This is a genomic window from Pseudomonas sp. GW822-FHT06B12 (assembly GCF_058799675.1).
Genome location: NZ_JBXALR010000005.1, coordinates 54,709 through 112,379, shown reverse-complemented (window position 1 = coordinate 112,379; position 57,671 = coordinate 54,709). Strand labels below are relative to the sequence as shown.

49 protein-coding genes (2 of these 49 only partly in view) are annotated in these 57,671 nt (G+C 58.8%); 32 read left to right on the top strand and 17 right to left on the bottom strand.

Translation table 11 applies throughout. From position 1 onward, the window contains the following. Positions 1-267 carry the 3' portion of a class I SAM-dependent methyltransferase gene (locus AC1RKH_RS12910; RefSeq protein ID WP_054595890.1) on the top strand. Its footprint begins 516 nt before the window's first position, so the window shows 267 of its 783 coding nt (coding positions 517-783); its start codon lies off the left edge, out of view; its stop codon occupies positions 265-267. Positions 268-391: 124 nt separating this feature from the next. Here AC1RKH_RS12910 and AC1RKH_RS12905 read toward each other — a convergent pair whose 3' ends face one another. Continuing rightward, positions 392-1,036, bottom strand: coding sequence for a TetR/AcrR family transcriptional regulator (locus AC1RKH_RS12905; RefSeq protein ID WP_493062324.1), 645 nt, complete (start codon positions 1,034-1,036; stop codon positions 392-394). A 93-nt stretch (positions 1,037-1,129) separates the two neighbouring features. Between AC1RKH_RS12905 and AC1RKH_RS12900 the strand changes: the two genes are divergently transcribed. The 3 genes from AC1RKH_RS12900 to AC1RKH_RS12890 all read left to right on the top strand — a co-directional run bounded on the left by AC1RKH_RS12900 (position 1,130) and on the right by AC1RKH_RS12890 (position 6,902). After that, positions 1,130-2,230 carry an efflux RND transporter periplasmic adaptor subunit gene (locus AC1RKH_RS12900; protein ID WP_493062323.1) on the top strand — a complete coding sequence of 367 codons (1,101 nt, stop codon included), beginning with the start codon at positions 1,130-1,132 and terminating at the stop codon, positions 2,228-2,230. Between the two features lie 6 nt (positions 2,231-2,236). Further along, entirely contained in the window at positions 2,237-5,302 is a 3,066-nt protein-coding gene (locus AC1RKH_RS12895) for an efflux RND transporter permease subunit (protein WP_493062322.1), read from the top strand. A 244-nt stretch (positions 5,303-5,546) separates the two neighbouring features. Then, positions 5,547-6,902 (top strand): Fic family protein, encoded by a 1,356-nt coding sequence (locus AC1RKH_RS12890; protein WP_493062321.1) that lies wholly within the window; start codon positions 5,547-5,549, stop codon positions 6,900-6,902. Between the two features lie 79 nt (positions 6,903-6,981). Here the strand turns inward: AC1RKH_RS12890 and AC1RKH_RS12885 are convergent, their stop codons facing one another. The 3 genes from AC1RKH_RS12885 to plsB form a co-directional block, all read right to left on the bottom strand. Next, positions 6,982-7,353 (bottom strand): DUF6124 family protein, encoded by a 372-nt coding sequence (locus tag AC1RKH_RS12885; RefSeq protein WP_493062320.1) that lies wholly within the window; start codon positions 7,351-7,353, stop codon positions 6,982-6,984. Between the two features lie 487 nt (positions 7,354-7,840). Next, on the bottom strand, positions 7,841-8,530 hold the full coding sequence (locus tag AC1RKH_RS12880) for a DUF4197 domain-containing protein (RefSeq protein WP_493062319.1): 690 nt from the start codon (positions 8,528-8,530) through the stop codon (positions 7,841-7,843). 49 nt (positions 8,531-8,579) lie between these two features. After that, positions 8,580-11,093 (bottom strand): glycerol-3-phosphate 1-O-acyltransferase PlsB, encoded by a 2,514-nt coding sequence (gene plsB / locus AC1RKH_RS12875; RefSeq protein WP_493062318.1) that lies wholly within the window; start codon positions 11,091-11,093, stop codon positions 8,580-8,582. Positions 11,094-11,340: 247 nt separating this feature from the next. Between plsB and AC1RKH_RS12870 the strand changes: the two genes are divergently transcribed. Further along, positions 11,341-11,550 (top strand): cold shock domain-containing protein, encoded by a 210-nt coding sequence (locus AC1RKH_RS12870; protein WP_054595898.1) that lies wholly within the window; start codon positions 11,341-11,343, stop codon positions 11,548-11,550. 167 nt (positions 11,551-11,717) lie between these two features. On the opposite strand, the gene AC1RKH_RS12865 is transcribed toward AC1RKH_RS12870, so the two are convergent. The 4 genes from AC1RKH_RS12865 to AC1RKH_RS12850 all read right to left on the bottom strand — a co-directional run bounded on the left by AC1RKH_RS12865 (position 11,718) and on the right by AC1RKH_RS12850 (position 16,946). Next, positions 11,718-12,095, bottom strand: coding sequence for a hypothetical protein (locus tag AC1RKH_RS12865; RefSeq protein ID WP_123428533.1), 378 nt, complete (start codon positions 12,093-12,095; stop codon positions 11,718-11,720). A 99-nt stretch (positions 12,096-12,194) separates the two neighbouring features. Beyond that, positions 12,195-13,004, bottom strand: coding sequence for a putative RNA methyltransferase (locus AC1RKH_RS12860; protein ID WP_493062317.1), 810 nt, complete (start codon positions 13,002-13,004; stop codon positions 12,195-12,197). Beyond that, positions 13,004-14,155: a succinyl-diaminopimelate desuccinylase gene (gene dapE / locus AC1RKH_RS12855; RefSeq protein ID WP_493062316.1), complete on the bottom strand. Its 1,152-nt coding sequence runs from the start codon at positions 14,153-14,155 to the stop codon at positions 13,004-13,006. Before dapE ends, AC1RKH_RS12860 begins: the two co-directional genes overlap by 1 nt. Positions 14,156-14,354: 199 nt before the next feature. Continuing rightward, positions 14,355-16,946, bottom strand: a complete 2,592-nt coding sequence (locus AC1RKH_RS12850) for a glycosyltransferase (protein ID WP_493062315.1) — start codon at positions 16,944-16,946, stop codon at positions 14,355-14,357. A 268-nt stretch (positions 16,947-17,214) separates the two neighbouring features. Here AC1RKH_RS12850 and tcdA point away from each other — a divergent pair, with 268 nt between their 5' ends. Then, on the top strand, positions 17,215-18,027 hold the full coding sequence (gene tcdA / locus AC1RKH_RS12845) for a tRNA cyclic N6-threonylcarbamoyladenosine(37) synthase TcdA (RefSeq protein WP_185015475.1): 813 nt from the start codon (positions 17,215-17,217) through the stop codon (positions 18,025-18,027). A gap of 100 nt (positions 18,028-18,127) precedes the next feature. On the opposite strand, the gene AC1RKH_RS12840 is transcribed toward tcdA, so the two are convergent. From AC1RKH_RS12840 to map, 8 genes are all read right to left on the bottom strand, one after another. After that, positions 18,128-18,532, bottom strand: coding sequence for a SufE family protein (locus AC1RKH_RS12840; RefSeq protein ID WP_493062314.1), 405 nt, complete (start codon positions 18,530-18,532; stop codon positions 18,128-18,130). After that, positions 18,529-19,734, bottom strand: a complete 1,206-nt coding sequence (locus AC1RKH_RS12835; RefSeq protein ID WP_493062313.1) for an aminotransferase class V-fold PLP-dependent enzyme — start codon at positions 19,732-19,734, stop codon at positions 18,529-18,531. The genes AC1RKH_RS12840 and AC1RKH_RS12835 overlap by 4 nt, the downstream gene beginning before the upstream one ends. A gap of 117 nt (positions 19,735-19,851) precedes the next feature. After that, complete coding sequence (gene dapD / locus AC1RKH_RS12830) at positions 19,852-20,886, bottom strand: 2,3,4,5-tetrahydropyridine-2,6-dicarboxylate N-succinyltransferase (protein ID WP_123428519.1); 1,035 nt, start codon at positions 20,884-20,886, stop codon at positions 19,852-19,854. Between the two features lie 33 nt (positions 20,887-20,919). After that, positions 20,920-21,228, bottom strand: coding sequence for an arsenate reductase (locus tag AC1RKH_RS12825; protein WP_493062555.1), 309 nt, complete (start codon positions 21,226-21,228; stop codon positions 20,920-20,922). 421 nt (positions 21,229-21,649) lie between these two features. After that, on the bottom strand, positions 21,650-22,405 hold the full coding sequence (locus tag AC1RKH_RS12820; RefSeq protein WP_493062312.1) for a zinc metalloprotease: 756 nt from the start codon (positions 22,403-22,405) through the stop codon (positions 21,650-21,652). A 200-nt stretch (positions 22,406-22,605) separates the two neighbouring features. Beyond that, entirely contained in the window at positions 22,606-23,808 is a 1,203-nt protein-coding gene (gene dapC, locus AC1RKH_RS12815; RefSeq protein ID WP_493062311.1) for a succinyldiaminopimelate transaminase, read from the bottom strand. Positions 23,809-23,935: 127 nt separating this feature from the next. After that, positions 23,936-26,638, bottom strand: coding sequence for a [protein-PII] uridylyltransferase (locus tag AC1RKH_RS12810; protein ID WP_493062310.1), 2,703 nt, complete (start codon positions 26,636-26,638; stop codon positions 23,936-23,938). A 43-nt stretch (positions 26,639-26,681) separates the two neighbouring features. Continuing rightward, positions 26,682-27,464 (bottom strand): type I methionyl aminopeptidase, encoded by a 783-nt coding sequence (gene map / locus AC1RKH_RS12805; RefSeq protein WP_123428509.1) that lies wholly within the window; start codon positions 27,462-27,464, stop codon positions 26,682-26,684. 371 nt (positions 27,465-27,835) lie between these two features. Here map and rpsB point away from each other — a divergent pair, with 371 nt between their 5' ends. From rpsB to ispD, 23 genes are all read left to right on the top strand, one after another. Further along, positions 27,836-28,573 carry a 30S ribosomal protein S2 gene (rpsB, locus tag AC1RKH_RS12800; RefSeq protein ID WP_003219330.1) on the top strand — a complete coding sequence of 246 codons (738 nt, stop codon included), beginning with the start codon at positions 27,836-27,838 and terminating at the stop codon, positions 28,571-28,573. Positions 28,574-28,777: 204 nt separating this feature from the next. Then, a complete protein-coding gene (gene tsf, locus AC1RKH_RS12795; protein WP_123428508.1) occupies positions 28,778-29,641 on the top strand; it encodes a translation elongation factor Ts in 864 nt (287 codons plus the stop codon). 209 nt (positions 29,642-29,850) lie between these two features. Beyond that, positions 29,851-30,594 carry a UMP kinase gene (gene pyrH, locus AC1RKH_RS12790; RefSeq protein ID WP_019692086.1) on the top strand — a complete coding sequence of 248 codons (744 nt, stop codon included), beginning with the start codon at positions 29,851-29,853 and terminating at the stop codon, positions 30,592-30,594. After that, positions 30,591-31,148 carry a ribosome recycling factor gene (gene frr, locus AC1RKH_RS12785; RefSeq protein WP_019692087.1) on the top strand — a complete coding sequence of 186 codons (558 nt, stop codon included), beginning with the start codon at positions 30,591-30,593 and terminating at the stop codon, positions 31,146-31,148. Before pyrH ends, frr begins: the two co-directional genes overlap by 4 nt. 17 nt (positions 31,149-31,165) lie before the next feature. After that, positions 31,166-31,921: a polyprenyl diphosphate synthase gene (gene uppS / locus AC1RKH_RS12780; protein ID WP_123428506.1), complete on the top strand. Its 756-nt coding sequence runs from the start codon at positions 31,166-31,168 to the stop codon at positions 31,919-31,921. After that, a complete protein-coding gene (locus tag AC1RKH_RS12775) occupies positions 31,921-32,727 on the top strand; it encodes a phosphatidate cytidylyltransferase (RefSeq protein ID WP_493062309.1) in 807 nt (268 codons plus the stop codon). The genes uppS and AC1RKH_RS12775 overlap by 1 nt, the downstream gene beginning before the upstream one ends. Then, positions 32,724-33,914 (top strand): 1-deoxy-D-xylulose-5-phosphate reductoisomerase, encoded by a 1,191-nt coding sequence (ispC, locus tag AC1RKH_RS12770; RefSeq protein WP_123428502.1) that lies wholly within the window; start codon positions 32,724-32,726, stop codon positions 33,912-33,914. Before AC1RKH_RS12775 ends, ispC begins: the two co-directional genes overlap by 4 nt. A 54-nt stretch (positions 33,915-33,968) precedes the next feature. Next, positions 33,969-35,321 carry a sigma E protease regulator RseP gene (rseP, locus tag AC1RKH_RS12765; RefSeq protein WP_493062308.1) on the top strand — a complete coding sequence of 451 codons (1,353 nt, stop codon included), beginning with the start codon at positions 33,969-33,971 and terminating at the stop codon, positions 35,319-35,321. Positions 35,322-35,395: 74 nt separating this feature from the next. Further along, entirely contained in the window at positions 35,396-37,786 is a 2,391-nt protein-coding gene (bamA, locus tag AC1RKH_RS12760; protein ID WP_493062307.1) for an outer membrane protein assembly factor BamA, read from the top strand. A 45-nt stretch (positions 37,787-37,831) separates the two neighbouring features. Continuing rightward, entirely contained in the window at positions 37,832-38,335 is a 504-nt protein-coding gene (locus AC1RKH_RS12755; protein ID WP_071551636.1) for an OmpH/Skp family outer membrane protein, read from the top strand. A 3-nt stretch (positions 38,336-38,338) separates the two neighbouring features. After that, positions 38,339-39,394, top strand: a complete 1,056-nt coding sequence (lpxD, locus tag AC1RKH_RS12750; RefSeq protein ID WP_493062306.1) for a UDP-3-O-(3-hydroxymyristoyl)glucosamine N-acyltransferase — start codon at positions 38,339-38,341, stop codon at positions 39,392-39,394. Between the two features lie 108 nt (positions 39,395-39,502). Further along, positions 39,503-39,943 carry a 3-hydroxyacyl-ACP dehydratase FabZ gene (fabZ, locus tag AC1RKH_RS12745; RefSeq protein ID WP_071551634.1) on the top strand — a complete coding sequence of 147 codons (441 nt, stop codon included), beginning with the start codon at positions 39,503-39,505 and terminating at the stop codon, positions 39,941-39,943. After that, on the top strand, positions 39,940-40,716 hold the full coding sequence (gene lpxA / locus AC1RKH_RS12740) for an acyl-ACP--UDP-N-acetylglucosamine O-acyltransferase (protein WP_493062305.1): 777 nt from the start codon (positions 39,940-39,942) through the stop codon (positions 40,714-40,716). Before fabZ ends, lpxA begins: the two co-directional genes overlap by 4 nt. A gap of 2 nt (positions 40,717-40,718) precedes the next feature. Next, positions 40,719-41,849 (top strand): lipid-A-disaccharide synthase, encoded by a 1,131-nt coding sequence (gene lpxB / locus AC1RKH_RS12735; RefSeq protein WP_493062304.1) that lies wholly within the window; start codon positions 40,719-40,721, stop codon positions 41,847-41,849. Between the two features lie 11 nt (positions 41,850-41,860). Further along, positions 41,861-42,487 (top strand): ribonuclease HII, encoded by a 627-nt coding sequence (gene rnhB, locus AC1RKH_RS12730; RefSeq protein WP_256676787.1) that lies wholly within the window; start codon positions 41,861-41,863, stop codon positions 42,485-42,487. Between the two features lie 76 nt (positions 42,488-42,563). After that, positions 42,564-46,085 carry a DNA polymerase III subunit alpha gene (gene dnaE, locus AC1RKH_RS12725; protein ID WP_493062303.1) on the top strand — a complete coding sequence of 1,174 codons (3,522 nt, stop codon included), beginning with the start codon at positions 42,564-42,566 and terminating at the stop codon, positions 46,083-46,085. Positions 46,086-46,239: 154 nt separating this feature from the next. After that, positions 46,240-47,187 (top strand): acetyl-CoA carboxylase carboxyltransferase subunit alpha, encoded by a 948-nt coding sequence (locus AC1RKH_RS12720; RefSeq protein WP_123428486.1) that lies wholly within the window; start codon positions 46,240-46,242, stop codon positions 47,185-47,187. A 153-nt stretch (positions 47,188-47,340) separates the two neighbouring features. After that, entirely contained in the window at positions 47,341-48,669 is a 1,329-nt protein-coding gene (tilS, locus tag AC1RKH_RS12715; RefSeq protein ID WP_493062302.1) for a tRNA lysidine(34) synthetase TilS, read from the top strand. A 274-nt stretch (positions 48,670-48,943) separates the two neighbouring features. After that, positions 48,944-50,575: a CTP synthase gene (gene pyrG / locus AC1RKH_RS12710; protein ID WP_493062301.1), complete on the top strand. Its 1,632-nt coding sequence runs from the start codon at positions 48,944-48,946 to the stop codon at positions 50,573-50,575. A 5-nt stretch (positions 50,576-50,580) separates the two neighbouring features. Then, positions 50,581-51,426, top strand: coding sequence for a 3-deoxy-8-phosphooctulonate synthase (gene kdsA, locus AC1RKH_RS12705; RefSeq protein ID WP_123428480.1), 846 nt, complete (start codon positions 50,581-50,583; stop codon positions 51,424-51,426). A gap of 156 nt (positions 51,427-51,582) precedes the next feature. After that, a complete protein-coding gene (gene eno / locus AC1RKH_RS12700) occupies positions 51,583-52,872 on the top strand; it encodes a phosphopyruvate hydratase (RefSeq protein WP_123428478.1) in 1,290 nt (429 codons plus the stop codon). Positions 52,873-53,041: 169 nt separating this feature from the next. Further along, a complete protein-coding gene (gene ftsB, locus AC1RKH_RS12695; RefSeq protein ID WP_019692104.1) occupies positions 53,042-53,320 on the top strand; it encodes a cell division protein FtsB in 279 nt (92 codons plus the stop codon). Continuing rightward, a complete protein-coding gene (gene ispD, locus AC1RKH_RS12690) occupies positions 53,317-54,024 on the top strand; it encodes a 2-C-methyl-D-erythritol 4-phosphate cytidylyltransferase (RefSeq protein WP_493062300.1) in 708 nt (235 codons plus the stop codon). Before ftsB ends, ispD begins: the two co-directional genes overlap by 4 nt. A gap of 605 nt (positions 54,025-54,629) precedes the next feature. Here the strand turns inward: ispD and AC1RKH_RS12685 are convergent. Then, the gene (locus AC1RKH_RS12685; RefSeq protein WP_493062299.1) at positions 54,630-55,526 is read right to left on the bottom strand and encodes a LysR substrate-binding domain-containing protein; all 897 of its coding nucleotides are present in this window, start codon (positions 55,524-55,526) and stop codon (positions 54,630-54,632) included. Positions 55,527-55,632: 106 nt separating this feature from the next. Here AC1RKH_RS12685 and AC1RKH_RS12680 point away from each other — a divergent pair, with 106 nt between their 5' ends. The 3 genes in view from AC1RKH_RS12680 to ispF are tightly spaced (at most 52 nt apart) and all read left to right on the top strand, a layout consistent with a single transcriptional unit that may run on beyond the window. Further along, positions 55,633-56,745, top strand: coding sequence for an S-(hydroxymethyl)glutathione dehydrogenase/class III alcohol dehydrogenase (locus tag AC1RKH_RS12680; RefSeq protein WP_216741030.1), 1,113 nt, complete (start codon positions 55,633-55,635; stop codon positions 56,743-56,745). Between the two features lie 8 nt (positions 56,746-56,753). Next, positions 56,754-57,599, top strand: coding sequence for an S-formylglutathione hydrolase (gene fghA, locus AC1RKH_RS12675; RefSeq protein WP_493062298.1), 846 nt, complete (start codon positions 56,754-56,756; stop codon positions 57,597-57,599). 52 nt (positions 57,600-57,651) lie between these two features. Continuing rightward, on the top strand, positions 57,652-57,671 hold the start of the coding sequence (gene ispF / locus AC1RKH_RS12670; protein ID WP_123428468.1) for a 2-C-methyl-D-erythritol 2,4-cyclodiphosphate synthase. It continues 454 nt past the right edge of the window; only the first 20 of its 474 coding nucleotides appear in the window; its start codon is at positions 57,652-57,654; its stop codon lies off the right edge, out of view.

Here is a 57,671-nt window from a genome sequence, read left to right as displayed (position 1 = left end):
CCGCAGGTGATCTACCTCGACCCGATGTTCCCGCATCGTGAGAAAACCGCGTTGGTGAAGAAGGAAATGCGCCTGTTTCGCCCGTTGGTGGGCGATGACCCGGACGCGCCGGCACTGCTTCAAGCCGCACTCGCATTGGCCAGCCACCGGGTGGTGGTCAAACGCCCGCGCAAGGCACCGTGCATCGAAGGGCCGAAGCCGAGCCATGCGCTGGATGGCAAATCCAGCCGCTACGACATCTACCCCAAGAAAGCGCTCAAGCCTTAGGACCGCGTCGTCCGCATCGCGAGCAAGCTCGCTCCCACAGTTGACCGTGTTCTTATTTGAAGACTCGGTCCAATGTGGGAGCGAGCTTGCTCGCGATAGCGTCAGCCCAGGCGCTAAAAACCTATCAGGCCGAATCCGGTCGATACGCCCGCATAAACAATCCCACCACTTCCTGCACATGAGCCTCGGCCGCGTCCCCGGTCAAGGGTTCGCCGCAGCCGTAGAGCAAGCGAAAATTCGCCGCGCCTTTGAGCAGGCAGAAGAAGTGTTCGGCGGCGTTGAGCGGCTTGTCGATGCTCAAGGCGCCGATCTGGTCGATCTTCGTCAGCAAGCGTTCCATGCCCTGCAACATCCGCTGGGGTCCTGCTTCGAAGAAGATCAGCGAGAGTTTCGGGTCCTGACTCCCCAGCGTCATGATCAGGCGATGCAGGTTCACCGATTCGTCGCTGTTGATCAGCAGATGAAAGCCCCGGGCGATGTTCAGCAGCACGTTCTCGACCGGCATGCCGTCGGGCAGTTCGAAGAGCAGCGTGGGCAATTGCGCTTCGCATTTGGCCACCACGGCGGCGGAGAACAGCGTCTCCTTGTCGTTGAAGTGACTGTAAACGGTCAGCTTCGACACACCGGCTTCAGCCGCCACCGCATCCATGCTGGTGCTCGCGTAACCATTGCTCAGAAAAAGACGTTTTGCCGCCTCAAGAATCGCCCCGCGCTTGGCGAGATCCTTCGGGCGGCCGGGGCCGTTGGGTGCAGAAAGATTGTTGGACATTCTTCGCTTTAATACTGGACTGGTGAGTTTGCTATTAATAACATACTGGTCAGTATAATTATTCCAGGCACCATTAGCTAAAGGTCGTTCACCATGTTCCGCTATGCCTTGCCCCTCGCCTTGCCGGTCAGTCTGGCGTTTTTGTTGTCTGCATGCGGTCACGAAGAGCCGGCGCAAGTTACCGTGCGGCCGGCCATGGTGGTTCAGCCAGAGCCTTCGGCGCAGGCGATGGACAGTTATCCCGGCGAAGTTCGCGCGCGTTACGAGCCAGACCTGGCCTTCCGTATCGGCGGCAAAGTCAGCCGACGACTGGTCGAGGAAGGTGAACGGGTCAAGGCCAATCAGCCACTGGCGGAACTCGATCCCCAGGACGTGCGCCTGCAACTGGAGGCGACCCGCGCCCAAGTCGCAGCCGCCGAGGCCAACCTGAACCTGGTGCGTGCCGAGCGTGATCGCTACAAGACCCTGATGGAACGTCAGATGGTCAGCCGTTCGCAGTACGACAATTCTGAAAACCTCTACCGCTCCGGCGAAGCTCGGCTCAAGCAGATCAAGGCTGAATTCGACGTTGCCAGCAACCAGGCCAGCTACGCGGTGTTGCGAGCTCCGCGAGACGGCGTCGTGGCCAAGCGCGCCGTGGAAGTCGGGCAAGTGGTGGCCGCCGGGCAAACTGTCTTCACCCTGGCCACCGACGGCGAGCGTGAAGTGCTGATCAGCCTGCCGGAGCAAAGCTTCGGCCGTTTCAAGGTTGGCCAACCGGTCACGGTTGAACTCTGGACCCAGCAAGGTCAGCGGTTCACCGGAAGCATTCGTGAGCTGTCGCCGGCCGCCGATCCAAAATCGCGGACCTTTGCCGCTCGCATCACCTTTACGACCGGCAAGGTCCCGGCCGAGCTTGGCCAGAGCGCCCGGGTATTCATTCAAATCGCTGACGTGGTGCCGCTGTCGGTGCCACTCTCGGCGCTCACCGCAGAAAACAGCGCGACATACGTCTGGATCGTGGGTGCCAACAACACCCTGAAAAAAGCTCCGGTTCGCGTAGGCGCCTTCGGTGAGAAAACCGTGCCGGTGCTGGAAGGCCTGAGTCCCAGCGACTGGGTGGTGGCAGCCGGTGTTCACGTGCTCCATGAAGGCCAGCAAGTGCGGCCGGTGGATCGCTCCAACCGCGTGGTCAATCTGGCGGTCAAGGAGTAGTCCCCGATGCGTTTCAACCTTTCCGAATGGGCGCTGCATAACCGCCAGATCGTACTGTTCCTGATGATATTGCTGGCGGTCGTCGGCACGTTGTCCTACACCAAACTGGGTCAGAGCGAAGACCCGCCGTTCACCTTCAAGGCCATGGTAATCAAGACCAATTGGCCGGGCGCGACGGCTCAGGAGGTCTCGCGGCAAGTCACCGAGCGCATCGAAAAGAAGCTGATGGAAACCGGCGAGTACGAGCGGATCACCTCGTTCTCCCGTCCCGGCGAATCCCAGGTGACCTTCATGGCCCGGGACTCGATGCATTCGGCGCAAATTCCCGAGCTCTGGTATCAGGTGCGCAAGAAGATCAGCGACATCCGCCAGACCTTGCCGCCGGGTATCCAGGGACCGTTCTTCAACGATGAATTCGGCACTACCTTCGGCAACATCTACGCGCTGACCGGCGAAGGTTTCGACTACGCGGTACTCAAGGACTACGCCGACCGCGTCCAGATTCAGCTGCAACGGGTCAAGGATGTGGGCAAGGTCGACTTGCTCGGGCTGCAGGACGAGAAGATCTGGATCGAGCTGTCCAACGTCAAACTCGCCACCCTGGGCCTGCCGTTGGCCGTGGTGCAGCAAGCGCTGGAAGAACAGAACGCGATGTCCAACGCCGGGTTCTTTGAAACCACCAGCGAGCGTTTGCAGCTACGGGTGACGGGCAATTTTCAGACCGTAGACGAGATCAGGAATTTTCCGATCCGCGTCGGCGACCGGACCTTCCGTATCGCTGATGTGGCTGACGTGCACCGTGGTTTCAACGATCCACCAGCGCCGCGCATGCGCTTCATGGGCCAGGACGCGATCGGTCTTGCCGTGGCCATGAAGGACGGCGGTGACATTCTGGTGCTCGGTAAGGCGCTGGAACAGGAGTTCGAGCGTATCCAGAACAACCTGCCGGCCGGCATGCAACTGCGCAAGGTCTCGGACCAGCCCGCGGCGGTGAAAAGCAGCGTCGGCGAGTTCGTCCGGGTGCTGGTAGAAGCGCTGGCGATCGTCTTGTTGGTGAGCTTCTTCTCCCTCGGTGTGCGCACCGGCATGGTGGTCGCGTTGGCGATTCCGCTGGTGCTGGCGATGACGTTTGCCTGCATGTATTACCTCGGAATCGGCCTGCATAAAATCTCTCTCGGTGCACTGGTGCTGGCCTTGGGGTTGCTGGTGGACGACGCGATCATTGCTGTGGAAATGATGGCGATCAAAATGGAGCAGGGCTATGACCGGCTCAAGGCTGCCAGTTTTGCCTGGACCAGCACCGCGTTCCCGATGCTCACCGGTACGTTGATCACCGCGGCCGGCTTCCTGCCGATTGCCACCGCGCAATCCGGTACCGGCGAATACACTCGCTCGATCTTCCAGGTCGTGACCATCGCGTTGCTGGCCTCATGGGTCGCTGCCGTGGTGTTTGTGCCTTATCTGGGTGAAAAGCTGCTGCCGGATCTGGCAAAAATTCACGCCGCCAAACACGGTGCGGGCCAGCCGGACCCTTATGGCACGCCGTTCTACCAGCGCGTGCGGCGTCTGGTGGAGTGGTGCGTGCGTCGGCGCAAAACCGTCATCACGCTGACCATCGTACTGTTCGTGGCCTCGGTGGTGCTGTTCCGTTTTGTGCCGCAGCAGTTCTTCCCCGCCTCTGGGCGCCTGGAGCTGATGGTTGATCTGAAACTGGCCGAAGGCGCCTCGTTGAGTAACACCACCGAGGAGGTCAAGCGGCTGGAAGCGATGCTCAAGGATCACGCCGGCATCGACAACTATGTCGCCTACGTCGGCACCGGTTCGCCGCGTTTTTACCTGCCGCTGGATCAGCAATTGCCGGCAGCGAGCTTCGCGCAATTTGTGGTCCTGGCGAAAACCATCGAAGAGCGTGAAAGCCTGCGCACCTGGCTGATCGAAACCCTCAACGAACAATTCCCGGCGCTGCGTTCGCGGGTCACGCGTCTGGAAAACGGTCCGCCAGTGGGTTATCCGGTGCAGTTCCGGGTGACCGGTGAACACATTGAAGAGGTCCGCGCCCTGGCACGTAAAGTCGCGGCCAAAGTGCGCGAGAACCCGCATGTGGCCAACGTGCACCTGGACTGGGAAGAGCCGAGCAAGGTTGTCTATTTGAACGTCGATCAGGACCGCGCGCGGGCCTTGGGCGTGAGCACGGCAAACCTGTCGAGGTTTTTGCAAAGCTCGCTGACCGGTTCCAGCGTCAGCCAGTACCGCGAAGACAACGAGTTGATCGAGATCCTCTTGCGCGGCACCTTGCACGAACGCACCGAACTGTCGCTGCTGTCGAGCCTGGCGGTGCCGACCGACAACGGCAAAAGCGTCGCGCTGTCGCAGGTGGCGACCCTGGAATATGGCTTCGAAGAAGGCATTATCTGGCACCGCAACCGCTTGCCGAACGTGACGATTCGCGCCGATATCTATGGCAAGGAGCAACCGGCGACCCTGGTCCAGCAGATCCTTCCGACGCTTGCGCCGATTCGCGCCGAACTGCCTGACGGCTACTTGCTGGACGTCGGCGGCACGGTGGAAGACTCGACCCGTGGCCAGGACTCGGTGAATGCCGGCGTGCCGTTGTTCATTGTCGTCGTACTGACCTTGCTGATGCTGCAACTGCGCAGTTTCTCACGCATTGCGATGGTGTTTCTGACCGCGCCGTTGGGGCTGATCGGCGTCACCTTGTTCCTGATGGTGTTCCGTCAGCCGTTCGGTTTCGTGGCCATGCTCGGGACCATCGCGCTGTCGGGGATGATCATGCGTAACTCGGTGATCCTGGTGGACCAGATCGAACAGGACATCAGTGCCGGGCTGAAACCCTGGCAAGCGATCATCGAAGCCACGGTGCGGCGCTTCCGGCCTATCGTGCTGACCGCACTGGCCGCTGTGCTGGCGATGATTCCGTTGTCACGCAGTGTGTTCTTCGGGCCAATGGCGGTGGCGATCATGGGCGGACTGATCGTCGCGACGGCGCTGACCTTGTTGTTCCTGCCGGCGCTGTATGCGGCGTGGTTCCGGGTCAAAAAGGAACCTGTCTGACCCCAAACTGAATTGACCCCGGAACTGTCCTGACCCGGATCCGGATCCGGATCCGGAACTGGAATTGGAACCGGAACCGGAACTGCCGTAGGAGCTGCCGAAGGCTGCGATCTTTTGATGTTTGAAGATCAACAGATCGCAGCCTGCGGCAGCTCCTACGCTTGTCTCAATTTGTTGAGAAATTGAGACAAGACCGCTTCTGTGTTGTACTCCTGACTCAGTTTCACGAGTTTTTGAGACAGCGATGATAAAAAGCCCTCCAGCCATAGACCCGAGTCTTTTTGACGCACTCGGCCAATCGCCTCACAAGGAAAAGCTGGTCGACTATCTGGCACTGCTCAAGCCGCTGGACGATCAGGGGCGATACCTGCCGTTCGATGATCTGCGTTTTCGCTGGCCGACCGGTCTTGATCCGACCTTGTGCTGGGCCTTGGTGAAAAAGGCTCGTGTGGCGCAGTACGTGCGCTTGTTGCCGCTGGGCGAGCCAAGCCAATGGGGTCAGTTCATTCTTACACCGCTGGCGCAGAAAACCCTGTCGACGGTCGACCGCCAGGCAACGACCGCCGCGTTGGAATACATGACTCATCACATCGGTGAGACGGCGCATTTCAGTTACCTGCTCAATGATTTGATCGAAGACGAAGCCATCAGTAGCAGCCAGCTCGAGGGCGCCGCGACCACCACGCTGGTGGCCAAGGACATGCTCAAGCGCAATCGCCTGCCGCGTACTCCGGATGAGCGGATGGTCATCGGCAACTACAAAATGATGATCTTCGCCTGGGATAAACGTCACGAGCCATTGAGTGTCGAGCTGATCCGGCAACTTCATCGTGTCGGCGTCGAAGGCATTGATGACGCGCTGTATTCGCCGGGACTTTTTCGCAGCAATGATCAGGTGGTGGTGCAGGATGGTGAAGGCCATACCGTTCATACACCACCGCCAGCCGCGGGCATCAGCGCTCGGCTCAATGGATTGGCGACCTGGATCAACCAGCCCCACGACGACCCTCTGCGCGTTGATTATGTGCACCCGTTGATCAAAGCCATCGCCCTGCATTTTGCCCTGGGCTACGAGCATCCGTTTCGCGATGGCAATGGCCGGGTGGCGCGGGCGTTGTTTTACTGGTTCATGTTCAAGAATGACTACTCGGCATTTCGCTACATCGCGATCAGCATTCTGCTGCGCAATGCGCCGGTGAAGTACGGTCGGTCTTATGTGCATACCGAGAGTGACGGACTGGATCTGACGTACTTCATCGATTACCAGTGTTCGGTGATTCTGCGTGCCGTAACCGGGTTCACGGCGGCTTATCAAAAGAGCCTGGTTTATGCCGAAGGTTTTGATCGTTGGCTGGAGGAATCCGGGCTTTTCAAGCAGTTGACCGAGAAGCAGCGCACGCTGTTTCAGATCGCCAAGAGCGGCATGGCCAAGGAGTTCACCGCGGTCAATGTGAAGGACAACCTGAACTGCTCCTACAACACGGCTGCCACGACCTTGAACGGTTTGGTCGAGTTGAAGGTATTCGAGAAGAAAAAGATGGGGCGCGAGTGGGTGTTCTTCTTACGCGAGTCATCGCACATCAAAACAGACTGGCCGTAGGAGCTGCCGCAGGCTGCGATCTGTTGATGTTTAAAAATCAACAGATCGCAGCCTGCGGCAGCTCCTACAGAGGTCTCCGTTACGGTGGGGTGTCCGTGTTATCCAGCGCGCGGTTCACCGCCAGTTCCGCCAGGGCAACCATCTGCTGAATCGCCAGTGCGCTGTTGCGTTTGGGGCCGTCGAGTTCAAACGCCAGGTCGCTGGCCATGACATTGGCCGAGGCCAGGGTTTCGCAGGCGTGGGCCAGCAGGGTTTCGTTGTCGACCTCTGGGGCGATGACGAAGATGCAACTGGGTCGGCGGTCGGCCAGCAACTTCTTGGTTTCAGGTAACAGCAGGTAATGATCGAGCGCCCGGTGGGCGGCGGCGTGGAGCTCTTTCGAGTCGAGGGACGCGTAGGGGGAAACGCTTTCGGCGTTGGCTTCGGGGGGATTGGGTGTTGGTTTGAACATGGCGAATCTCCTGATGAACATAGGAGCCGACACCATCGCTACCAAACGATTAGGGTGGAGGCCATACACAGGTTGGTAGACCGGTCACCAGGATCCCGGCGCACCCGAAGGCGCCCTGCGCACGGCCACCATTTAGCAGAGACCAAAAAATGGCTCTACGGGCGATGACACTATGCGCCTGATGAAGAACGGGCTACCAAACCCGATCGCTGATTTTCAGCGACCCGGAGACGATAGAGCCCAGTGCTCAGGCGCACAAGCCGGCGGATTCTGGCGTAGGTGTAGGGCGTAACGCAAGACGCTGTGGCTCGTGACGAACACAGTTGCCATGCAATTAAACACCACATGGACTGCATATAACTTGATCGTTCCCACGCTCTGCGTGGGAATGCCGCCATGGACGCTCTGCGTCCGCTTCAGGAGGTGACGCGGAGCGTCACGGGATGCATTCCCACGCGGAGCGTGGGAACGATCGAGCCTCCAGCGTTTACAGCAAGCCGAAGACTTTCTTCGCCAGGCTCGTCGCTGCTTCCGCCGGGTTGGCGCGGATGCCTTCTTCCTTCTGGGCGATCATCTTGAACAGGCCGTCCAGGGCCTTTTCCGTCACGTAGCCTTCAACGTTGGCACTCTTGGCATCGAGCACGCCGAGGGTTGCCGCCTGCCCGGCGAACGAGTTGTACTGCTTGGCCAGGCCCACCTGGTCGGTGGCTTGTTTGACGATTGGCAGGAACTTGGTGCGGATTTGTTCGCGGCTGGTCTTGTCCAGGTACTGGGTGGCCGAATCCTTGCCGCCGGTGAGGATGCCCTTGGCATCGGTCACGGTCATCTTTTTCACCGCATCCACCAGCAGGGCCTGGGCCTGCGGCATGGCCGCTTCCGCCGCCTTGTTCATACTGGCTTCCAGTTGATCGACCTGAGCCCCCATGCCGAACTGTTTCATCTTGCTGGCGACCTTGCCCAGTTTGCCCGGCAGTTCGATCTTCACTTCAGGGTTGTTGCTGAAACCGCCCGGTTTGCCGAGCGTGGTGACGGCCGCGACGGCCCCCTGGGCCAGGGCGTCCTTGAGGCCGCCCGAGGCTTCTCCCTGGGAAAGGCTGCCCAGAGATAGCGCCAGTGCGCTGGCAGACATCATCAGACCTGCGCACAGGCCGGCAAAGCGAAGGGTAGGGCGGAGCATGGCAGTTTCCTTGTTCGAAAAAGACAATTAACGGACCGCGTAGACGGCATTAAGCAATTTTATCGGCTTGCAGCGCAGGCGCGGGTTGATCCGCCGCATCTTCACTGCGATGCAGCGCCACCTGACGAATCGACAAACGAATTTCCGCGGGCAACACGCGTTTGGCCGCACCCTCGGCCAGTTCGCCGAGCAGTTCGTGATGGCTCAACTTGCCGGCTTCGTCGCGACGCAAGACGTCGAGGTTCAGCAGGGTCTGGATGAAGTGACGGAACAGGCTCTTGTCGAAGAATTCCGGGGCGTTGAGGCCATGCAGGATCGACAGGCGCTGGGCCATGACCGTGCACAGGTCTTCCAGCTCTTCGGCACTGAGGGTGTTCTGGCCGCTGTTGAGCAGCAAGGAAATCGCCATGTAGAAGCGCTGCAAGGTCTGCGCGATGCTCTTGGACAGTAAGGTCAGCAGCACGAAATGCCGCGAGCTTGGCGCCGGGCGCAGGTACACGTTGTTCTCGAAACGCAGCAGGCCTTGTTCGACAAAAGCTTGGAGCCATTGATCGATCACCGCATCCAGTTCGTCCAGCGACCAGCGGATGAACAGCTCCGATTGCAGGTACGGATACAGCGCACGGGTGTAGCGCAGGATCTGTTCGCGGCTCATGCGTGACGCGCTCTGGAAGAAGCTCGCGAGCAACGCTGGCAGGGCGAAAATGTGCAGCACGTTGTTGCGGTAGTAGGTCATCAGGACGGCGTTTTGCTCGTCCAGATAAAGAATCTTGCCCAGCGCATCGCTTTGCTCGCAGAGCAGGTCCATGTCCTTGACGTGTTCGATCAACGCGCGGCCGTCACCTTCCGGCAAGGTGGTGTGCGGCGAGTACGGCACGCGGCGCAACAGCGCCAGGTACAGATCGAGCACCCGCGCCATGGCGCGATCGTCCAGCGCCAGACGGCTGGTGGAGAGCAGGGCCAGCGCCACCAGGTTCACCGGGTTGATTGCTGCCGCTTCGTTCAAATGCCGCGCCACGCGCTCGCCGAGGCGGTTGGTGGTTTCGTTGAGCCAGGCCGGTTTGAACTGCGGGCCGAGTTCCTGGGTACGCCAATCCGGTTGTTCGCTGTCGAGGAATTCCGCCAGTTTGATCGGCTCGCCGAAGTTCACCGCCACCTGGCCGAAGCGCTGCTTGAGCGCGCCGATGACTTTGAAGATGTCGAAGATCGACTCTTTCTTCTTGCTCGCCCCGCGCAGCTCACCAAGGTAGGTTCGGCCTTCCAGCACGCGCTCGTAACCGATGTACACCGGGATGAACACGATTGGCATCCGCGACGAGCGCAGGAAGCTGCGCAGGGTGATCGCCAGCATTCCGGTTTTCGGTTGCAGCATGCGCCCGGTGCGTGAACGGCCACCCTCGACGAAGTACTCCACCGGGAAGCCTTTGGTGAACAGGGTGTGCAGGTATTCGTTGAACACCGAGGTGTAGAGCGGATTGCCCTTGAAGGTGCGGCGCATGAAGAACGCCCCGCCACGGCGCAGCAGGCCGCCGATCACCGGCATGTTGAGGTTGATCCCGGCGGCGACGTGCGGCGGGGTCAGGCCGTTGCGAAACAGCAGGTAGGAGAGCAGCAGGTAATCGATGTGGCTGCGGTGGCAGGGCACGTAGATCACTTCGTGACCCTGGGCGACTTTCTGCACACCTTCGATGTGGTTGACCTTGATCCCGTCGTAGATCTTGTTCCAGAACCAGCTCAGCACCACTTCCATAAAACGGATCGCGGTGTAGGTGTAGTCCGAGGCGATTTCGTTGCCATAACGCAGCGCTTGAGCTTTGGCCTTCTCCGGTGAAATGTTCTCGCGTTCGGCTTCGTCAAGGATCGCCTGTTTGACCTGCGGCTGATTCAGCAGGCCTTTGACCAGGTTGCGACGGTGGGAAATGTCCGGGCCGATGACCGCGGCTTTCAGGTTGCGAAAGTGCACCCGCAAAATGCGTTGGGCCATGCGCACGGTGAGCTCAAAGCCCTTGTTGTGCTCGATCAGTTCGCGCAGGTTGATCGGCGCGGAGAATTGCACGCGGGTCTTGCGCCCCAGAATCATGATGCTCAGCAGTCGGCGCAGACGCCCGGTCACCGCCCAACTGTCAGCGAAGAGCAATTTCCACGGGCTCGATTCGCTGTCCGGCGATTGGCCCCAGAACACGCTGACCGGGATGATCTGCGCGTCTTCGGCGGCATTCTGGCTCAGGGCGCTGACCAGACGGGTCAGGGTCGGTGGCGCGCCGCGTTTGTCCTGGCGGCCGAGCCAGTCGGGTTCCGGCGTCAGGTAGAAAAACGCCGCTGGCTCCAGCAGGTTGCCCACCGACACCGGCAGCACGGGGCGTGGCAGTCCGGCCTTGGTGCATTCGGTATCGAGTACGGCCAGCTCGGTCAGTGAAGGATTTTGCAGGACGTAGAACACCGGACGACTGCGGTCGAGGTTGAGGGTAAAGGACGACTGGTTGATCGTCTCCGAGCGAACCCAGAGGTACAACAGTCGGCGCAAGGTGCCAAACACCAGACGGCGGAACGGGGAGCGGGTCATACGGCTTCTGCTTTAGTTGAAAAAACCGAGCAAGCGCTCGGGGCCGGTAGTGTGCCGGATTCGTCGAAAATCGGCAAAAAAGCGCCGAAGTAAACTTGAGTTGAGAGTTTTTGCGGCTGTCATATACTCGGCCAGCCGTTTGCCACTATCGGCGCTGTTTCTTACAGTAAACCGAGCGCTGGCAAACGTTCTCAAGGCTTGTCCGAGAACAGGCCGACTCAATAATAAAAAAATGGGGGATTGATTGATGGCAACGCGCGAGACCGGCAACGTGAAGTGGTTCAACGACGCCAAGGGCTACGGCTTCATTCAGCGTGAAGACGGAGCAGACGTGTTCGTGCATTACCGCGCGATCCGTGGCGAAGGCCACCGCTCGTTGGCCGAAGGCCAGCAGGTTGAATACGCAGTGGTGGATGGGCAGAAAGGCTTGCAGGCTGAGGATGTAGTGGGCTTGTAACCCCGATCCTCGCCTCATACAAAACCACTGTGGGAGCGAGCTTGCTCGCGATGGCGTCATTCGACGCGATATCTACCGCGCGTCTTACACCGCTATCGCGAGCAGGCTCGCTCCCACACTGGATCTCTGTTGGGCATGCCATTTTGGGCATCCCACAGGTTCAGGGTTTAAACGGTTTTCCAGGTGATCTCTTCTTCACCATCGACGCTGATGCGAATCCAGCGATCTGCCGATTCTTCACCTTCTTCCTCGACCCAGGTCCCCGGCGCGCAGCGCACTTCGACGTTCAGTGCGGCAAAGGCTGCGCGGGCGCAGGCGATGTCGTCGTCCCACGGCGTCTGGTCGCTTTCCAGGTACAGGCTGTTCCACTTGCCCACGGCTTTTGGCAGCCAGGTCACCGGCACGTTGCCGGCCTTGCACTTGTAGGTCTGACCTTTCTGAACCCAGTCGGTGCAAGGGCCCAGAGCCGCGCCGAGCCAGGTGGCGATGGCCTTGTAGTCGACGTCGGCGTCTTTCAGGTAAATCTCGATATCGGGTTGGCGCATGGATGTTCCTCACTGCGGGTTTCGAAAAATCCATTCGCGGATTTAGCCGGCCTCAAGCCACTGCTCAAGGCCAAAAGTTAAAGGGTTGCTCTCAAACAATTACTGCAGAACGAAATAATCGTAGCGCATCGACACGCTGACCTCGAACGGCTCGGCCTGTTCGATGACGGCCGCCCGGCGTTCGGCACTCGCGCGCCAGCCGTGAGGCGTCATGGCCAGCAGGTTGGCGCGGTCCTGGCCACTCACCAGATTCAGTTTGAATTCCAGGGTTTCGCTGTGTTGCAGCGTCATGCCTTCCGGCACCAGCGCCAGATGCTTGTCATCGGTGTATTCGCGCACTTCGTCGTACAGACGCTCACGCAGTTCCATCAGATGACCGCTGGTCGGCCCGACTTTCATCAAGCCGCCGCCAGGGCTGAGCAGGCGTTTGGCTTCCTGCCAGTCGAGCGGGCTGAACACGCTGGCGAGGAACTGGCAGCTGGCATCGGCCAACGGCACTCGGGCCATGCTGGCGATCAACCAGGTCAGCTGCGGGTTGCGTTTGCAGGCGCGCTTGACCGCTTCGCGGGAAATATCCAGCGCGTAGCCGTCGGCATTCGGCAAGGCGTCGGCGATTTGCGCGGTGTAGTAACCCTCGCCACAACCGATGTCCAGCCAGCGCTGCGGCGCACGTTCGGCAGCCAACTCGGCGAGACGCTTGGCTACCGGCGCGTAATGCCCGGCATTCAAGAAGTCGCGACGGGCTTCGACCATTGCCTGGTTGTCGCCTGGGTCACGGCTGTTCTTGTGCTGCACCGGCAGCAGGTTCAGGTAACCCTGACGGGCACGGTCGAAGCGATGCCCGGCGGGGCACGCGACGCCGTTGTCGACCGCGTTCAGCGGTGCGCTGCAGATAGGGCAGGTGAGCATCAGGCGAGCAACTTGATCAGGGTCTGGTAGTAGATTTCGGTCAGTACGTCGAGATCGCTGGCCAGCACTCGCTCATTGACCTGGTGAATCGTCGCGTTGACCGGGCCAAGTTCGACCACTTGCGTACCCATGGTCGCGATGAAGCGTCCATCCGAAGTGCCGCCGCTGGTGGACGCCTTGGTCTCGCGACCGGTGATGGTCTTGATGCTCACCGACACCGCGTCGAGCAGGGCGCCTGGCTCGGTGAGGAACGGCAAACCGGACAGCGCCCAGTCGATGTGCCAGTCCAGGCCATGTTTGTCGAGGATGTCGGCCACTCGCTGTTGCAGGCCTTCAACGGTCGATTCGGTGGAGAAACGGAAGTTGAACACTGCCACCAGATCACCCGGGATCACGTTGGTCGCGCCGGTGCCGGAATTGACGTTGGAAATCTGGAAACTGGTTGGCGGGAAGAAATCGTTACCGTGATCCCAGTGCTCGGCGGCCAGTTCGGCCAAGGCCGGGGCGGCGAGGTGGATCGGGTTCTTTGCCAGGTGCGGGTAAGCCACGTGACCTTGCACACCGCGCACGGTGAGCTTGGCACCGAGGGAGCCGCGACGGCCGTTCTTGACCACGTCACCGACCAGGGTGGTGCTCGACGGTTCGCCGACGATGCACCAGTCCAGACGTTCCTTACGCGCCGCGAGGCGCTCGACCACAGCCTTGGTGCCGTGATGCGCCGGGCCTTCTTCGTCACTGGTGATCAGAAACGCAACCTTGCCCTTGTGGTCCGGGTAGTCGGCGACAAACCGCTCGGCCGCCACGGTCATTGCTGCGAGGCTGCCCTTCATGTCTGCCGCGCCACGGCCGCAGAGCATGCCGTGCTCGTCGATAACCGCATCGAACGGGTCGATCTGCCAAGCCGCCACCGGGCCGGTCGGTACCACGTCGGTGTGACCGGCGAAGCACAGCACCGGGCCTTCGTGTTTGCCGTGGGTGGCCCAGAAGTTATCCACATCTTCGATGCGCATGGGCTCAAGCGCAAAACCGGCATCGCCCAGGCGCTGCATCATCTGCTTCTGGCAATCGGCGTCGACCGGCGTCACGGACGGACGACGGATCAGGTCGATGGCGAGTTGGAGGGTCGGCGAAAGGTCGGCGTGGGCCGTCATGGGAAGCTCCGGAGACTGTCAATGTGGGAGCGAGCTTGCTCGCGATGAACGATGACACGGTTTGTATGACAAACCCCATCGCGAGCAAGCTCGCTCCCACAGGTATTGGGTCAGGCCTTTAGGGCCAAGCCCTGCAAAATGGCGGATATCTTAAAGCAAAACGGCGGCCAGAGGCCGCCGTTTAGTGGTTTGCGCAGATTTAGGCGGCAGGTGCCGGCTCTGTCGCAGGCGTTGGTTTTGGCAGCGAAGACAGGAAGGCCATGATCAGCGCGGCCAGATACGGCAGCGACTGCACCAGCAACATGGTCACCCAGAAGCGCATGTCGTTGCTCGGGATGCCCTGCACCAGGTAGATCCCCAGCGCCGCGCCCCACAACAGCAGCATGATGAACAGCTCTTCGCGAGCTTCCGAAATCGCTACCCAGAAGCCGTGGTTATCGGCGTTTTTCGGGGTGCGGAAAAACGGAATACTGCTGGTGAAGAAGCCGTACAGCACCGCTTTGGCAATGGTGTGCGACAACGCCAGGCCGGCCAATGCCGCGCAGAATGCGTCCTTCAGGTTGACCCCGACCGCACGGCGGTAGAGGAAGATGATCTTGCCCACCTTGAACACGAACAGCGCCAAGGGCGGGATTGCGAAGATCAGCAGCGGTGGATCGACCCGTTGCGGCACGATGATCATCGCCGCCGACCAGAGCAGGGCGCCGACGGTGAAGAAGATATTCATGCCGTCCGCCACCCACGGCAACCAACCCGCGAGGAAGTGGTAACGCTGGCCGCGGGTCAGCTCGGTGTCCTTGCCGCGCAACAGGCTGGCGGTGTGCCGCTTGATGATCTGAATCGCTCCGTAGGCCCAGCGGAAACGCTGTTTCTTGAAGTCGATAAAGGTATCGGGCATCAGGCCCTTGCCATAACTGTTGTGGTGGTACGCCGCCGACAGACCTTTTTCGAACACCCGCAGACCCAGCTCGGCGTCTTCGCAGATGCACCAGTCAGCCCAGCCGAGCTCTTCGAGCACCGAACGGCGGGTCATGGTCATGGTGCCGTGCTGGATGATCGCGTCACGGTCGTTGCGGGTGACCATGCCGATGTGGAAGAAGCCTTTATATTCCGCGTAGCAGAGCTTCTTGAAGGTGCTTTCGTTCTGGTCGCGATAGTCCTGCGGCGACTGCACGATGGCGATTTTCGGATCGGCGAAGTGCGGCACCATGTGCTTGAGCCAGTTCGGATCGACGCAGTAGTCGGAGTCGATCACGGCGATGACTTCGGCATCCTTGGCGGTGAGTGGCAGCAGGTAGTTCAGCGCGCCGCCCTTGAAACCGGCCAGTGGCGCGACGTGGAAGAACTTGAAGCGCGGGCCGAGGGTTTCGCAATAGGCCTGCACCGGTTCCCAGACCGCCGGGTCCTTGGTGTTGTTGTCGATGATCAGGACTTCGAAGTCCGGATAGTCGAGGTTGGCCAGGGCGTTGAGGGTCTGTTTGACCATCTCCGGCGGCTCGTTGTAGCACGGTACATGGATCGAGACTTTCGGGCGGTAGTCCGAGTCGCCCACCACCGGCAGAAATTCACGCCGACGTTTGTGGGTCCAGACGGTCTCGGCCAGTTCGTGGGCTTCGGTCAGCAATACGATAAATACCCCCAGCGCACCGAGGGCGAGCAGGAAGCCCACCGTCAGGCTGAACCAGGTGCTGTATTGCTGGCTGTAGTCGTAACCGATCCACACCAGTGCCGAACCGCCGAGGAAAGCGGTGAAGGTCAGGAAGGTCCGACCGCGCTGGCGCAGGGCCGAGCCGTCGATCATCAGCAGGGTCAGGGACAACAACGCCAGGACGCCGGAGCCGACCGCCAGTACCCGCCATTGCGGGATCGCCACGACCGGGCCTTCGAAGTTGAATTTCTGCTGACGCGCGGCGTTGAACACGCCCCAATAAGCGCCCACCGAACCTTCGTCGCTGGCTTTCCATGGCTGGTCAAACGCTTCGATCACGAAGTAGTTGAAGCCCTGGCGGTTGAGCTTGTTCACCAGCGTGCGCAGGTAAATGGCCTGGTCAGCCGGGGTTGCATCAGCACCACCGCGCATACGACCGTTGCTCGGCCAGCCCACTTCGGAGAGCAGCAGCGGCTTTTTCGGGAACAGCTTTTTCAGGTCGCGGGCACGGTCCAGAACAAACTGACCGGCCTCGTCCACCGGGATGAATTCCCAATAAGGCAGGATGTGGGCCGCGATCAAGTCGACGTGCTTGGCCAGCATCGGGTTTTCTTCCCAGACGTGCCATTGCTCAGAGGTGGTCACCGGGACCTTTACCGCTGCGCGCACGCGATCGAGGATCACGCTCAATTGCTCGGCGGTGATTTCCTTACGGAAGATCGCTTCGTTACCGACCACCACGCGCACGACGCTGCGCGAGCTGTTGGCGAGTTCGATGGCGCGCTGGATCTCGCGCTCGTTGCGCTCAAGGTCCGGGCTGATCCAGATCCCGAGCGTCACGCGCAGGCCGAATTCTTCCGCCAGTTTCGGGATGTCCTCCAGCGTACCGTCGACGGAGTAGGTCCGAATGTTGTCGGTCAGCTTGCTCATGATCTCCAGGTCGCGACGCATTTCATCGTCGGACGGGAACTGGTTTTTCTGTGGGAACTGGCCTTGTTGGAACGGCGAGTAAGAAAAACCGGAGATCTGCTCAGGCCAGTTGGGGGTCGTGACCGGGCGGTTGATCAGCGCCCAGAAACCGGTGAACAGCGCGGCAATCGCCAGCACTATCACCAGATTGAGTCCAAATTTACGCGATGACATAGCTATTTCGGGTTCCAAAAGGTGTGGAACGAGGGGACGGTTGGCACGCGCCAATCGGCGCGCATCCTACACTGGCCTTCAACTGACCGTACAGCAGACAGAAAAAAGCCGGACATTGGGCAAGCCATCTTCGCTTAAGTTCTTTTGTGTGACAAAAAATGTACAGATGCTGGCTTAATTAAATCAGGACTCGCTGCCGTTTATAGCGCAAAGATGTTCTTGGCACGCATCGGCCCTATAATGCGCGCCGGTTTTTAGGGTAGTGGTCATGAGTACAGAAGATCCGCGGTTTGCTGGCATTGCCCGTTTGTATGGCATCGAAGGCCTTGCGCGTTTGCGCGCGGCCCATGTGGCGATTGTTGGCGTCGGTGGCGTCGGTTCCTGGGCGGCGGAAGCCATGGCCCGTTGTGGTGTCGGCGAAATCTCGCTGTTCGACCTCGATGACGTGTGCGTCAGCAACGTCAATCGCCAGTTGCACGCACTGGACAGCACCGTCGGCAAGCCCAAGGTCGAAGTGATGGCCGAGCGCCTGCGCGGGATCAACCCGGAGTGCACCGTGCACGCGGTGGCGGATTTCGTCACGCGCGAGACCATGGCCGAGTACATCACGCCAAACATCGACTGCGTGATCGATTGCATCGACAGCGTCAACGCCAAGGCTGCGCTGATCGCCTGGTGCAAACGTCGCAAGATCCAGATCATCACCACGGGCGGTGCAGGCGGGCAGATCGATCCGACGCTGATCCAGGTCTGTGACCTGAACCGTACCTTCAATGACCCGCTGGCCTCGAAAGTGCGCTCCACGTTACGTCGCGATTATGGTTTCTCACGAACCGTGACCCGCCATTACAGCGTGCCGTGCGTGTTCTCCACCGAGCAGCTGCGCTATCCGAAACCCGATGGCAGCATTTGTTTGCAGAAGAGCTTTGTCGGCGACGGCGTGAAACTCGACTGCGCTGGCGGTTTCGGCGCGGTGATGATGGTGACGGCGACCTTCGGCATGGTCGCCGCGACCAAGGCTGTGGATAAGATCGTGGCCGGCGTACGGCGCCCGGCGGATCGGGTCAAGCCTGAGGTTTAAGTGTTGCTACAGATGGCCTCATCGCGAGCAAGCTCGCTCCCACACTGAATGTGTATTCGACACAGATCCTATGTGGGAGCGAGCTTGCTCGCGATGGCGGTTAACCTGCCAACTCATTCATCCGCTGTAACACGGCATTGAGGCCATTACTGCGCGACGGCGACAGTTGTCGACTCAGGCCCAGTTGATCAAACCAGTCCGGCAGATCAACCTGCTGCAATTCTTCAGCGGATAACCCGTTGACCCGCGCCAGCAGCAACGCCACCAACCCACGAATCAACCGCGCATCGCTGCTGGCGGCAAACTGCCAATGGCCGTTGTGCAACGCGCCCACCAGCCACACCTGGCTTTCGCAGCCGTGCACGCGGTTGGCCTCGACCTTGTCTTCATCGCTCAAGGCAGGAAGCCGTTCGCCCCATTGCATCAGTAAGCGAGCGCGTTGCTCCCAGCCAGCAGCGGCCTGAAAGGTTTCCAGTGCGGCAACGGCATCGGCAGGCAGGCTCATCGCAACAACTCCAGCGCCTGATCAAGCGCTTCGAAAAAGCGCTCGAGGTCTTGCGAGTCGTTATACAGCGCCAACGAAACCCGAATCGCTCCCGCCAGCTCGAAGCTTTTCAGCAGCGGCATGGCGCAGTGATGACCGGCGCGCACGGCGATGCCCTGTTCGGTGAGTAGATGCGCCAAATCGGCATTGTGCACGCCTTCGACGACAAAACTGGCCAGCGCCAGTTGCGGCTTGCCCAGCAGACGAATGCCATTGCGCGCCTGCAAGCCCTTCAACAGGTAATCATGCAGCGCGGCTTCGTGGGCGCACACGGCGTCCTGATCCAGTCCTGCCAGATAGTCGAGGGTCGCACCCAGGCCAATCACGCTGGCAATCGGTGGCGTACCGGCTTCAAAGCCCAGCGGGGCCGGGCGGAAACGCGCGTCGTGGTAGTTGGCGTCCAGCACCATCTCGCCGCCGAACTGCCATGGGCGCAGCTGTTGCAAGGCTTCGTTGCTGCCGTAAAGCACGCCGAGACCGTCCGGACCATAGAGCTTGTGGCTGGAAAATACATAGAAGTCGCAGCCCAGCGCCTGCACGTCATGGCGGCCATGGACCACGCCTTGGGCGCCATCGACCACGGTCAAGGCGTTATGCGCCTTGGCCAGCGCCAGCAACGGCGCTAACGGTTGCCAGGCGCCGAGTACGTTGGATAGCTGACTGACCGCCAGCAACCGCGTGCGTGGGCCGATCAACTGAGCGGCGGCATCGAGATCGATCAGGCCGTCCACATCCAGTGGCAACACCACCAGTTTCAGCTCGCGACGGTGCGCCAATTGCTGCCACGGCAACAGGTTGGCGTGATGTTCCAGGGCGCTGATGACAATTTCATCGCCCGGGTTGAATGAGTGCTCCAGGCCATAGGCCAGGAGGTTCAGCGCAGAGGTTGCGCCGTGGGTAAAGATGATTTGCCCGCTGGTACCTGCGTTCAGCCAATGCGCGACTTTGCTGCGGCTGTCTTCGAACGCTTGCGTGGCGTGGGCGCCGGGCAGGTGTTGCGCACGATGGACGTTGGCCGCGCCGTTGGCGTAGTAGTGCACCAGTGCGTCGAGCAGGGCTTGGGGTTTCTGGGTGGTGGCGGCGTTGTCCAGATAGGTCTGGTCTTGCCGTTGCAGAGCGGCGATGGCCGGAAAATCGGCGCGCCAGGGAGAAGGAATCATCATGTTGTTCGGCCCATGCGCATGACCCTGTGGGAGCGAGCCTGCTCGCGATGGCGTCCTTGAGGCCGCCAAAAAGCTTCGCGAGCAGGTTCGCTCCCACAGGTGATCATTTGAGGCTGCTTAGTTGTGAGCGTGCAGCGCTTCGTTCAGTTCGATGGCCGATTTGTGGGTTTTGCATTCCACCGCACCGGTCTCCGAATTGCGGCGGAACAACAGGTCAGGCTGGCCGGCCAGTTCGCGGGCCTTGAGCACTTTGACCAGTTTGTTGTTCTCGTCCAGTAGTGCCACTTTGGTCCCAGCGGTCACGTACAGGCCCGACTCAACGGTGTTGCGGTCGCCCAACGGAATGCCGATACCGGCGTTCGCGCCGATCAGGCAGCCTTCGCCGACCTTGATCACGATGTTGCCACCGCCCGACAGGGTGCCCATGGTCGAGCAGCCGCCGCCCAGGTCCGAACCCTTGCCGACGAATACGCCCGCAGAGACGCGGCCTTCGATCATGCCCGGGCCTTCGGTGCCGGCGTTGAAGTTGACGAAACCTTCGTGCATCACGGTGGTGCCTTCGCCCACGTAGGCGCCCAGCCGGATCCGTGCGGCGTCAGCGATACGCACGCCAGCCGGTACGACGTAGTCGGTCATTTTCGGGAACTTGTCGACCGAGAACACTTCCAGCAACTCGCCACGCAGACGCGCTTCCAGTTGATGCTCGGCCAGCTCGTTCAGGTCGATTGCGCCCTGGCTGGTCCAGGCGACGTTCGGCAGCAACGGGAAGATCCCAGCCAGGTTCAAGCCATGTGGCTTGACCAGGCGATGGGACAGCAGATGCAGCTTGAGGTACGCCTCAGGGGTGGAGCTCAGTTGTGCGTCTTCGGCCAGCAAGGTGGCGACCAGCGGCTTGTGGCTTTCCGCCAGACGGGTCAGCAGCGCCGCTTGTGCAGCGTCAACGCTTTTGAGGGCTTCAGCCAGCTGCGCGGCCTGAGCGGTGCTGAAGGCGATGGCCTGATTGCCTTCGGTGTAGCCCAGAATCGGGGCGATAGCGGCGACCAGTTCGGCCGATGGCTTGAGAACCGGGGCTGCGTAAAACACTTCCAGCCATGCACCTTGACGGTTTTGAGTGCCGACACCAAAGGCCAGGCTGAACAGGGTAGTGGACATGTTTATACCTCTAACAAAATTGAACGGGCTGGCTTACTTGAGCGCTGCCGCGTAAATGTCTGGCTTGAAGCCAATCAGGGTTCGGTCACCGAGATCGAGCACCGGGCGCTTGATCATCGAAGGTTGTGCGAGCATCAGTTCGATAGCTTTCGTCTGGTCGAGATCGGCTTTGCGTTCGTCATCGAGTTTGCGAAAGGTCGTGCCTGCACGGTTGAGCACCACTTGCCAGCCGTGCTCGTTGCACCACTGGGTCAGGTGTTCACGGTCGATTCCGGCCGTTTTGTAATCATGAAAATCAAAGCTCACAGCGTTTTCATCGAGCCAGGTGCGCGCCTTTTTCATGGTGTCGCAGGCTTTGATGCCGAAAAGGTGCAACGTTTTGCTTGAAGCGGTCAAGGAATTGCCCCCCTTTGGAGGTGCTGAAAATAAAAGGTGACGGATTATGCCATGACCGAGCGGGTTCGGCGTCGGCCACGACCGGGCTTTGCCACATTGTGCGATAGGTTGCCGGACCGGGAGCGACCTTTGTGCAACGGCGAGCGTGGAGTTTAAGCGGCTAATATGGCATTTCGACGGTTTACTGGTACGGCGTTTGCGGTTGAAAGCACTGCGGGCGCAGCGCCTGGAATTGTATGAGCTCAGTCGTCATCACCAGGTCGGTGATGACGGGTTGCGAGAGGTGTTGGCTGAGTGGGATTTCAGTGAGGCTAACGTGGGTTAAATCAAATAAATAAATGTCGCATCGGACGACACGTTGTCTGACTTATTCGTTCTCCGCTTCGGGATAAGGATACGCCTTGGCCATGAAGGCTTTATCCGCTTCACTGAGAGTAAAATTTAAATCGATTTTGAAGTCGCCTTCGGTCCACTCCTGACGGATCGCATAATGCATGATGGACTTCGGGTCGTAGGGGGAGTAATTAACTTCGCTGGCATCGAGAAGATTGAAGTAACGCTGGTCAACAGAATTTCGCGCGTAATAGTTGTCTTCATCCTGCGCGCCATGGGCCTCATAGACAGCTTCCTTGTTCCAGGGGATATTCACCTCAGGATGAAGGTGTTCATGTTCGGCGCCCAGTACATGGCCAAATTCGTGAAGGGTATTGGCGGTGAAGAATGTTAATGACAGGTGGTGATCTGGTGACAGGACCATCGTTGGAAGTGTCTGGTCGGTCTCTGTCAGGGCGTTGGTGCCGATATAGGACCAGTAGAGTCCTGGCTCGCTCATGATGCGGATATCACCTTCTTCACCTTCGACGAAATCGAACTGCAGATTGACGTATGGCAGCCAGGTATTTGCAGCGGCCTTGACGGCATCCTTGAACGATTGATCGCCATTCAGAAAAGCAATGCGTAACGTACGGCCAGGTGCCCAGAAGTTAGTGTGTTTAGCCGCTGCCCGCTTCTTGCGACCTGATGAAGAGGTTTCGCGATTCGCAGGATTCTCGGTGATGGCAACGTCGTAAGACGCATTAAGATCCGTCGGCATTTTGACGTGGCAAGCTGATGCAATGTCCATATATAAATATCCATGTTTTTATTGAATTGAAATAGGTTATTTACTTTTTATTGAGTGTGTGCACGAGCTTTGTGAGTTGGCCGGTGCGCGAGAGTAGAATAAGCCCGTGGCGGCCGGAAGGTGAAGTTTGAAGTTGGTTTGTTCTATTGCTTTATGTTTATGTAAACCCGCACGGCATTGCACCGTGCGGGTATTTAACTTTAAGAACGTTGGCGGGTGATAAAAGCGCGTATGCGTTCAGCGGCCTCAACGCATTCAGCCAGCGGCGCTACCAGCGCCAGGCGCACTCGACCGGCACCCGGATTGACCCCGTCAACCTCACGGGACAGGTAAGAGCCCGGCACCACCGTCACATGTTCTTCGACAAACAGATCGCGGCAGAACGCGGCATCATCGCCTTCAACGTTCGGCCACAGGTAGAAACCGCCGTCCGGGCGCTGCACATCCATGACCGGGCTGAGGATTTCCAGTACTGCATCGTATTTTTCGCGGTACAGCGCACGGTTGGCGCGTACATGCACTTCGTCATTCCAGGCGGCGACGCTGGCGAGTTGGGTCTGAACCGGCATGGCGCAGCCGTGGTAAGTGCGATACAGCAGGAAGCCCTTGAGGATTTCTGCATCACCGGCGACGAAACCCGAGCGCAGGCCCGGCAGGTTGGAACGCTTGGACAGGCTGTGGAACACCACGCAGCGTTTGAAGTCCTTGCGGCCCAGTTCCACGCAGGCGCTGAGCAGGCCAGGCGGCGGTGTCTGCTCGTCGAAATAGAGTTCGCTGTAACATTCGTCGGCAGCGATCACGAAGTCGTGTTCGTCGGCCAGGGCGATCAGTTTTTTCAGGGTTTCGACCGGGATCAGCGCGCCCGTCGGGTTGCCCGGCGAGCACAGGAACAGGATCTGGCAGCGCTTCCAGATATCGTCCGATACGGCGTCGAAGTCCGGGTTGAAGCCGTTTTCATCCAGGCACGGCAGGTAATGCGGTTTGGCGCCAGCGAGGAACGCCGCGCCTTCATAGATCTGATAGAACGGGTTCGGGCTGACGATCAGTGCGTCGTCACCGCGATTGACCACGGTTTGAGTGAAGGCAAACAGCGCTTCGCGAGTGCCGTTGACGGGCAGCACGTTGCGCGCCGGGTCGATCCAGCCGCTTGGCACGTTGAAGCGACGTTCGCACCAGCCGGCAATCGCTTCGCGCAATGCGGGAATACCGAGGGTGGTCGGGTAGACGGCCATCTGATCCAGGTTGCTCGCCAGCGCTTGCGCGACAAAGCTTGGCGAACGGTGCTTCGGCTCGCCGATCGACAGCGCAATCGGACGCTTGTCAGGGTTTGGCGTGACCGCACCGAGCAGGGCGCGCAGTTTCTCGAACGGGTAAGGCTGGAGCTGGTTCAGGGCGTTGTTCATCGGTGCGGGGTCTCGTTCAATGTGGGAGCGAGCCTGCTCGCGATAGCAATAGATCAGTCACTGGCGATGCTGAATGGACTGACGCCATCGCGAGCGGGCTCGCTCCCACAGGGGAAAATTTGTTAATTCAGATGCTGATGCGTGAAAGTTTGATATCCGGTTCGGGGCTGACGCTCAGTTGTTCGACGATCGCATCCTGCAAACGGCTGCACAGCTGTGGGTCGGACAACGGGTGGTTGTTCGCGTCAGTGATGAAGAACACGTCTTCGACCCGCTCGCCGAGGGTGGCAATCTTGGCGTTCTGCAGCGACAGGTCGAATTCGAGAAAGATTGTTCCAATCCGCGCCAACAGGCCCGGACGGTCGGGGGCGCTGAGTTCCAGCACCGTCACCTGGCGCTGGGCGTCGTTGTGGATCGTCACTTGCGGCGCGAAGGCGAAATGCTTGAGCTGGCGCGGCACCCGACGCTGGATGATGGTCGGGTAGTCGTCCGGGTTGCGCAGGGCCTCGGTCAGGCCGTCGCGGATCTGCTTGACCCGCGCCGGGTTGTCGCCGATCGAGTCGCCGTCGGTGTCGAGCACGATGTAGGTGTCGAGGGTGAACTGGCTGGTAGAGGTGATAACCCGGGCGTCGTGAATGTTCAGGTTGAGCTGGTCCATCGCCGCCACGGTCACGGCGAAGAAGTCGTGCTGGTCCGGCGCGTAGATGAAGATCTGCGTACCGCCCTCGAACTCGCGCTGGGTGGTTTCCTTGATCAGCACCAGTGGCCCGCCGTCGGCCGGCTGCTGGAGGATGGCATCACTGTGCCAGGCCACGTCGCCGGCGGTGTGACGCAGGAAATAGTCATCACCCAGCTGCGACCAGAGTTGCTCGACGTCGTCTGGATCGGTGCCGCTGCGCACCAGAATATCCAGGGCTGCGCTCTGGGTCTGGCGAATCTGTTCTTCGCGGTCGACCGGGTTTTCCAGGCCGCGACGCAAGGCCCGCTTGGTCTCGGTGTAGAGCTGGCGCAACAGGCTGGCGCGCCAGGAGTTCCATAGCGTCGGATTGGTGGCGTTGATGTCGGCGACGGTCAGCACGTACAGGTAATCGAGGCGGGTTTCGTCACCGACGACCTGCGCGAAGTCGTGGATCACTTGCGGGTCGGACAGGTCCTTGCGCTGTGCGGTGGTCGACATCACCAGGTGGTTCTGTACCAGCCAGACAATCAGCCGGCTGTCCCACACGGGCAGTTGGTGCCGCTGGCAGAACGCTTCGGCATCGACCGCGCCGATGTCCGAGTGATCGCCATGCCGACCCTTGCCGATGTCGTGGTACAGCCCGGCGAGGTAGATCAGCTCGGGCTTGGGCAGTTTGCCCATGAGCTTGCTGGCCAGCGGGAATTTCTCGGACACCTGGGTGTACTGCAACTTACGCAGGTGCTTGATCAGGTTCAGGGTGTGGGCGTCGACCGTGTAAATATGGAACAGGTCGTGCTGCATCTGCCCGACGATAAAACCGAACTCCGGCAGGTAGCGCCCGAGAATGCCGTAACGGTTCATCCGTCGCAGGTTGCGGTGGATGCCGATCTTGCATTTGAACAGTTCGATGAACAGGCTGGTGTTGCGAATGTCGTTGCGGAAGTCGTCGTCGATCAGGTGCCGGTGTTCCCGCAGCAGACGAATAGTGTCAGCCCGCACGCCTTTGATTTCCGGCTGTTGGGCCATCAGCACAAAGATTTCCAGCATGGCAAACGGCGTGCGCCTGAACACGTTGGTGTTGATCGCCTCGATGTAGCCGTCATGCAACTGGAAGCGCGAGTTGATCGGTTGTGGCGGCGCTTCATCTTCCGGCGCGAGGATGACTTCCTCGAAATGCTGGATGATCAGGTCGCTGAGCTGGGCAATGCTCATTACCACGCGGTAGTACTGTTGCATGAAGTTTTCGATGGCGTGTTTCGCGTCTTCGCCTACGAAGCCCAGCAGCCCGGCAATCGAGCGCTGGTGATCGAACAGCAAGCGGTCCTCGGCGCGACCAGCCAGCATGTGCAGGGCATAGCGAACCTTCCACAGAAATTCCTGGGACGAGGCCAGCAGGGCGTTTTCGCTTTCGACCAGGAAGCCTTCGCCAGCGAGGGCGCGCAGGTTCAGCGTGCCGTATTGGCGGCGTGCCACCCAGAGAATCGTCTGAATATCCCGTAGGCCGCCGGGCGAGCCTTTGACGTTGGGTTCCAGGTTGTATTCGGTGTCGTTGTATTTGTGGTGACGGGCTTTTTGTTCGGTGTGTTTGGCCAGGAAGAACTCCTTGGCCGGCCACATGTGTTCGGTGCTGGTGACATCGAGCATGCGCTGACGCAGATGCTCGGGGCCGGCAATGGTGCGGCTTTCCATCAGGTTGGTGATCACCGTCAGGTCCGCGCGGGCCTGTTCGGCACATTCATCCACCGAGCGTACGCTTTGGCCGACCTCCAGACCGATGTCCCACAGCAGGGTCAGAAAACGCTCGATGGAATCGCGGAAAACTTCGTGATCGGCGTTGTCCAGCAGGATCAGCAAATCAATGTCGGAGTAGGGGTGCAACTCGCCGCGACCATAGCCGCCGACCGCAACCAGCGCGATGTCGGCATCTTCACTCCAGTCGAACTGCTCCCAGGCCTTTTGCAGGATGTTGTCGACGAACCAGGCACGATCCTCGATCAGCCGGCGAATATCCCGTCCGCTACGAAAGCGTGTGTCGAGCACCTCTCGCGCCTGGCGGATCGCCTTCTTGAAGGCCGCAATCGGGCTTGCCTTCAGGGCCAGTTCAGCCTGGAACTGGCCGCGGTCGAAGAGTTCGGGATCCACCTGCGGCATTGATTGGCTTTCCTTCTATAGGCTGGGTGCGGAGCTTGTCAGATCAGGCCGAAACGCGAGGGATGGTGTCATCGCTGCGCAAGGTGAAGATCTCGTAGCCGGTTTCGGTCACCAGAAGGGTGTGCTCCCACTGGGCCGACAGCTTGCGATCCTTGGTGATCGCGGTCCAGCCGTCGCCGAGTACCTTGGTGTCGGCACGGCCCTGATTGATCATTGGCTCGATGGTGAAGGTCATGCCGGCTTTCAGTTCCATGCCGGTGCCGGCGCGGCCGTAATGCAGGATTTGCGGTTCTTCGTGGAACACCTTGCCGATGCCGTGACCGCAGAATTCGCGAACCACCGAGAAGCCGTTCTTTTCAGCGTGCTTCTGGATGACTTCGCCGATATCGCCGAGGCGGCAGCCAGGCTTGACCAGTTCGATGGCCTTGTACATGCATTCCTGGGTGACTTGCGACAGGCGCTCGGCCCAAACCGGCACGTTGCCGACGTGGAACATGCGGCTGGTATCACCGTGATAGCCATCTTTGATTACGGTGACGTCGATGTTCAGCGTGTCGCCATCTTTAAGCGGCTTCTCGTTTGGAATGCCGTGGCAGACCACGTGGTTGATCGAGGTGCAGATCGACTTCGGAAAGCCTTTGTAGTTGAGCGGGGCAGGGATGGCTTTCTGCTCGTTGACGATGTAGTCGTGGCAGATGCGATCCAGCTCTTCGGTCGTGACGCCGGGTTTGACGAATTCGGCAATCATTTCCAGCACATCGGCGGCAAGTTTGCCGGCGATACGCATTTTTGCGATGTCCTCTGGGGTTTTGAGGGTGACGGTCATACAGGCTCTCTCTACGCTCAGTGGCGTTTTCTATACGGAATGGGCTCTGCGTGATGCTGCTCGCAGCCCTGAAAAACGCGATTCTAACAGACGATCACGGCAAATCTGCGCCTCTGTGCATCGCTTCTCTCTATAGAATGGCGCATTCTGGGGGGATTCCAAGGGCCGGGACAAAAGCGCTTATCCGGTTTCAAGAATCCGGGTTTCGTTTTCGCCCTCCTTGTGATATAAAATGCGCCGCTTTCCGGGGATACCCTGAAAAGCCTAAATCCACACACGTGTCGACACGATGACCTGGGTGCCTTCAGCTGATGCTGCTGGTTGGTCATTGGGATACGTGGAGGCCAAACCCGACTTATTAAGGAACTATCATGTCCCAAGTCAACATGCGCGATATGCTGAAGGCCGGTGTGCACTTCGGTCACCAGACCCGTTACTGGAACCCGAAAATGGGTAAATACATTTTCGGCGCGCGTAACAAGATCCACATCATCAACCTTGAAAAAACCCTGCCAATGTTCAACGAAGCTCTGACTTTCGTAGAGCGTCTGGCCCAGGGCAAAAACAAGATCCTGTTCGTCGGCACCAAGCGTTCCGCTGGCAAGATCGTTGCTGAAGAAGCAGCACGTTGCGGTTCGCCGTACGTCGATCACCGCTGGTTGGGCGGCATGCTGACCAACTTCAAAACCATCCGTGCTTCCATCAAGCGTCTGCGTGACCTTGAAGTGCAAGCCGAAGACGGTACTTTCGCCAAGCTGACCAAGAAAGAGGCGCTGATGCGCACTCGCGACCTGGAAAAGCTCGATCGTTCCCTGGGTGGTATCAAGGACATGGGCGGTCTGCCTGACGCACTGTTCGTTATCGACGTTGATCACGAGCGCATCGCGATCACCGAAGCCAACAAGCTGGGCATCCCGGTTATCGGCGTAGTCGATACCAACAGCAGCCCGGAAGGCGTTGACTACATCATCCCAGGCAACGATGACGCAATCCGCGCTATCCAGCTGTACATGGGTTCGATGGCTGACGCTGTAATCCGTGGTCGCAACCACGTTGCTGGCGGCACCGAGCAGTTCGTTGAAGAAGCTCCGGTAGCAGCAGCTGAGTAACTGACGCCTTGGCGTTGACTCAGTAAGCAAAAAGGGGGCTTGGCCCCCTTTTTGCCACCTCGAAAACCATTTGTTGGCGCCCGTTTCAGGGATGCCGCTACTGCATTTGTAATGTGCAGCAGCTAACAAGGGTGGTTCGGGAAGAATTGAACGCCCGTTCGATCGGGTGGAATGGTTGATAACCTATCCAAGAGGAATTTTGAAATGGCAGAGATTACTGCAGCGTTGGTCAAAGAACTGCGCGAGCGTACTGGCGAAGGCATGATGGACTGCAAGAAAGCCTTGACCAAGGCTGGCGGCGACATCGAAAAAGCCATTGATGACATGCGCGCTTCGGGCGCCATCAAGGCAGCCAAAAAAGCAGGCAACGTTGCTGCTGAAGGCGCTATCGCTCTGAAGGAAGACGGTAAATCCGCCGTTCTGCTGGAAGTGAACTCGCAGACCGACTTCCTGGCCCTGCAGGACGACTTCAAGGCATTTGTTGCTGCAAGCGTTGAAAAAGCGTTCGCCGACAAGCTGGTAGACGTTGCTCCGCTGATCGAAGCTCAAGAAGCTGATCGCCTGGTACTGGTCGGCAAGGTTGGCGAAAACGTCAACATCCGTCGTCTGGCACGCGTTGAAGGTGACGTTGTCGGTGGTTACCTGCACGGCAACAAGATCGGTGTTGCAGTTGTCCTGAAAGGCGGCAGCGTTGAGCTGGCCAAGGACATCGCTATGCACGTAGCGGCCACCAACCCTGAATTCCTGCTGCCATCGGAAGTTTCCGCTGAAGCGATCGAGCGCGAGAAAGGCGTGTTCCTGACGCTGAACGCTGACAAGATCGCCGGCAAGCCGGAAAACATCGTTGAAAACATGGTCAAAGGCCGTATCAGCAAGTTCCTGGCCGAAGCCAGCCTGGTTGAGCAGGCGTTCGTCAAGAACCCTGAAATCAAGGTCGGCGAGCTGGCCAAGAAAGCCGGTGCTGAAATCGTTTCCTTCACCTACTTCAAAGTAGGCGAAGGCATCGAGAAGCCAGTCGACAACTTCGCTGAAGAAGTTGCTGCCCAGCTGGCTGCTGCCAAGTCGTAAGACGGTTTTTTAACTGTCGCCCTGAAGAGGCTGCCCGCTCACGCGCGCAGCCTCTTTTCAGATGGGGAAGCCAATTTATTTGGTTTTCCGTCGGAACTGGCTTACAAAGCCGTGTTCCGATGGCGCTGTGATAGCGTCAAACCAGAGTGAACGCAGGCTGCAAACAGCCCGCAAAGAATTTTTTAAATACGCCGCAGGAGAGATTCGCAATGGCTCAGCAGGGCAGTGGTTATCAGGCTCGCTATAAACGCATTCTACTCAAGCTTAGCGGCGAGGCCCTGATGGGCTCCGAAGAGTTCGGGATCGATCCCAAGGTTCTGGATCGCATGGCGCTGGAAGTCGGCCAACTGGTCGGTATCGGCGTTCAGGTCGGTCTGGTGATTGGTGGTGGTAATCTGTTCCGCGGCGCGGCACTGAGTGCGGCCGGTATGGATCGGGTAACTGGCGACCACATGGGCATGCTGGCCACTGTGATGAACGCTCTGGCCATGCGTGATGCGCTGGAACGTGCGAATATCTCGGCCATCGTGATGTCGGCTATTTCCATGGTGGGCGTGACCGATCATTACGATCGCCGCAAAGCCATGCGTCACCTGAACGCCAAGGAAGTGGTCATTTTCGCTGCCGGTACCGGCAACCCGTTCTTCACCACGGACTCGGCCGCTTGCCTGCGAGCGATCGAGATCGATGCTGATGTCGTGTTGAAAGCGACCAAGGTTGATGGTGTGTACACCGCTGACCCATTCAAAGACCCGCATGCCGAGAAGTTCGATCATCTGACCTACGATGAAGTGCTGGATCGCAAGCTGGGCGTGATGGATCTGACGGCTATTTGCCTGTGCCGCGACCACAAAATGCCGCTGCGCGTATTTAACATGAACAAGCCCGGCGCCCTGCTGAACATCGTGCATGGCGGCGCTGAAGGAACCCTGATCGAGGAAGGCGAACAATGATCAACGAAATCAAGAAAGACGCTCAAGAGCGCATGACCAAATCCCTGGAGTCGCTGGCGCACGCTTTTGGTCAGATTCGTACAGGCAAGGCGCACCCAAGTATCCTGGGCAGCGTGATGGTGCCTTACTACGGTTCGGATACTCCTTTGAGCAGCGTGGCCAACGTCACCGTGAAGGACTCCCGGACCCTGCAAGTCGTGGCTTTCGAGCGCAACATGCTCGCAGCGGTCGATAAGGCGATCCAGAGTGCTGGTCTGAACCTCAACCCAACGAACCTGGGTGAGTTGCTGCTGATATCTATGCCGGCCTTGACCGAGGAGACCCGCAAGGGCTTCACCAAGCAAGCGCGCAGCGCAGCCGAAGATGCTCGTGTCGCGGTGCGTAATATTCGCCGTGATGCGCTGGGCGACCTGAAGAAGCTGGTCAAGGATAAGGAAATCAGCGAAGACGAAGAGCGTCGCGCGAGTGCCGATATCGACAAGTTGATCAAGGACTTCGAGGCTCAGATCAATAAGCTCACTGAAGACAAAGAAAAGGACCTGATGGCCGTATAAGGGGTCAGGACGCCTTCATGGAAAAGACCAAGCAGACTGCGCCCTCCGTGGTGCCGCGCCATGTCGCGATCATCATGGACGGCAATAATCGCTGGGCAAAAAAACGTTTCTTGCCTGGCGTTGCCGGGCACAAGGCTGGCGTCGATGCCGTTCGCGCGGTCATCGAGGTGTGTGCTGAGGCCGGGGTCGAAGTACTGACCCTGTTCGCCTTCTCCAGTGAAAACTGGCAGCGTCCAGCCGATGAAGTCAGTGCCTTGATGGATTTGTTTTTCAAGGCATTGCGTCGCGAGGCCAAGCGCCTCAACGACAACAACATCACGCTGCGTATTATCGGTGACCGTTCGCGTTTTCATCCCGAGCTTCAAGCGGCAATGCGTGAGGCGGAGGCAATGACAGTGGGCGCCAATCGTTTTGTTCTGCAGATCGCTGCGAACTACGGCGGCCAGTGGGATATCGCGCAGGCTGCGCAGCGTCTGGCGCGAGAAGTTCAAGCCGGGCATTTGCGTCCGGATGACATCACCCCGCAATTGCTGCAAACCTGCCTGGCTACCGGTGATCTACCGTTACCGGATTTGTGCATTCGTACCGGCGGCGAGCATCGCATCAGCAACTTCCTGCTGTGGCAGTTGGCGTACTCCGAGCTGTATTTTTCCGACCTGTTCTGGCCGGACTTCAAACACGAAGCCATGCGTAATGCGCTGGCCGATTTCGCTTCTCGCCAGCGTCGCTTCGGTAAAACGAGTGAGCAGGTCGAGGCTGGGGCCCGGGTTTAATGCTTAAACAACGAATCATCACTGCGCTGATCCTGCTACCGATCGCCCTGTGCGGATTTTTTCTGCTCGAGGGTTCCGGTTTTGCGCTGTTTATCGGCCTGGTCGTGACCCTTGGTGCCTGGGAATGGGCGCGTTTGGCGGGTTTCACTGCGCAACCGATTCGCCTCGCTTATGCGGCCGTGGTCGCGGCAATGCTGTTTGTCATGCATGTGCTGCCAGGGCTTTCGCCTTGGGTGTTGGGGGCTGCGGTGCTCTGGTGGGCAGCGGCGACTTACCTGGTGCTGACCTATCCCAAGACCAGCGAACATTGGGCCAGTGCAGCCTGCAAGCTGGTGATCGGCCTGCTGATTCTGTTGCCGGCCTGGCAGGGTCTGATTCTGATCAAGCAGGAGCCGCTGGGTAACTGGCTGATCATGGCGGTAATGGTGTTGGTCTGGGGCGCAGACATTGGCGCTTACTTTTCCGGTCGGGCATTTGGCAAGCGTAAACTTGCTCCGCACGTCAGTCCCGGCAAAAGCTGGGAAGGTGTGTACGGTGGTTTGCTGCTGAGTCTGGTGATCACCGCCATTGTTGGCCTGGTGCGTGACTGGACGACCGGCGAGATGCTGAAAGGGTTGATCGGCGCGGCGATTATCGTGTTTATTTCGGTGATCGGCGATTTGACCGAAAGCATGTTCAAGCGTCAGTCGGGAATCAAGGACAGCAGTAATCTGCTGCCTGGCCACGGCGGCGTACTGGACCGTATCGACAGTCTCACCGCGGCGATTCCCGTGTTTGCTGTATTGCTGTGGATGGCAGCACCATGAGCCGCCCACAACAGATCACTGTCCTGGGTGCGACCGGCTCCATTGGTCTGAGCACCCTTGATGTCATCGCTCGTCACCCTGAGCGCTATCAAGTCTTCGCTTTGAGCGGTTTCTCTCGTCTGAGTGAGCTGCTGGCCTTGTGCATTCGCCATGTGCCGCGTTTTGCGGTGGTGCCAGAGCCCGTGGCTGCCCGGCGCCTGCAAGACGATCTGCGGGCGGCAGGCCTTTCGACGCGCGTTCTGGTGGGGGAGGAGGGCTTGTGTCAGGTCGCCTCCGACGCTGAAGTCGATGCGGTGATGGCGGCGATTGTCGGTGCGGCCGGTTTGCGTCCGACGCTGGCGGCGGTCGAGGCGGGCAAGAAGATTCTGCTGGCCAACAAAGAAGCGCTGGTGATGTCCGGCGCTCTGTTCATGCAGGCCGTGCACAAGAGCGGGTCAGTGCTGCTGCCCATCGACAGCGAGCACAACGCAATCTTTCAGTGCATGCCCGCAGACTTTTCCCGTGGGCTTGGCGCTGTAGGCGTTCGACGGATTTTGCTGACAGCCTCTGGCGGTCCGTTCCGGCAGACGTCCATGGCTGAGTTGGCGCATGTTACGCCAGAGCAGGCGTGTGCCCATCCCAACTGGTCGATGGGGCGCAAGATTTCGGTCGATTCGGCCAGCATGATGAACAAGGGCCTGGAGTTGATCGAGGCCTGTTGGCTGTTTGATGCCAAACCGTCGCAGATCGAAGTGGTGATTCATCCACAAAGCGTGATTCATTCGCTGGTCGACTACGTTGATGGTTCGGTATTGGCGCAGTTGGGCAATCCGGATATGCGGACACCGATCGCTAACGCGCTGGCATGGCCTGAGCGCATCGACTCCGGGGTTGCGCCGCTTGATCTGTTCGCGATCGCGCGTCTGGACTTCCAGGCGCCTGACGAAGAGCGTTTCCCGTGCTTGCGTCTGGCGCGTCATGCGGCGGAGGCCGGCAACAGTGCTCCGGCCATGCTGAACGCCGCGAATGAGGTAGCTGTTGCAGCCTTTCTCGATGGACGTGTCCGTTACCTGGAGATCGCGAGTATCATCGAGGAGGTGTTAAACCTCGAACCTGTGGTTTCGGTCGATGATCTCGATGCGGTTTTCACTGCGGACGCGAAAGCGCGTGTCCTTGCCGAGCGTTGGTTGAGTCGTCACGGGCGATAGGTGTTGCGGCTGGTTTGCTCGCGGCAGCACTGAATAGGATTGCGGAGAAAGTAGATGAGCGCGCTCTATATGATTGTCGGCACCCTGGTGGCTTTGGGCGTGCTGGTCACCTTCCATGAATTTGGCCATTTCTGGGTTGCGCGTCGCTGTGGCGTCAAGGTTCTGCGTTTCTCCGTGGGTTTCGGCCTGCCGTTGCTGCGCTGGCATGATCGGCGCGGCACCGAGTTCGTAATCGCCGCCATCCCTCTGGGTGGCTACGTGAAAATGCTCGATGAGCGTGAAGGTGAAGTGCCGGCCGATCAGCTTGACCAGGCCTTCAACCGAAAATCCGTTCGTCAGCGCATCGCAATCGTTGCTGCCGGGCCTATCGCCAACTTCCTGTTGGCATTGGTGTTCTTTTGGGCGCTGGCAATGCTGGGGACGGAGCAGGTGCGCCCCGTCATTGGTGCCGTTGAGATCGGCAGTCTTGCCGCCAAGGCTGGTTTGAGCCCAGGCCAGGAAATTGTCGCTATCGACGGCGAGCCGACTTCGGGTTGGGCGGCAGTGAATCTGCAGCTGGTCCGGCGTCTCGGTGAAAGCGGTTCCTTGCAGTTGCTGGTGCGCGAGCAGGGCTCTACCGCTGATTCACCTCGTGAGCTGGTCCTGGACCATTGGCTCAAGGGCGCCGATGAGCCGGATCCGATTCGCTCGCTGGGTATTCGTCCTTGGCGTCCGGAATTGCCCCCCGTGTTGGCTGAACTCGACCCCAAAGGCCCGGCGCAGGCTGCAGGCCTGAAGACCGGCGACCGTCTGCTGGCGCTCGATGGTCAGGCGTTGAGCGACTGGCAGCAAGTGGTTGATTGGGTCCGTGTACGTCCTGATACCAAAATTGTGCTGCACATTGAGCGCGACGGTGCTCAAATCGACGTCCCTGTGACTTTGGCAACCCGTGGCAAGGAAAAAGTGGCCACTGGTTATCTGGGAGCCGGGGTGAAAGCTGTCGATTGGCCACCAGCCATGATTCGCGAGGTCAGCTTCGGTCCTGTGGCAGCAATTGGCGAGGGTGCTCGACGCACCTGGACCATGAGTGTGTTGACCCTTGATTCACTAAAGAAAATGTTGTTCGGCGAGCTCTCGGTAAAAAACTTGAGTGGACCGATAACCATTGCTAAAGTGGCGGGCGCTTCTGCCCAGTCGGGTGTCGCTGATTTCCTGAATTTCCTGGCTTATCTGAGTATTAGCCTGGGAGTTCTGAATTTGTTGCCCATTCCTGTACTGGATGGGGGGCATTTGTTGTTTTATCTGATCGAGTGGACGCGTGGTCGTCCCTTGTCGGATCGGGTGCAGAGTTGGGGGATACAGATCGGTATCAGTTTGGTGATCGGGGTGATGTTGCTTGCTCTGGTCAACGATCTGGGTCGACTGTAACGCTTCGCTGAATTGCGAATCTGCCGCATTTTGCGGCAGTTTGTTTATTGCCAGTTGGAATAAGAAAGGACTTCATGAAACGTCTGCTGCTAACTGCGGTTCTCACCGTATTGATGATCGCCGAAGTTCACGCCGAGTCCTTCACTATCTCCGATATTCGCGTCAATGGCCTCCAGCGGGTATCCGCGGGTAGCGTCTTTGGTGCCTTGCCGTTGAACGTCGGTGAACAGGCGGATGATCGTCGCCTGGTGGAATCCACTCGTGCGCTGTTCAAAACCGGGTTCTTTCAAGATATCCAGCTGGGCCGCGATGGCAATGTCCTGGTCATCACTGTAGTCGAGCGTCCGTCGGTTGCCAGTATCGAGATCGAGGGTAACAAGGCGATCTCCACTGAAGACCTGATGAAAGGCCTTAAACAATCCGGTCTGGCCGAAGGCGAGATCTTCCAGCGTGCGACGCTTGAAGGCGTGCGTAACGAGCTGCAGCGTCAGTACGTCGCTCAAGGCCGCTACTCTGCGACCGTCGATACCGAGGTTGTTCCTCAGCCGCGTAACCGCGTTGGCTTGAAGGTCAATATCAACGAAGGCACTGTTGCCGCCATCCAGCACATCAACGTGGTGGGTAACACGGTTTTCCCTGATGAAGACCTGATCGACCTGTTCGAACTCAAGACCACCAACTGGCTGTCGTTCTTCAAGAACGATGACAAGTACGCTCGTGAAAAACTCTCCGGTGACCTGGAGCGTCTGCGCTCCTATTACCTGGACCGTGGCTATATCAACATGGATATCGCTTCGACCCAGGTTTCGATCACTCCGGACAAAAAACACGTCTATATCACCGTTAACGTCAACGAAGGTCAGAAGTACAACGTTCGTGACGTGAAGCTCAGCGGTGACCTGAAAGTCCCTGAAGACCAGGTCAAGGCGCTGCTGCTGGTGCAAAAAGGTCAGGTGTTCTCGCGCAAGCTGATGACCACGACTTCTGAATTGATCACCCGTCGCCTGGGTAACGAGGGTTACACCTTCGCCAACGTCAACGGTGTACCGACTCCACATGATGACGATCACACGGTCGATATCACTTTTGTGGTCGATCCGGGCAAGCGTGCTTACGTAAACCGTATCAACTTCCGCGGCAACACCAAGTCGGAAGACGAAGTGCTGCGTCGTGAAATGCGCCAGATGGAAGGTGGCTGGGCTTCGACCTACCTGATCGACCAGTCCAAGACCCGTCTGGAGCGTCTGGGCTTCTTCAAGGAAGTCAACGTCGAGACTCCGGCCGTACCGGGTGTCGATGACCAGGTTGACGTGAACTACGCCGTTGAAGAACAAGCTTCCGGTTCGATTACCGCCAGCGTTGGTTTTGCTCAGAGCGCCGGTTTGATCCTGGGTGGTTCGATTACCCAGAACAACTTCCTGGGTACCGGTAACAAGGTCAGCATCGGCTTGACCCGTAGCCAGTACCAGAGCCGTTACAACTTCGGTTATGTCGACCCGTACTGGACTGCCGATGGCGTGAGCCTGGGCTACAACGTGTTCTATCGCACGACTGACTACAAGAACCTCGATGTCAACGTAGCCAGCTACGCGGTAGACAGTCTGGGTGCGGGTGTCAATGTCGGTTATCCGATCAGCGAGACTTCGCGTCTGACTTTCGGCCTGACGGCACAGCAAGACAAGATCAAAACCGGTCAGTACACCGTCGACGAGATTTTCAACTTCGTTAACACGCAAGGCGACCAGTACCTGAACTTCAAGGCTTCAGCCGGTTGGTCCGAGTCCACACTGAACAAAGGTGTGCTGGCGACCCGTGGTCACTCGCAAAGCCTGACACTGGAAGCCACTACACCAGGCAGCGATCTGTCGTTCTTCAAGCTCGACTACCGTGGTCAGCTGTTCCAGCCGTTGTCTGAAAACTACACCATGCGCCTGCATACCGAACTGGGTTACGGCGATGGTTATGGTTCTACAAACGGGTTGCCGTTCTACGAGAACTATTATGCCGGTGGTTTCAACTCGGTCCGTGGTTTCAAGGACAGTACGCTTGGCCCTCGTGGTACCCCGAGCCGTGGTGTTGGGGTGACCGGGAACCAGGGCACCCTCGCTGACCCGGATACTAATGCGCTGCCATTTGGTGGTAACGTCCTGATTCAAGGTGGTGTAGAAGTTCTCTTCCCATTGCCTTTCGTCAAGGATCAACGATCCCTGCGTACCTCTGTATTCTGGGACGTCGGCAACGTATTCGACTCCAAGTGCGAGCAGGTCAGGAATACCAATGGCACTCTGTCCCAAACGCAGTGCAACGACGTCAGTCTGGCCAATATGGCCAGTTCGGTGGGCGTTGGCGTGACATGGGTTACCGCCCTCGGTCCGTTGAGCTTTGCCTTGGCAATGCCGGTCAAGAAACCGGACAGCAATGCAGAGACCCAGGTGTTCCAATTCTCCCTCGGTCAGACTTTCTAATAGTCTGATCCAAGATAACGACAATGGATTTTGTAGGAGTGCATCGTGCGTAAGTTGACTCAATTGGTTCTCCTGGCAACTGTCCTGGTAGCAACCCCGGCATTTGCCGAAATGAAAATCGCGGTACTGAACTATCAAATGGCTCTGCTGGAGTCTGACGCGGCGAAGAAGTACGCCGTGGATGCCGAGAAGAAGTTCGGCCCGCAGTTGACCAAGCTCAAAACCCTGGAAAGCAGTGCCAAAGGCATCCAGGATCGTCTGGTTAGCGGTGGCGACAAAATGGCCCAGGGCGAGCGTGAGCGTCTTGAGCTCGAGTTCAAGCAGAAGGCTCGTGACTTCCAGTTCCAGTCCAAAGAGCTGAACGAAGCCAAAGCCGTTGCTGACCGTGAAATGCTGAAGCAGCTCAAGCCGAAACTGGATAGCGCTGTGGAAGAAGTCATCAAGAAAGGTGCTTATGACCTGGTCTTCGAGCGTGGCGCAGTGATTGATGTCAAACCTCAGTACGACATCACTCGCCAGGTTATCGAGCGCATGAATCAGCTGAAGTAATCCATGACAGCGACTATAAAGCTCGGCCAATTGGCCGAGTTCCTCGGCGCCACCCTACGTGGCGACCCGGAGAAAGAAATCACTGGGCTAGCCACCTTGCAGGAGGCTGGCCCAGCTCAGTTGAGCTTTCTGGCAAACCCCCAATACCGTAAATATCTGGCCGACAGCCAGGCTGCAGCCGTGTTGCTGAAGGCCGCTGACGCAGAAGGTTTTGCCGGTGATGCGCTGGTTGTGCCCGATCCGTACGCGGCGTATGCGCGGGTTTCCCATCTGTTCGATCCCAAGCCGAAGGCTGCTGCCGGTATTCATCCGACAGCGGTTGTGGCGGCGGATGCAGTGGTTGATCCGGCGGCGAGTATCGGCGCGTTTGCCGTGATCGAAAGCGCTGCGCGAATCGCCGCAGGCGTGACGGTCGGTGCGCACTGCTTCATTGGTGCGCGCAGCGAGATCGGCGAGGGCGGCTGGTTGGCCCCGCGTGTGACGCTGTACCACGACGTTCGCATTGGCAGGCGCGTGGTCATTCAGTCCGGCGCCGTGCTCGGTGGTGAAGGCTTTGGTTTTGCCAACGAAAAAGGTATCTGGCAGAAAATCGCCCAGGTCGGTGGGGTATTGATCGGTGACGATGTGGAGATTGGCGTGAATACCGCCATCGACCGCGGCGCGTTGGCCGACACCATCATCGGCAATGGCGTGAAGCTCGATAACCAGATTCAGATTGCCCACAACGTGCAGGTCGGTGATCACACCGCCATGGCGGCGTGCGTGGGGATTTCCGGCAGCACCAAAATCGGCAAGCACTGCATGCTGGCGGGTGGTGTAGGGCTGGTCGGGCACATTGATATTTGCGACAACGTATTCCTGACCGGAATGACCATGGTGACTCACTCGATTACCGAGCCGGGTTCATATTCCTCCGGAACGGCCATGCAACCGGCTGCCGAGTGGCGTAAAAGCGCGGCACGTATCCGTCAGCTCGATGACATCGCGCGACGTCTGCGACAGCTGGAAAAGCGTGTTGGGGACGTGACCCCTGACAGCAATGCTTCATCAGATGGCTGATACCATTTCCATATCAAGTGTGCACAGCCGTTAGACTGCCTCCTTGATTTGCTAGAGGAGTGTGCGTCAGTCGCGCGCTCCCAATCTTTACATAGGCTTCCCCCCGAAATGATGGACATCAACGAGATTCGCGAATACCTGCCTCACCGTTACCCGTTCCTGTTGGTGGACCGGGTAGTGGAGCTGGATGTTGAGGGCAAGCGCATTCGCGCCTACAAGAATGTCAGCATCAACGAGCCGTTCTTCAATGGTCACTTTCCGGCGCATCCAATCATGCCGGGCGTACTGATCATTGAAGCGATGGCTCAGGCTGCCGGGATCCTTGGCTTCAAAATGCTCGACGTCAAGCCTGCCGATGGCACGCTTTACTACTTCGTCGGCTCCGACAAGCTGCGTTTCCGCCAACCGGTTCTGCCGGGTGATCAGTTGATTCTTGAAGCCAGGTTCATCAGCTGCAAGCGTCAGATCTGGAAGTTCGAATGCCAGGCTTCGGTCGATGGCAAGCCAGTCTGCTCTGCTGAAATCATCTGTGCGGAACGCAAACTATGAGTTTGATTGACCCTCGCGCAATCATCGATCCGACGGCCATTCTGGCCGACGACGTCGAGGTCGGCCCGTGGTCGATCGTCGGCGCTGGTGTGGAAATCGGCGAGGGAACAGTGATCGGCCCGCACGTGATTCTCAAGGGTCCGACACGTATCGGTAAGCACAACCGCATTTACCAGTTTTCCTCGGTAGGTGAGGACACGCCCGATTTGAAGTACAAGGGTGAGGAAACCCGTCTGGTGATCGGTGACCACAATGTCATCCGTGAAGGCGTGACGATTCACCGTGGCACGATTCAGGATCGTTCCGAAACGACCCTGGGTGATCACAACCTGATCATGGCTTATGCCCACATTGGCCATGACAGCGTTATCGGCAATAACTGCATCCTGGTCAACAACACTGCGTTGGCCGGTCATGTGCACGTCGATGACTGGGCGATCCTTTCCGGTTTTACCCTGGTTCATCAGTATTGCCATATTGGCGCCCACAGCTTTTCCGGCATGGGCACCGCCATTGGCAAAGACGTTCCGGCCTATGTCACGGTGTTTGGCAACCCTGCCGAAGCCCGCAGCATGAACTTCGAAGGCATGCGCCGTCGCGGGTTCAGCGAGGACGCGATCCACGCGCTGCGTCGTGCCTACAAAGTGGTTTATCGCCAGGGTTTGACGGTCGAACAGGCACTTGCCGAGTTGACCGAGCCATCAGAGCAGTTCCCGGAAGTCGCGGTGTTCCGTGACTCGATCCAGTCTTCGACTCGCGGCATCACCCGTTAATCATGGCTAATCTGCGTATTGCGCTGGTGGCGGGCGAAGCCTCCGGCGATATTCTGGGCGCGGGCCTGATGCGCGCACTCAAGGCACAGCATCCTGCGGTTGAATTCATCGGTGTCGGCGGTCCGCTGATGCAGGCTGAAGGCCTGACCTCTTATTTCCCGATGGAGCGTCTGGCGGTCATGGGCCTGGTCGAGGTGCTCGGTCGATTGCGCGAGCTGCTGGCCCGCCGCAAAAAACTGATCGCGACCCTGATAGCCGAAAAGCCGGATGTGTTCATCGGCATCGACGCCCCGGATTTCACCCTCAATATCGAACTCAAACTGCGTCAGGCCGGGATCAAGACCGTGCATTACGTCAGCCCGTCGGTTTGGGCGTGGCGTCAAAAGCGCGTGCTGAAGATTCGCGAAGGCTGCGACCTGATGCTCACGCTGTTCCCGTTCGAAGCAAAGTTCTATGAAGAGAAGGGCGTGCCGGTGCGGTTTGTCGGTCACTCGCTGGCCGATGCGATTCCCCTCGAGGCTGACCGCTCGGCTGCGCGCGCCGAACTGGGATTGCCTGAAGGCCCATTGGTTGCCCTGATGCCGGGCAGCCGAGGTGGTGAGGTCGGGCGTCTGGGTGCCTTGTTCCTCGATACCGCCGAGCGTCTGCGGGCCATGCGTCCCGGCGTGCGGTTCGTCATGCCGTGTGCCAGTCCCGAGCGCCGTGTACAGCTCGAAGAGTTGTTGGCCAGCCGCGATTTGCCGGTGACCTTGCTCGATGGTCGCTCCCATCAGGCACTGGCTGCTTGCGATGCGGTATTGATCGCTTCGGGGACCGCGACGCTGGAAGCCCTGTTGTACAAGCGGCCGATGGTTGTGGCCTACCGCCTGGCACCGCTGACGTTCTGGATCCTCAAGCGCATGGTGAAAAGCCCTTATATCTCTTTGCCGAATTTGCTGGCTCAGCGTCTGCTGGTGCCCGAATTGCTGCAAGACGATGCAACCCCCGAGGCCTTGGCGCTGACGCTGTCGCCGTTGATCGATGGCGGTGAAGAGCAAACCACCGGTTTTGACCAGATTCACCGGACCTTGCGTCGCGACGCCTCGAACCAGGCCGCCGAGGCTGTCCTCAATCTGATCGGCAAACCTCAATGAGTAACGTAAAGATGCAAATGGGCCTGGATTTTACCCTCGTCGCAGACGCCGAAGACCTGGTCGCCGGTGTCGATGAGGTGGGGCGCGGTCCGCTCTGCGGCGCGGTGGTGACGGCGGCGGTAATCCTCGATCCGAACCGGCCGATCCTCGGGCTCAATGACTCGAAGAAACTCACTGAAGCGCGCCGCGAAAAGCTCTACGACGAAATTTGCGAGAAAGCCCTGAGCTGGTGCATCGCCCGTGCCGAAGTCGAAGAAATCGATGAACTGAATATTCTGCACGCCACCATGCTGGCCATGCAGCGCGCCGTCGAAGGCCTGCACATCACGCCGAAACTGGCGATGATCGACGGCAACCGCTGTCCGAAACTGGCCATGCCGGCTGAAGCAGTGGTCAAAGGCGATAGCAAAGTCCCGGCTATTGCAGCAGCATCGATTCTGGCAAAAGTCAGCCGTGATCGCGAAATGGCGGCGTTTGAATTGATTTACCCGGGTTACGGCATCGGTGGCCACAAAGGCTACCCGACGCCCGTTCATCTGGAAGCCTTGGCCCGACTGGGGCCGACGCCGATTCATCGGCGCTCGTTTGCTCCGGTTCGACTGGCTTACGAGGCGCGTGAGGGTTTGATCGAGAGCTAGTTGCAAGGCTGATGTTTTTGCCAAGGCCCGGTACAATCCGGGCCTTGTTGTCTTCACGTTTTCAGACAGGATCACTATGCCGGCTTCATTCGTTCATCTACGCCTGCACACTGAATACTCCCTGGTCGACGGTCTGGTGCGGATCAAACCGCTGGTCAAGACCCTGGTCGGCATGAATATGCCTGCCGTGGCGGTCACCGACCAGAACAACATGTGTTCTCTGGTCAAGTTCTACAAAAACGCCATGGGCGCCGGGATCAAGCCGATCTGTGGCGCCGACCTGTGGCTGTCGAACAAGGACCCCGATAACCCGCTGAGCCGGATCAGCTTCCTGGCGATGAACGCCGTTGGCTACCGTAACCTCACCGAGTTGATTTCGCGTGGCTTCATCGACGGCCAGCGCAATGGTCAGATCATCATCGAGCGCGAATGGGTGGCCGAGGCCAGCGAAGGCTTGATCATGTTGTCGGCTGCGAAGGAGGGCGAGATTGGTATCGCCTTGCTCGGTGGCAATCCTGATGAAGCCGAGACTCTGGCCCGTGAGTGGATGGCAGTATTCCCGGATCGCTTCTATCTGGAAATCCAGCGCACCAATCGCCCCAACGACGAAGAACAGCTGCACGCTGCCGTGGCGCTGGCCGACAAGATCGGCGCGCCATTGGTGGCGACCAACGATGTACGCTTCATCAAGCGCGAAGACTTCGAAGCTCACGAAACCCGCGTGTGCATTGGTGAGGGCCGAGCGCTCGACGATCCGCGCCGCTCGAAAAACTACAGCGATCAGCAGTACCTGAAAAGCGCCGAGGAAATGGCCGAGTTGTTCAGCGACTTGCCTGAAGCGCTGGAAAACACCGTCGAGATCGCCAAACGCTGCAATATCGATGTGAAGCTCGGCAAGCACTTCCTGCCCAACTTCCCGATTCCCGATGGCATGACCATCGACGAGTATTTCCGCAAAGTCTCCTTTGATGGTCTGGAGGAGCGCTTGAGCGTTCTGCTGCCCAAGGACACCACTGAAGATTACGACGCCAAGCGTCAGGTCTACGTTGATCGGTTGAATTTCGAGCTGGATATCATCATCCAGATGGGGTTCCCCGGTTACTTCCTGATCGTTATGGACTTCATCCAGTGGGCCAAGAACAACGGCGTACCGGTAGGTCCAGGCCGTGGGTCGGGTGCCGGGTCGCTGGTGGCCTATGTGCAGAAGATCACCGACCTCGATCCGCTGGAATATGACCTGCTGTTCGAACGTTTCCTTAACCCGGAACGGGTTTCCATGCCCGACTTCGACGTCGACTTCTGCATGGACGGTCGCGACCGGGTGATCGACTACGTGGCCGAAAAATACGGTCGCAACGCGGTAAGCCAGATTATTACCTTCGGTTCCATGGCCGCCAAGGCTGTGGTCCGTGACGTGGCGCGGGTGCAGGGCAAGTCCTACGGTTTGGCGGATCGTCTGTCGAAGATGATCCCCTTCGAAGTCGGCATGACCCTTGAAAAAGCTTACGAGCAGGAAGAAATCCTCCGCGACTTCATCAAGGTCGATGAAGAGGCCGCAGAAATCTGGGAGATGGCCCGCAAGCTTGAGGGCGTTGTGCGTAACGTCGGCAAGCACGCCGGTGGTGTGGTTATCGCGCCGACCAAGCTGACCGACTTTTCGCCGATCTATTGCGACGAAGAAGGTGGCGGCCTGGTAACCCAGTTCGACAAGGACGACGTCGAGGCTGCCGGTCTGGTGAAGTTCGACTTCCTGGGTCTGCGCACCCTGACCATCATTGATTGGGCGCTGAAAACCATCAACCGTGACCGCGCCAAGGTCGATCTGCCGCCGCTGGATATCGCGTTCATCCCGCTGGATGACAAGCCGACGTACCAGTTGCTGCAAAAAGCTGAAACCACCGCGGTGTTCCAGCTCGAGTCGCGTGGCATGAAAGAGCTGATCAAAAAGCTCAAGCCCGACTGCCTGGAAGACTTGATCGCACTCGTGGCGTTGTTCCGTCCGGGCCCGCTGCAATCGGGCATGGTGGATGACTTCATCAACCGTAAGCACGGTCGCGCCGAACTGGCGTACCCGCACTCGGACTACCAGTACGAAGGCCTCAAGCCGGTATTGGCGCCGACCTACGGCATCATCCTGTATCAGGAACAGGTGATGCAGATTGCTCAGGTCATGGCCGGGTACACCCTCGGTGGTGCGGACATGCTGCGCCGGGCCATGGGTAAGAAAAAACCCGAAGAAATGGCCAAGCAGCGCGGCGGTTTCATCGAAGGTTGCGCGACCAACAATATCGATGCCGACCTTGCCGGTAACATCTTTGATCTGGTGGAGAAGTTCGCCGGTTACGGCTTCAACAAATCTCACTCCGCCGCCTACGGCCTGGTGTCGTACCAGACAGCCTGGCTGAAAGCCCACTACCCGGCGCCGTTCATGGCCGCGGTACTCTCGGCGGATATGCACAACACCGACAAGGTCGTGACCTTGATCGAAGAAGTGCGGACCATGAAGCTGCGCCTCGACGCGCCGGACGTGAACACCTCGGAGTTCAAGTTCACGGTGAACGACGAAGGCCGGATTATTTACGGTCTGGGCGCGATCAAGGGTGTTGGCGAAGGGCCGGTCGAAGCGATTACCGAGGCGCGGCAGGACGGGCCGTTCAAGGACCTTTTCGACTTCTGCGCCCGGGTCGACCTCAAGCGTATTAACAAGCGGACCCTCGACGGCTTGATCCGCAGTGGTGCCCTGGATCGTCTTGGCCCGTATTTCCACGATGAGCAGAAAGCCTATCAGGCCAATATCGACCGCAATCGAGCGGTCTTGCTGACGGCTATGGAAGAAGCGATCAAAGCTGCCGAACAAACCGCTCGTACCCATGACAGTGGTCATGCCGATCTGTTTGGAGGCCTGTTTGTCGAAGCAGACGCCGACGTCTACGCCAATCACCGCAAAGCCAAGGAGCTGACGCTCAAGGAGCGCCTGAAAGGGGAGAAAGACACCCTGGGGCTGTACCTGACCGGTCACCCGATTGACGAATACGAAGGTGAAATCCGCCGCTTTGCCCGTCAACGCATCATCGATTTGAAACCTGCCCGTGATACTCAGACGGTCGCGGGGATGATCATTGCCCTGCGGGTGATGAAGAACAAAAAGGGCGACAAGATGGGTTTCATCACCCTCGACGACCGCTCGGGACGGATCGAGGCATCGCTGTTTGCCGAGGCGTTCCATTCCGCGCAGTCGCTGTTGCAGACCGACGCGATGGTGGTGGTCGAAGGCGAAGTCAGTAATGACGACTTCTCCGGTGGCCTGCGCTTGCGGGTCAAGCGGGTGATGAGCATGGAAGACGCACGCACCAACCTGGCCGAAAGCCTGCGTTTGAAGGTCCAGACACAGGATTTGAAAGGTGATCAGTTGCGCTGGCTGGGCGAGTTGTTCAAGCGTCATCGTGGCGCGTGCCCGATTACCATGGAGTACACCAGCCCTGACGCCAAGGCCTTGTTGCAGTTCGGCGAGACCTGGCGGATCGATCCGGCGGATGCCTTGATTCAAGCCCTGCGTGACCAGTTCGGGCGAGACAACGTCTTCCTCCAATACCGTTGACGGTGAGGTGCCGTTCTTTGTCATTATTGAACGCGCCCTGACCTTGACCAGAATTTTTAATCTCGACCTGAACGCGCCTGTCCCTTAAGGTAGGGCGCGAATAGACAACCGGCCGGCCCAAGCTCTCTTGGACGTCGACCCAAGACGGACGCCTATGAACCCGAATTTTCTTGATTTCGAACAGCCGATCGCCGACCTGCAAGCCAAGATCGAAGAGTTGCGCTTGGTCGGTAATGACAATTCGCTGAATATCGGCGATGAAATCTCCCGCCTGCAAGACAAGAGCAGCACGCTCACCGAAGACATCTTCGGCAAGTTGACCAGCTGGCAGATCGCGCGTCTGGCGCGTCATCCGCGTCGCCCTTACACCCTGGACTACATCGAGCACATCTTCACCGAGTTCGATGAATTGCACGGTGACCGTCACTTCTCCGACGACGCCGCGATTGTCGGCGGTGTTGCTCGTCTGGATGACCAGCCGGTGATGATCATCGGTCACCAGAAAGGCCGTGAAGTGCGCGAGAAGGTTCGCCGCAACTTCGGCATGCCGCGCCCAGAGGGCTACCGCAAAGCCTGCCGTCTGATGGAAATGGCCGAGCGTTTCAAAATGCCGATCCTGACCTTTATCGACACTCCGGGTGCATACCCTGGCATCGACGCTGAAGAGCGCAACCAGAGCGAAGCGATTGCCTGGAACCTGCGCGTCATGGCCCGCCTGAAGACCCCAATCATCGCCACCGTGATCGGTGAGGGTGGTTCCGGTGGTGCACTGGCGATCGGCGTTTGCGATCAGCTGAACATGTTGCAGTACTCGACCTATGCGGTGATTTCGCCGGAAGGTTGTGCCTCGATTCTGTGGAAAACCGCCGAGAAAGCCCCGGATGCCGCTGAGGCCATGGGCATCACTGCCGAGCGCCTGAAAGGCCTGGGTATCGTTGATAAAGTGATCGGCGAGCCACTGGGCGGCGCGCACCGTGATCCGGCGGCTGCTGCTGCCTCGATCCGTGCCGAGCTGAGCTCGCAACTGGCGATGCTGAAGAAGTTCGACAACGACGCGCTGCTGGCCCGCCGTTACGAGCGTCTGATGAGCTACGGTCTCTGATCTGACGCTGCTTCGGCAAACGACGCAAAACCACTGTGGGAGCGAGCTTGCTCGCGAAGGCTGTGTAACATTCAATGAATTTATTGACTGTTATATCGCTATCGCGAGCAAGCTCGCTCCCACATTGGTTCTATGTGGAGGCGACAGACGCCTATGAACCCTTCAAAGATGAATCTGTCCGCCAGGCTTCTGCTGAATCTAGCGCCCTGGCGCACCGCGTCGACCTGGCGTGTCGCCTTTTCCGGTGGTCTCGACTCCACCGTTCTGCTGCACTTTCTCGCGCAACTCGCAAAAAAACATTCCCTGCCTGAACTCAAAGCGATTCACATCCATCACGGCCTTCAGGCTGCGGCTGATGCGTGGCCGGGGCATTGTCAGTCGGTGTGTGACGCGCTGGGTGTGCCATTGCAGGTTATTCGGGTTCAGGTCCTGCCTGGTGCGAGTCTTGAGCGCGCGGCTCGTGAGGCGCGGTATGGCGCCTTTGTCGAGGCCACCGAAACCAATGAGCTGCTACTGACGGCCCAGCACCGGGACGATCAGGCCGAAACCCTTTTGTTTCGTCTGCTGCGCGGGGCAGGGGTGAGAGGATTGTCGGCGATCCCGCCACAACGTCCGTTGGGTCGTGGTTTTTTGCTGCGTCCGTTGCTTGAGGTAGCGCGGGCTGAACTTGAGGCCTATGCCGCCGAGCATCAGTTGAGCTGGATCGAAGATCCGTCGAACGCGGACCAACAGTTTTCTCGCAATTACCTTCGCCAGCAGATTTTTCCTGCGCTGACTCAGCGTTGGCCGCAGGCCGTGGCCACCATCGCCCGCAGCGCCGCGCATTTGAGTGAGGCGCAGGGTTTGCTCGGAGACTTGGCCGAGATGGATCTGGCTCAAGCTGCAACCGTCAGCGAATTCGATTGGCTGGGCGTACCGTCTCTGGAAATGGCCGCGCTTGAAAAGCTCTCCGCCGCCCGCCAGCGCAATGCCCTCAGCCACTGGTTGGCACCATTGACGCGTTTGCCGGACAGTGACCACTGGTCGGGTTGGGCGGATTTGCGCGATGCAGCGATGGATGCACGGCCGATCTGGCGTCTGGCCGATGGTCAATTGCATCGTGCGAACGGGCGAATCTGGTGGCTGTCCGGCCACTGGTTGAGTCTCCCTGAGCCGGCTGCGCTTTGGCCTGATCCGTCGGCGGCACTGCGGTTGCCCGATAACGGCCAACTGACCCTCAGTGGGATCATTCCCGAAGGGGCGTTAAGCGTGCGCTACCGGCAGGGCGGTGAAGTCATGTATTTGCCCGAGCGAGGGCATCGGGATCTCAAGCGTTTGCTCAATGAAAGTGGCCTGCCGCTGTTCGCCCGTGGCAGATTGCCGCTGCTCTACTGCAATGAGCGATTGCTCGCGGTGGCAAACCTGCGCGGGCTCGACGGTAGCGCGGGGGGAAACTGCCTTTTGCTGTGGCAGCCAGCGATCAACGATCAAGGTTTGAGCTGAAAGGGGCTTTCCGGTAGACTACGCTCCCTTCTTGATACAACTTCTGTGGATTCAACTGAATTGCAGGAGTTGCCGATTACCAAGCAGTCTTTGCTGGGCGATTCCAAAAAATGTGTAGCGAGCAACGTACCGGTGATTCTTCTTCCGGTCTGTCCCAACGCGGCGGTTTTTTTGAAAGGTGCACTGTGATTAATGCAGGTGATCGGGGGCTTCGGCCTTCCTTCGCTTTCCCCGGCGGCTCGGACCGCTTTAACGCAGACTTCTAGGGTTTTTCATGACGCGCTACATATTCGTCACGGGCGGTGTTGTTTCTTCATTGGGGAAAGGCATTGCATCGGCTTCATTGGCGGCCATCCTGGAGGCGCGGGGACTTAAGGTCACCATGCTCAAGCTGGACCCGTACATCAACGTTGACCCGGGCACCATGAGCCCGTTCCAGCACGGTGAAGTGTTCGTCACTCACGACGGCGCCGAGACCGACCTGGACCTGGGCCACTACGAGCGGTTCATCCGCACGACCATGACCCAGAACAACAACTTCACCACTGGCCGTGTCTACGAGCACGTCCTGCGCAAAGAGCGCCGTGGTGATTATCTGGGTGCGACCATCCAGGTGATTCCGCACATTACCGATGAAATCAAGCGCCGCATCATCAAGGGCGCGGGCGATGCCGACGTGGCCATGGTCGAGATCGGTGGCACCGTAGGTGACATCGAATCCCAGCCGTTCCTCGAAGCCATCCGTCAATTGCGTTTCGAAGTCGGTGCCAAGCGCGCGATGCTGATGCACCTGACACTGGTGCCGTACATCGCCACTGCCGGCGAAACCAAAACCAAACCTACTCAGCACTCGGTCAAGGAACTGCGTTCCATCGGCCTGCAACCAGACGTGTTGGTGTGCCGTTCCGATCACCCGATCGACATCTCTTCGCGTCGCAAGATCGCCCAGTTCACCAACGTTGAAGAACGTGCGGTCATCGCGCTGGAAGACGCCGACACCATCTACAAGATTCCGGGCATTCTGCATTCCCAGGGCCTGGATGATTTCGTCGTCGAGCGTTTCGGTCTGCAATGTGGCGGTGCCGATCTGTCCGAGTGGGAAGCCGTGGTCGATGCCAAGCTCAACCCCGAGCACGAAGTCACCATCGCCATGGTCGGCAAGTACATGGAACTGCTGGACGCTTACAAGTCGTTGATCGAAGCGATGAGTCACGCCGGCATCAGCAACCGCACCAAGGTCAACCTGCGCTACATCGATTCCGAAGACATCGAAAACCAGGGCACCGCGCTGCTTGAAGGCGTGGATGCGATTCTGGTTCCTGGCGGCTTTGGTCTGCGTGGCGTGGAAGGCAAGATCACCGCCGTTCAATACGCTCGCGAAAACAAGGTTCCGTACCTGGGTATCTGCCTGGGCATGCAAGTCGCCGTGATCGAGTTCGCTCGTAACGTGCTGGGCTGGAAAGACGCCAACTCCACCGAGTTCGATCGCGCCAGCGGTCACCCGGTCGTGGGCCTGATCACCGAGTGGGAAGATGCCACCGGCGCTGTTGAAACCCGTACCGAATCGTCCGATCTGGGCGGCACCATGCGTCTGGGTGCTCAGGATTGCCTGCTTGAAACTGGCTCCCTGGTCCACGATTGCTACGCCAAGGACGTGATCGTCGAGCGTCATCGTCATCGCTACGAAGTGAACAACAAACTGCTGCCACAACTGATCGAAGCCGGTCTGAAAATCTCCGGTCGTTCCGGTGACGGCGCGCTGGTTGAAGTGGTTGAAGCTCCAGACCATCCTTGGTTCGTCGCTTGCCAGTTCCACCCGGAGTTCACCTCGACCCCGCGCGACGGTCACCCGTTGTTCAGCGGCTTCGTCAAAGCAGCTTTGGCTCAACACCAGAAGAAGGCTTGAACCTGATGGCTCAAAAGATCATCCGCGTAGGCAACATCGAAATCGCCAACGACAAACCGATGGTGCTGTTCGGTGGCATGAACGTGCTGGAAAGCCGTGACATGGCGATGCAGGTCTGTGAAGAGTACGTAAAGGTCACCGAGAAACTCGGTATCCCTTACGTGTTCAAGGCCAGCTTCGACAAGGCCAACCGCTCGTCGGTAACTTCCTATCGGGGCCCCGGCCTCGAGGAAGGCATGCGGATTTTCCAGGACATCAAGCAAGCCTTTGGCGTGCCGATCATCACCGATGTCCATGAGCCCGAGCAGGCTGCGGTGGTTGCTGAAGTCTGCGACATCATCCAGTTGCCGGCCTTCCTGTCGCGCCAGACCGATCTGGTTGTCGCGATGGCCAAGACCGGCGCGGTGATCAACATCAAGAAAGCCCAGTTCCTCGCCCCTCAGGAAATGAAACACATCCTGAGCAAATGCGAAGAGGCCGGTAACGATCAGTTGATCCTCTGCGAGCGTGGTTCGAGCTTCGGCTACAACAACCTGGTGGTGGACATGCTCGGCTTCGGCATCATGAAACAGTTCGAATACCCGGTGTTCTTCGACGTGACCCACGCGCTGCAAATGCCTGGTGGTCGCTCGGATTCTGCCGGCGGACGCCGCGCCCAGGTCACCGACCTGGCCAAGGCTGGCATGAGCCAGTCGTTGGCCGGCCTGTTCCTGGAAGCTCATCCGGATCCGGACAACGCCAAATGCGACGGCCCTTGTGCCTTGCGTCTGGACAAGCTTGAGCCATTCCTGGCTCAGCTCAAGGCCCTGGACGAGCTGGTGAAGAGTTTTCCGACGGTAGAAACCGCGTAATCCTCAATTCTCCGGTAAAGTACCGCACGATTTAATGCTCAGGCCCGCGCGCCTGAGCCTTATCGTCCGCAAGTCTGCCCGCTGCTTATCACTTGCCGACGGTAAAAGATTTCCTACAGCTGCGTCGTTTTCGTCAACTTTGGAGTGTTTACAACAATGGCAAAAATCGTCGACATCAAAGGTCGTGAAGTTCTCGACTCCCGTGGCAATCCCACCGTCGAAGCGGACGTGCTTCTCGATAACGGCATCATCGGCAGCGCCTGCGCGCCGTCCGGTGCTTCCACCGGTTCGCGCGAAGCGCTCGAGCTGCGTGATGGCGACAAGAGCCGTTACCTGGGCAAGGGTGTACTGAAAGCTGTGGCCAACATCAATGGCCCGATTCGCACCGCGTTGCTGGGTAAAGACCCGGTTGACCAGAAAGCCCTCGACCGCATCATGATCGAGCTGGACGGTACCGAGAACAAAGGCAGCCTGGGTGCCAACGCAATCCTCGCTGTGTCGCTGGCTGCTGCCAAAGCGGCTGCCCACGACCAGGACCTGCCGCTGTACGCACACATCGCCAACCTGAACGGTACTCCAGGTGTTTACTCGATGCCGGTTCCGATGATGAACATCATCAACGGTGGCGAGCACGCCGATAACAACGTCGACATCCAGGAATTCATGGTTCAGCCGGTTGGCGCCAAGACTTTCTCGGAAGGTCTGCGCATGGGCACCGAGATTTTCCATCACCTCAAAGCTGTGCTGAAGGCTCGTGGCCTGAGCACTGCAGTGGGCGACGAAGGTGGTTTTGCTCCGAACCTGGCATCCAACGAAGATGCGCTGAAAGTGATCTCCGAAGCGGTGGCCAACGCTGGCTACAAACTGGGCACCGACGTGACCCTGGCTCTGGACTGCGCGGCCAGCGAATTCTACGAAGACGGCAAGTACAACCTGTCCGGTGAAGGCCAGGTGTTCACCGCCGAAGGTTTTGCCGACTACCTCAAAGGTCTGACCGAGCGTTACCCGATCATCTCCATTGAAGATGGCCTGGACGAGTCCGACTGGGCTGGCTGGAAAATTCTCACCGACAAGATCGGCGAAAAAACCCAGCTGGTGGGCGACGACCTGTTCGTGACCAACACCAAGATCCTGAAAGAAGGCATCGACAAGAAGATCGCCAACTCGATCCTGATCAAGTTCAACCAGATCGGCACCCTGACCGAAACCCTGGAAGCGATCCAGATGGCCAAGGCTGCTGGTTACACTGCCGTGATCTCGCACCGCTCCGGCGAAACCGAAGATTCGACCATTGCCGACCTGGCGGTGGGCACCTCGGCTGGCCAGATCAAAACCGGTTCGCTGTGCCGTTCCGACCGCGTTTCCAAGTACAACCAACTGCTGCGTATCGAAGAGCAATTGGGTGGCAAAGCCAAGTACAACGGTCGCAGCGAGTTCCGCGGCTGATTGGTAAATGCTAAAAAGACACCGGATTGTGTCGAAAAAATCGCAGCAGCGGGATTTTTGCCACTAATCTGATGCCTTATAAGTACGAGCCTGGTTCTTCCAGGCTTCGTGCTATCAGAAGCTTCAAAGTTGGCATGGCTGTCTTTTTTCACTGGATACCTGATATTCGATGCGCAGTCCTTACTGGTTGTTTCTTGTCTTGCTCTTGCTGCTGGCTGGCCTGCAATACCGCCTGTGGGTGGGTAATGGAAGCCTGGCGCAAGTGGCCGAGCTGACTCAGCAGATTGCCGATCAGCACGCTGAGAACGAATCGTTGCTGGAGCGCAACCGGGTCATGGACGCCGAAGTCAGTGAGTTGAAAAAAGGCATGGAGACCGTTGAAGAGCGGGCTCGCCATGAGTTGGGCATGGTCAAGGATGGTGAAACCCTTTACCAGTTGGCTCAATGATGCATACGTTACCGGCCTTCTGGGCCGTGATTCCTGCCGCGGGCGTTGGTGCCCGTATGGCTGCGGACCGTCCCAAGCAATATCTGCAATTGGGCGGGCGCACTATTCTCGAACACAGCCTTGGCTGTTTCCTTGATCATCCTGCCTTGAAAGGCCTGGTGGTCAGTCTTGCGGTTGATGACCCTTATTGGCCGACTCTGGCCTGTGCTACCGATCCGCGTATTCAGCGGGTGGATGGCGGCGATGAGCGCTCGGGTTCGGTGCTTAACGCGTTGTTGCATTTGCACGCTCAAGGCGCTGCCGATGAAGACTGGGTGTTGGTTCACGACGCCGCGCGGCCGAACCTGACTCGCGATGATCTCGACAAGTTGCTGTCGGAGCTGGCTGACGATCCTGTTGGCGGGTTACTCGCAGTGCCTGCGCGTGACACGCTCAAACGCGCAGACAAGCACGGTCGGGTTCTTGAAACGGTTGATCGCAGTTTGATCTGGCAAGCGTATACGCCGCAGATGTTTCGTCTTGGTGCTTTGCATCGGGCGTTGGCGGACAGTCTGGTGGCTGATGTGACTGTTACCGATGAGGCCTCTGCGATGGAGTGGGCGGGTCAGGCGCCGCGCTTGATCGAGGGGCGTGCGGATAATCTCAAGGTTACTCGGCCTGAAGACCTTGAGTGGTTACGCCTGCGTTGGGCGAATCGCCGCTGATACCTCTAACTGTGGGAGCGGGCTTGCTCGCGAAGGCGGCCTGACAGCCGGCCCATCTTTCACAGACGTACCCAGTTCAACTGTGGGAGCGAGCTTGCTCGCGATGGCGGCCTGACAGCCGACCAATCTTTCACAGACGTACCCAGTTCAACTGTGGGAGCGAGCCTGCTCGCGATGGCGGCCTGACAGCCAACCAATCTCTTGCAGGTGTACATATCCATTCCTGCGGTAACGGCCGCTTACGGTTCCGCTCTTACAGCGTGTCACTTTTGCAGACGCCCAAAAGTAACCAAAAGGCTTCGCCCCAAGCGTCCGGCACCTCGCTTAGGCTCGGCGTTCCCTCGCTCCGGCATTCATCAGGGGGCATCGCCTACGGTCTGCTTCGCGACGACCTCCTCTCGATGTGTCCGGCTGCGCCGTACGGCGCTGCGCGCCAACCCCCTGATGAACACCTCCACTCGGCCTTCCGAAGGGGCGGGTGGATCAAGATCAACAGCGGCAGGCGAGCTAACGCTCGGCCTGTTGAGTGGTGAAGGAGCGCCGCCGGTGATGATCTTCGTAGGAGCTGCCGCAGGCTGCGATCTTTTGATCTTTTGATCTTTTGATCAGAGTTGGTATTCCGGCCTTTTTGCCAACCCTTCCTTCAGATAGTCCACCAGCTTACGCACCTTCGGCGACAGATGCCGTTGCTGCGGATACAACGCCCAGACGGCGGTGTTCGGTGGTTGATGAGCATCCAGCAACGACACCAGCGTGCCGTTATTCAGATGCTCCAGCACGTAATAGTCCGGCAACTGACACAACCCGACGCCTTGTAGCGCCGCGTCCAATACCGCTTGCCCGCTGTTACAGCGCCAATTGCCCTGCACCCGCTGGGAAAACTCTCTGCCGTCCTGCTCCAGTTGCCAGATGTCCGAGCTGCCGATCAGGCAGTTGTGCCGACTCAGCTCGGACAAACTGTGCGGTCGGCCATACCGCTCCAGATAGGACGGCGAGGCGCACAAGTACATCCGCCGTGGTGCCAGGCGCGTGGCGACCAGTCGTGAGTCTTGCAGGCGGCCGAGCCGGATCGCCAGGTCCAGGCCCTCGTGCACCAGATCGAGTGGACGGTTGCTCAACTCGATATCGACACGCAATTGTGGATACAGCCCCATGAAGCTGGTCACCAGCGGCACGATGAAGCGCTCGCCGTACGCCACTGCACAGGTCATGCGCAGCATGCCTTTGGGTTCGCTGGTCAGGTCGCCGACGGCGCGCAAGGCTTCTTCGCGTCCGTCTTGCAAGCGTTGGCAGTGTTGCAGGAACGTTTGCCCGGCTTCGGTCAGCGTCACCCGGCGGGTGCTGCGGTAGAGCAGACGGGTTTGCAGGCGCTCTTCAAGACGTACGATTTGTCGACTGATGTGCGAAGACGAAACCCCAAGGCGTTCGGCGGCAGCCGTGAACTGGTTGTATTCGGCGACGGCGACGAACTCATCGATGCCTTCCCAGCGGTTTTCGGACATGAGGATTATCCCTGTGCAGCAATAATGTTTTGCTTTTGGCTGGATTATTAATCGTCTGGCGGTGTTTTACACTCCCGGTCTCGTTTTTATTCGCTGGAGAGTCAGGATGATCAAGTCGCGCGCCGCCGTTGCCTTCGAGGCCAAGAAACCCCTTGAGATCGTTGAAGTCGATGTCGCCATGCCCAAGGCGGGTGAAGTCCTGTTGCGTGTGGTTGCGTCCGGCGTTTGCCATACCGACGCCTACACCCTGTCGGGCGCTGACCCGGAAGGCATCTTCCCGTCGATCCTCGGCCACGAAGGTGGCGCGATTGTCGAAGCCATTGGCGAAGGTGTGACTTCGGTCGCGGTCGGCGATCACGTGATTCCGCTGTACACCCCGGAATGCGGGCAGTGCAAGTTCTGCAAGTCGGGCAAGACCAACCTCTGCCAGGCCATCCGTGCGACCCAGGGCAAAGGTTTGATGCCAGACGGCACCACGCGCTTCTCCTACAAAGGTCAGCCGATTTTCCACTACATGGGTACGTCGACCTTCTCCGAATACACCGTGTTGCCGGAAATCTCTGTAGCGAAGATCCCTAAAGAAGCGCCGCTGGAAAAAGTCTGCCTGCTGGGTTGCGGTGTCACCACCGGGATCGGCGCGGTCATCAACACCGCCAAGGTCAAACCGGGCGACACCGTGGCCATCTTCGGTCTGGGCGGCATTGGTTTGTCAGCGGTCATCGGCGCGGTCAAAGCCAAAGCCGGGAGAATCATTGCCATCGACATCAATCCGGCCAAGTTCGAAATCGCCAGGCAGCTGGGCGCCACCGATTGTGTGAACCCGAAAGATTTCGATCGTCCGATTCAGGACGTGATCGTCGATATGACTGACGGCGGCGTCGACTTTTCCTTCGAGTGCATCGGCAATGTGCAACTGATGCGTGCGGCGCTGGAGTGCTGCCACAAGGGTTGGGGGGAGTCGGTGATCATCGGGGTTGCCGGTGCTGGCCAGGAAATCTCTACCCGTCCGTTCCAGCTGGTGACCGGTCGCGTCTGGCGCGGTTCGGCATTCGGTGGCGTGCGTGGTCGTACCGAGTTGCCAAGCTACGTGGAAATGGCCCAGACCGGCGAAATCCCGTTGGACACTTTCATCACCCACACCATGGGCCTGGAAGACATCAACAAGGCGTTCGACCTGATGCATGAAGGCAAAAGCATCCGCTCCGTCATCCATTTCTGAGGTCGGTCATGAGTCTGGAAAATCTCTCATGCCAGAAGAGCTTTGGTGGCTGGCATAAACGCTACAAACATCATTCGCACGTGCTGGGTTGTGACATGGTGTTTGCCGTGTACTTGCCGCCGCAAGCGGAGCAGGGCGGCAAACTGCCGGTGTTGTACTGGTTGTCGGGATTGACCTGCACCGACGAGAACTTCATGCACAAGGCCGGCGCGATGCGTATGGCGGCCGAGCTGGGGTTGATCATCGTCGCGCCAGACACCAGCCCTCGGGGCGCCGATGTTCCGGGCGACCCGGATGGCGCGTGGGATTTCGGCCTCGGTGCCGGGTTCTATCTGAACGCTACGCAGGAGCCCTGGGCCAAGCACTATCGGATGCATGACTACGTGGTGCAGGAATTACCGGCGTTGGTCGAAGCGCATTTTCCGGCGTCGGACAAACGCGGTGTCAGCGGCCATTCCATGGGTGGTCACGGCGCGCTGGTCTGTGCCTTGCGCAACCCTGGGCGGTATCAGTCGGTTTCGGCTTTCGCTCCTATCAACAATCCAATGGATTGTCCGTGGGGCCAGAAAGCGTTTTCGCGCTATTTGGGCGAAGAGCGTTCGAAATGGCGCGAATGGGATACCTGTGTGCTGATCAGCGAGGCCAGCGAAAAGCTGCCGTTGCTGGTGGATCAAGGTGATCGGGATGACTTCCTCGCCACTCAGCTCAAACCCGAGGCGCTGCAACAGGCGGCGAAACTGGCCGGCCATCCGCTGACGTTGCGTCTGCAACCCGGCTACGACCACAGCTATTTCTTTATCGCCAGCTTCATTGATGATCACTTGCGACATCACGCACACGCTCTAGGCGCCTAATGTTCGCCAAAGCAGGTAGAATCACGCCCTGACTAAATCGGGGCGTTTTTTTATGCGTATTGGCCACGGCTA

Excerpts from the sequence above, each read along its gene's own strand:
- AC1RKH_RS12905 (WP_493062324.1), bottom strand. The coding sequence starts at position 1,036 with ATGTCCAACAATCTTTCTGCACCCAACGGCCCCGGCCGCCCGAAGGAT.
- AC1RKH_RS12900 (WP_493062323.1), top strand. The coding sequence starts at position 1,130 with ATGTTCCGCTATGCCTTGCCCCTCGCCTTGCCGGTCAGTCTGGCGTTT.
- AC1RKH_RS12895 (WP_493062322.1), top strand. The coding sequence starts at position 2,237 with ATGCGTTTCAACCTTTCCGAATGGGCGCTGCATAACCGCCAGATCGTA.
- AC1RKH_RS12890 (WP_493062321.1), top strand. The coding sequence starts at position 5,547 with ATGATAAAAAGCCCTCCAGCCATAGACCCGAGTCTTTTTGACGCACTC.
- AC1RKH_RS12885 (WP_493062320.1), bottom strand. The coding sequence starts at position 7,353 with ATGTTCAAACCAACACCCAATCCCCCCGAAGCCAACGCCGAAAGCGTT.
- AC1RKH_RS12880 (WP_493062319.1), bottom strand. The coding sequence starts at position 8,530 with ATGCTCCGCCCTACCCTTCGCTTTGCCGGCCTGTGCGCAGGTCTGATG.
- plsB (WP_493062318.1), bottom strand. The coding sequence starts at position 11,093 with ATGACCCGCTCCCCGTTCCGCCGTCTGGTGTTTGGCACCTTGCGCCGA.
- AC1RKH_RS12870 (WP_054595898.1), top strand. The coding sequence starts at position 11,341 with ATGGCAACGCGCGAGACCGGCAACGTGAAGTGGTTCAACGACGCCAAG.
- AC1RKH_RS12865 (WP_123428533.1), bottom strand. The coding sequence starts at position 12,095 with ATGCGCCAACCCGATATCGAGATTTACCTGAAAGACGCCGACGTCGAC.
- AC1RKH_RS12860 (WP_493062317.1), bottom strand. The coding sequence starts at position 13,004 with ATGCTCACCTGCCCTATCTGCAGCGCACCGCTGAACGCGGTCGACAAC.
- dapE (WP_493062316.1), bottom strand. The coding sequence starts at position 14,155 with ATGACGGCCCACGCCGACCTTTCGCCGACCCTCCAACTCGCCATCGAC.
- AC1RKH_RS12850 (WP_493062315.1), bottom strand. The coding sequence starts at position 16,946 with ATGTCATCGCGTAAATTTGGACTCAATCTGGTGATAGTGCTGGCGATT.
- tcdA (WP_185015475.1), top strand. The coding sequence starts at position 17,215 with ATGAGTACAGAAGATCCGCGGTTTGCTGGCATTGCCCGTTTGTATGGC.
- AC1RKH_RS12840 (WP_493062314.1), bottom strand. The coding sequence starts at position 18,532 with ATGAGCCTGCCTGCCGATGCCGTTGCCGCACTGGAAACCTTTCAGGCC.
- AC1RKH_RS12835 (WP_493062313.1), bottom strand. The coding sequence starts at position 19,734 with ATGATGATTCCTTCTCCCTGGCGCGCCGATTTTCCGGCCATCGCCGCT.
- dapD (WP_123428519.1), bottom strand. The coding sequence starts at position 20,886 with ATGTCCACTACCCTGTTCAGCCTGGCCTTTGGTGTCGGCACTCAAAAC.
- AC1RKH_RS12825 (WP_493062555.1), bottom strand. The coding sequence starts at position 21,228 with ATGAAAAAGGCGCGCACCTGGCTCGATGAAAACGCTGTGAGCTTTGAT.
- AC1RKH_RS12820 (WP_493062312.1), bottom strand. The coding sequence starts at position 22,405 with ATGGACATTGCATCAGCTTGCCACGTCAAAATGCCGACGGATCTTAAT.
- dapC (WP_493062311.1), bottom strand. The coding sequence starts at position 23,808 with ATGAACAACGCCCTGAACCAGCTCCAGCCTTACCCGTTCGAGAAACTG.
- AC1RKH_RS12810 (WP_493062310.1), bottom strand. The coding sequence starts at position 26,638 with ATGCCGCAGGTGGATCCCGAACTCTTCGACCGCGGCCAGTTCCAGGCT.
- map (WP_123428509.1), bottom strand. The coding sequence starts at position 27,464 with ATGACCGTCACCCTCAAAACCCCAGAGGACATCGCAAAAATGCGTATC.
- rpsB (WP_003219330.1), top strand. The coding sequence starts at position 27,836 with ATGTCCCAAGTCAACATGCGCGATATGCTGAAGGCCGGTGTGCACTTC.
- tsf (WP_123428508.1), top strand. The coding sequence starts at position 28,778 with ATGGCAGAGATTACTGCAGCGTTGGTCAAAGAACTGCGCGAGCGTACT.
- pyrH (WP_019692086.1), top strand. The coding sequence starts at position 29,851 with ATGGCTCAGCAGGGCAGTGGTTATCAGGCTCGCTATAAACGCATTCTA.
- frr (WP_019692087.1), top strand. The coding sequence starts at position 30,591 with ATGATCAACGAAATCAAGAAAGACGCTCAAGAGCGCATGACCAAATCC.
- uppS (WP_123428506.1), top strand. The coding sequence starts at position 31,166 with ATGGAAAAGACCAAGCAGACTGCGCCCTCCGTGGTGCCGCGCCATGTC.
- AC1RKH_RS12775 (WP_493062309.1), top strand. The coding sequence starts at position 31,921 with ATGCTTAAACAACGAATCATCACTGCGCTGATCCTGCTACCGATCGCC.
- ispC (WP_123428502.1), top strand. The coding sequence starts at position 32,724 with ATGAGCCGCCCACAACAGATCACTGTCCTGGGTGCGACCGGCTCCATT.
- rseP (WP_493062308.1), top strand. The coding sequence starts at position 33,969 with ATGAGCGCGCTCTATATGATTGTCGGCACCCTGGTGGCTTTGGGCGTG.
- bamA (WP_493062307.1), top strand. The coding sequence starts at position 35,396 with ATGAAACGTCTGCTGCTAACTGCGGTTCTCACCGTATTGATGATCGCC.
- lpxD (WP_493062306.1), top strand. The coding sequence starts at position 38,339 with ATGACAGCGACTATAAAGCTCGGCCAATTGGCCGAGTTCCTCGGCGCC.
- fabZ (WP_071551634.1), top strand. The coding sequence starts at position 39,503 with ATGATGGACATCAACGAGATTCGCGAATACCTGCCTCACCGTTACCCG.
- lpxA (WP_493062305.1), top strand. The coding sequence starts at position 39,940 with ATGAGTTTGATTGACCCTCGCGCAATCATCGATCCGACGGCCATTCTG.
- lpxB (WP_493062304.1), top strand. The coding sequence starts at position 40,719 with ATGGCTAATCTGCGTATTGCGCTGGTGGCGGGCGAAGCCTCCGGCGAT.
- rnhB (WP_256676787.1), top strand. The coding sequence starts at position 41,861 with ATGCAAATGGGCCTGGATTTTACCCTCGTCGCAGACGCCGAAGACCTG.
- dnaE (WP_493062303.1), top strand. The coding sequence starts at position 42,564 with ATGCCGGCTTCATTCGTTCATCTACGCCTGCACACTGAATACTCCCTG.
- AC1RKH_RS12720 (WP_123428486.1), top strand. The coding sequence starts at position 46,240 with ATGAACCCGAATTTTCTTGATTTCGAACAGCCGATCGCCGACCTGCAA.
- tilS (WP_493062302.1), top strand. The coding sequence starts at position 47,341 with ATGAACCCTTCAAAGATGAATCTGTCCGCCAGGCTTCTGCTGAATCTA.
- pyrG (WP_493062301.1), top strand. The coding sequence starts at position 48,944 with ATGACGCGCTACATATTCGTCACGGGCGGTGTTGTTTCTTCATTGGGG.
- kdsA (WP_123428480.1), top strand. The coding sequence starts at position 50,581 with ATGGCTCAAAAGATCATCCGCGTAGGCAACATCGAAATCGCCAACGAC.
- eno (WP_123428478.1), top strand. The coding sequence starts at position 51,583 with ATGGCAAAAATCGTCGACATCAAAGGTCGTGAAGTTCTCGACTCCCGT.
- ftsB (WP_019692104.1), top strand. The coding sequence starts at position 53,042 with ATGCGCAGTCCTTACTGGTTGTTTCTTGTCTTGCTCTTGCTGCTGGCT.
- ispD (WP_493062300.1), top strand. The coding sequence starts at position 53,317 with ATGATGCATACGTTACCGGCCTTCTGGGCCGTGATTCCTGCCGCGGGC.
- AC1RKH_RS12685 (WP_493062299.1), bottom strand. The coding sequence starts at position 55,526 with ATGTCCGAAAACCGCTGGGAAGGCATCGATGAGTTCGTCGCCGTCGCC.
- AC1RKH_RS12680 (WP_216741030.1), top strand. The coding sequence starts at position 55,633 with ATGATCAAGTCGCGCGCCGCCGTTGCCTTCGAGGCCAAGAAACCCCTT.
- fghA (WP_493062298.1), top strand. The coding sequence starts at position 56,754 with ATGAGTCTGGAAAATCTCTCATGCCAGAAGAGCTTTGGTGGCTGGCAT.